This window comes from Pseudaquabacterium rugosum (assembly GCF_038066575.1).
Lineage (GTDB): Bacteria > Pseudomonadota > Gammaproteobacteria > Burkholderiales > Burkholderiaceae_C > Pseudaquabacterium > Pseudaquabacterium rugosum.
The window spans coordinates 57672-114348 of record NZ_JBBUTF010000015.1 but is presented as its reverse complement, the minus strand read 5'-3'; the positions used below and the strand labels follow the sequence as shown (position 1 = coordinate 114348).

51 protein-coding genes (2 of these 51 only partly in view) are annotated in these 56677 nt (G+C 73.9%); 27 read left to right on the top strand and 24 right to left on the bottom strand.

All coding sequences use genetic code 11. From position 1 onward, the window contains the following. Both AACH11_RS16665 and AACH11_RS16660 read right to left on the bottom strand, forming a co-directional pair. Positions 1-71, bottom strand: partial view of a sensor histidine kinase gene (locus tag AACH11_RS16665; RefSeq protein ID WP_341375379.1) — the start only. Its footprint begins 1396 nt before the window's first position; the window shows 71 of its 1467 coding nt (coding positions 1-71); the start codon lies at positions 69-71; its stop codon lies off the left edge, out of view. A 164-nt stretch (positions 72-235) separates the two neighbouring features. Then, positions 236-1090 carry an IclR family transcriptional regulator gene (locus AACH11_RS16660; protein ID WP_341375378.1) on the bottom strand — a complete coding sequence of 285 codons (855 nt, stop codon included), beginning with the start codon at positions 1088-1090 and terminating at the stop codon, positions 236-238. Positions 1091-1320: 230 nt separating this feature from the next. Here AACH11_RS16660 and AACH11_RS16655 point away from each other — a divergent pair, with 230 nt between their 5' ends. The 6 genes from AACH11_RS16655 to fahA all read left to right on the top strand — a co-directional run bounded on the left by AACH11_RS16655 (position 1321) and on the right by fahA (position 7410). Next, complete coding sequence (locus AACH11_RS16655) at positions 1321-2295, top strand: MBL fold metallo-hydrolase (protein WP_341375377.1); 975 nt, start codon at positions 1321-1323, stop codon at positions 2293-2295. 28 nt (positions 2296-2323) lie between these two features. Beyond that, on the top strand, positions 2324-3997 hold the full coding sequence (locus tag AACH11_RS16650; protein WP_341375376.1) for an FAD-dependent oxidoreductase: 1674 nt from the start codon (positions 2324-2326) through the stop codon (positions 3995-3997). A 69-nt stretch (positions 3998-4066) separates the two neighbouring features. Next, entirely contained in the window at positions 4067-4366 is a 300-nt protein-coding gene (locus tag AACH11_RS16645; protein WP_341375375.1) for a DUF2783 domain-containing protein, read from the top strand. Then, on the top strand, positions 4363-5424 hold the full coding sequence (locus AACH11_RS16640; protein ID WP_341375374.1) for a Bug family tripartite tricarboxylate transporter substrate binding protein: 1062 nt from the start codon (positions 4363-4365) through the stop codon (positions 5422-5424). Before AACH11_RS16645 ends, AACH11_RS16640 begins: the two co-directional genes overlap by 4 nt. 13 nt (positions 5425-5437) lie before the next feature. Next, positions 5438-5977: a VOC family protein gene (locus AACH11_RS16635; protein WP_341375443.1), complete on the top strand. Its 540-nt coding sequence runs from the start codon at positions 5438-5440 to the stop codon at positions 5975-5977. Next, complete coding sequence (fahA, locus tag AACH11_RS16630) at positions 5974-7410, top strand: fumarylacetoacetase (RefSeq protein ID WP_341375373.1); 1437 nt, start codon at positions 5974-5976, stop codon at positions 7408-7410. The genes AACH11_RS16635 and fahA overlap by 4 nt, the downstream gene beginning before the upstream one ends. 39 nt (positions 7411-7449) lie before the next feature. Here the strand turns inward: fahA and AACH11_RS16625 are convergent, their stop codons facing one another. The 7 genes from AACH11_RS16625 to AACH11_RS16595 form a co-directional block, all read right to left on the bottom strand. After that, a complete protein-coding gene (locus AACH11_RS16625) occupies positions 7450-8061 on the bottom strand; it encodes a DNA-3-methyladenine glycosylase I (protein ID WP_341375372.1) in 612 nt (203 codons plus the stop codon). A 40-nt stretch (positions 8062-8101) separates the two neighbouring features. Further along, positions 8102-8815 carry an invasion associated locus B family protein gene (locus tag AACH11_RS16620; RefSeq protein ID WP_341375371.1) on the bottom strand — a complete coding sequence of 238 codons (714 nt, stop codon included), beginning with the start codon at positions 8813-8815 and terminating at the stop codon, positions 8102-8104. 6 nt (positions 8816-8821) lie between these two features. Beyond that, a complete protein-coding gene (locus AACH11_RS16615) occupies positions 8822-10156 on the bottom strand; it encodes a nidogen-like domain-containing protein (RefSeq protein WP_341375370.1) in 1335 nt (444 codons plus the stop codon). Positions 10157-10466: 310 nt separating this feature from the next. Continuing rightward, positions 10467-13277, bottom strand: a complete 2811-nt coding sequence (gene prsT, locus AACH11_RS16610; RefSeq protein WP_341375369.1) for an XrtA/PEP-CTERM system TPR-repeat protein PrsT — start codon at positions 13275-13277, stop codon at positions 10467-10469. A 314-nt stretch (positions 13278-13591) separates the two neighbouring features. Then, positions 13592-14896, bottom strand: a complete 1305-nt coding sequence (locus AACH11_RS16605; RefSeq protein ID WP_341375368.1) for an NHL repeat-containing protein — start codon at positions 14894-14896, stop codon at positions 13592-13594. 294 nt (positions 14897-15190) lie between these two features. Next, a complete protein-coding gene (locus tag AACH11_RS16600) occupies positions 15191-16093 on the bottom strand; it encodes an NYN domain-containing protein (RefSeq protein ID WP_341375367.1) in 903 nt (300 codons plus the stop codon). A 9-nt stretch (positions 16094-16102) separates the two neighbouring features. Next, positions 16103-16729, bottom strand: a complete 627-nt coding sequence (locus AACH11_RS16595) for a glutathione S-transferase family protein (RefSeq protein ID WP_341375366.1) — start codon at positions 16727-16729, stop codon at positions 16103-16105. A 363-nt stretch (positions 16730-17092) separates the two neighbouring features. Between AACH11_RS16595 and AACH11_RS16590 the strand changes: the two genes are divergently transcribed. Further along, a complete protein-coding gene (locus tag AACH11_RS16590; protein ID WP_341375365.1) occupies positions 17093-17983 on the top strand; it encodes a quinoprotein dehydrogenase-associated SoxYZ-like carrier in 891 nt (296 codons plus the stop codon). A gap of 155 nt (positions 17984-18138) precedes the next feature. After that, a complete protein-coding gene (locus tag AACH11_RS16585; RefSeq protein ID WP_341375364.1) occupies positions 18139-19182 on the top strand; it encodes an MBL fold metallo-hydrolase in 1044 nt (347 codons plus the stop codon). Between the two features lie 55 nt (positions 19183-19237). On the opposite strand, the gene AACH11_RS16580 is transcribed toward AACH11_RS16585, so the two are convergent. Continuing rightward, positions 19238-19504 carry a hypothetical protein gene (locus tag AACH11_RS16580; protein WP_341375363.1) on the bottom strand — a complete coding sequence of 89 codons (267 nt, stop codon included), beginning with the start codon at positions 19502-19504 and terminating at the stop codon, positions 19238-19240. Between the two features lie 369 nt (positions 19505-19873). Between AACH11_RS16580 and AACH11_RS16575 the strand changes: the two genes are divergently transcribed. The 4 genes from AACH11_RS16575 to dld all read left to right on the top strand — a co-directional run bounded on the left by AACH11_RS16575 (position 19874) and on the right by dld (position 26703). Continuing rightward, a complete protein-coding gene (locus AACH11_RS16575) occupies positions 19874-22513 on the top strand; it encodes an ATP-dependent DNA helicase (RefSeq protein WP_341375442.1) in 2640 nt (879 codons plus the stop codon). A 147-nt stretch (positions 22514-22660) separates the two neighbouring features. Beyond that, positions 22661-23059, top strand: coding sequence for a c-type cytochrome (locus tag AACH11_RS16570; protein WP_341375362.1), 399 nt, complete (start codon positions 22661-22663; stop codon positions 23057-23059). After that, positions 23056-24615, top strand: a complete 1560-nt coding sequence (locus AACH11_RS16565) for an NAD(P)/FAD-dependent oxidoreductase (protein WP_341375361.1) — start codon at positions 23056-23058, stop codon at positions 24613-24615. Before AACH11_RS16570 ends, AACH11_RS16565 begins: the two co-directional genes overlap by 4 nt. Before the next feature lie 372 nt (positions 24616-24987). Then, positions 24988-26703 (top strand): D-lactate dehydrogenase, encoded by a 1716-nt coding sequence (gene dld, locus AACH11_RS16560; RefSeq protein WP_341375360.1) that lies wholly within the window; start codon positions 24988-24990, stop codon positions 26701-26703. A gap of 57 nt (positions 26704-26760) precedes the next feature. Here dld and AACH11_RS16555 read toward each other — a convergent pair whose 3' ends face one another. The 4 genes from AACH11_RS16555 to AACH11_RS16540 all read right to left on the bottom strand — a co-directional run bounded on the left by AACH11_RS16555 (position 26761) and on the right by AACH11_RS16540 (position 32359). After that, positions 26761-27519 carry an FCD domain-containing protein gene (locus AACH11_RS16555; protein WP_341375359.1) on the bottom strand — a complete coding sequence of 253 codons (759 nt, stop codon included), beginning with the start codon at positions 27517-27519 and terminating at the stop codon, positions 26761-26763. Positions 27520-27597: 78 nt separating this feature from the next. Beyond that, positions 27598-30672 (bottom strand): efflux RND transporter permease subunit, encoded by a 3075-nt coding sequence (locus AACH11_RS16550; RefSeq protein WP_341375358.1) that lies wholly within the window; start codon positions 30670-30672, stop codon positions 27598-27600. 21 nt (positions 30673-30693) lie between these two features. Continuing rightward, on the bottom strand, positions 30694-32004 hold the full coding sequence (locus AACH11_RS16545; protein ID WP_341375357.1) for an efflux RND transporter periplasmic adaptor subunit: 1311 nt from the start codon (positions 32002-32004) through the stop codon (positions 30694-30696). A gap of 211 nt (positions 32005-32215) precedes the next feature. Further along, on the bottom strand, positions 32216-32359 hold the full coding sequence (locus AACH11_RS16540; protein WP_341375356.1) for a hypothetical protein: 144 nt from the start codon (positions 32357-32359) through the stop codon (positions 32216-32218). A 218-nt stretch (positions 32360-32577) separates the two neighbouring features. On the opposite strand from AACH11_RS16540, the gene trhO reads away from it, so the two are divergent. The 6 genes from trhO (at position 32578) to AACH11_RS16510 (ending at position 37258) form a co-directional block, all read left to right on the top strand. Then, positions 32578-33558 (top strand): oxygen-dependent tRNA uridine(34) hydroxylase TrhO, encoded by a 981-nt coding sequence (gene trhO, locus AACH11_RS16535; protein WP_341375355.1) that lies wholly within the window; start codon positions 32578-32580, stop codon positions 33556-33558. A gap of 48 nt (positions 33559-33606) precedes the next feature. After that, positions 33607-34629 carry a pseudouridine synthase gene (locus AACH11_RS16530; protein WP_341375354.1) on the top strand — a complete coding sequence of 341 codons (1023 nt, stop codon included), beginning with the start codon at positions 33607-33609 and terminating at the stop codon, positions 34627-34629. A 185-nt stretch (positions 34630-34814) separates the two neighbouring features. Then, positions 34815-35522: a CsgG/HfaB family protein gene (locus tag AACH11_RS16525; protein WP_341375353.1), complete on the top strand. Its 708-nt coding sequence runs from the start codon at positions 34815-34817 to the stop codon at positions 35520-35522. Continuing rightward, positions 35519-35971 (top strand): DUF4810 domain-containing protein, encoded by a 453-nt coding sequence (locus AACH11_RS16520; RefSeq protein WP_341375352.1) that lies wholly within the window; start codon positions 35519-35521, stop codon positions 35969-35971. The genes AACH11_RS16525 and AACH11_RS16520 overlap by 4 nt, the downstream gene beginning before the upstream one ends. Continuing rightward, positions 35968-36669 (top strand): DUF799 domain-containing protein, encoded by a 702-nt coding sequence (locus tag AACH11_RS16515; protein WP_341375351.1) that lies wholly within the window; start codon positions 35968-35970, stop codon positions 36667-36669. The genes AACH11_RS16520 and AACH11_RS16515 overlap by 4 nt, the downstream gene beginning before the upstream one ends. Positions 36670-36811: 142 nt before the next feature. Next, positions 36812-37258, top strand: coding sequence for a PACE efflux transporter (locus AACH11_RS16510; protein WP_341375441.1), 447 nt, complete (start codon positions 36812-36814; stop codon positions 37256-37258). Here the strand turns inward: AACH11_RS16510 and AACH11_RS16505 are convergent. From AACH11_RS16505 to AACH11_RS16490, 4 genes are all read right to left on the bottom strand, one after another. Further along, positions 37245-38198 carry a LytR/AlgR family response regulator transcription factor gene (locus AACH11_RS16505; RefSeq protein ID WP_341375350.1) on the bottom strand — a complete coding sequence of 318 codons (954 nt, stop codon included), beginning with the start codon at positions 38196-38198 and terminating at the stop codon, positions 37245-37247. The genes AACH11_RS16510 and AACH11_RS16505 overlap by 14 nt on opposite strands. A gap of 30 nt (positions 38199-38228) precedes the next feature. Next, a complete protein-coding gene (locus tag AACH11_RS16500) occupies positions 38229-39389 on the bottom strand; it encodes a sensor histidine kinase (RefSeq protein WP_341375349.1) in 1161 nt (386 codons plus the stop codon). Positions 39390-39443: 54 nt separating this feature from the next. Further along, a complete protein-coding gene (locus AACH11_RS16495) occupies positions 39444-39863 on the bottom strand; it encodes a DUF2306 domain-containing protein (RefSeq protein WP_341375348.1) in 420 nt (139 codons plus the stop codon). A 182-nt stretch (positions 39864-40045) separates the two neighbouring features. Then, a complete protein-coding gene (locus tag AACH11_RS16490; RefSeq protein WP_341375347.1) occupies positions 40046-41194 on the bottom strand; it encodes a LacI family DNA-binding transcriptional regulator in 1149 nt (382 codons plus the stop codon). Positions 41195-41590: 396 nt separating this feature from the next. Here AACH11_RS16490 and AACH11_RS16485 point away from each other — a divergent pair, with 396 nt between their 5' ends. From AACH11_RS16485 to AACH11_RS16450, 8 genes are all read left to right on the top strand, one after another. Next, positions 41591-42583: a substrate-binding domain-containing protein gene (locus AACH11_RS16485; RefSeq protein ID WP_341375346.1), complete on the top strand. Its 993-nt coding sequence runs from the start codon at positions 41591-41593 to the stop codon at positions 42581-42583. A 132-nt stretch (positions 42584-42715) separates the two neighbouring features. Next, a complete protein-coding gene (locus tag AACH11_RS16480; RefSeq protein WP_423228767.1) occupies positions 42716-44182 on the top strand; it encodes a sugar ABC transporter ATP-binding protein in 1467 nt (488 codons plus the stop codon). Then, a complete protein-coding gene (locus AACH11_RS16475) occupies positions 44175-45251 on the top strand; it encodes an ABC transporter permease (protein ID WP_341375344.1) in 1077 nt (358 codons plus the stop codon). Before AACH11_RS16480 ends, AACH11_RS16475 begins: the two co-directional genes overlap by 8 nt. Before the next feature lie 17 nt (positions 45252-45268). Continuing rightward, the gene (locus AACH11_RS16470; RefSeq protein WP_341375343.1) at positions 45269-46381 is read left to right on the top strand and encodes an ABC transporter permease; all 1113 of its coding nucleotides are present in this window, start codon (positions 45269-45271) and stop codon (positions 46379-46381) included. 81 nt (positions 46382-46462) lie between these two features. Further along, positions 46463-47338 (top strand): sugar phosphate isomerase/epimerase family protein, encoded by an 876-nt coding sequence (locus AACH11_RS16465; RefSeq protein WP_341375342.1) that lies wholly within the window; start codon positions 46463-46465, stop codon positions 47336-47338. Positions 47339-47412: 74 nt separating this feature from the next. Then, the gene (locus AACH11_RS16460; RefSeq protein WP_341375341.1) at positions 47413-48069 is read left to right on the top strand and encodes a nucleoside/nucleotide kinase family protein; all 657 of its coding nucleotides are present in this window, start codon (positions 47413-47415) and stop codon (positions 48067-48069) included. A 5-nt stretch (positions 48070-48074) separates the two neighbouring features. After that, positions 48075-49220, top strand: a complete 1146-nt coding sequence (locus AACH11_RS16455) for a hypothetical protein (RefSeq protein WP_341375340.1) — start codon at positions 48075-48077, stop codon at positions 49218-49220. 106 nt (positions 49221-49326) lie between these two features. Then, positions 49327-50832: a DEAD/DEAH box helicase gene (locus AACH11_RS16450; protein ID WP_341375339.1), complete on the top strand. Its 1506-nt coding sequence runs from the start codon at positions 49327-49329 to the stop codon at positions 50830-50832. Between the two features lies 1 nt (position 50833). Here AACH11_RS16450 and AACH11_RS16445 read toward each other — a convergent pair whose 3' ends face one another. From AACH11_RS16445 to AACH11_RS16420, 6 genes are all read right to left on the bottom strand, one after another. Beyond that, positions 50834-51163: a thioredoxin family protein gene (locus AACH11_RS16445; RefSeq protein WP_341375338.1), complete on the bottom strand. Its 330-nt coding sequence runs from the start codon at positions 51161-51163 to the stop codon at positions 50834-50836. A gap of 91 nt (positions 51164-51254) precedes the next feature. Continuing rightward, positions 51255-52082, bottom strand: coding sequence for an amino acid ABC transporter ATP-binding protein (locus AACH11_RS16440; protein WP_341375337.1), 828 nt, complete (start codon positions 52080-52082; stop codon positions 51255-51257). Beyond that, positions 52082-53035: an amino acid ABC transporter permease gene (locus AACH11_RS16435; protein WP_341375336.1), complete on the bottom strand. Its 954-nt coding sequence runs from the start codon at positions 53033-53035 to the stop codon at positions 52082-52084. The genes AACH11_RS16440 and AACH11_RS16435 overlap by 1 nt, the downstream gene beginning before the upstream one ends. Further along, complete coding sequence (locus AACH11_RS16430; protein ID WP_341375335.1) at positions 53032-53931, bottom strand: ABC transporter substrate-binding protein; 900 nt, start codon at positions 53929-53931, stop codon at positions 53032-53034. Before AACH11_RS16430 ends, AACH11_RS16435 begins: the two co-directional genes overlap by 4 nt. A 41-nt stretch (positions 53932-53972) precedes the next feature. Then, positions 53973-54764, bottom strand: coding sequence for a deaminated glutathione amidase (locus AACH11_RS16425; RefSeq protein WP_341375334.1), 792 nt, complete (start codon positions 54762-54764; stop codon positions 53973-53975). Positions 54765-54830: 66 nt separating this feature from the next. Then, positions 54831-55778, bottom strand: coding sequence for a substrate-binding domain-containing protein (locus tag AACH11_RS16420; protein ID WP_341375333.1), 948 nt, complete (start codon positions 55776-55778; stop codon positions 54831-54833). A gap of 106 nt (positions 55779-55884) precedes the next feature. Between AACH11_RS16420 and AACH11_RS16415 the strand changes: the two genes are divergently transcribed. Then, a protein-coding gene (locus AACH11_RS16415) for an aminotransferase-like domain-containing protein (protein WP_341375332.1) crosses the window boundary here: on the top strand, positions 55885-56677 show its 5' portion. It continues 542 nt past the right edge of the window; the window shows 793 of its 1335 coding nt (coding positions 1-793); its start codon is at positions 55885-55887; its stop codon lies beyond the right edge, outside the window.

Here is a 56677-nt window from a genome sequence, read left to right as displayed (position 1 = left end):
CCGACGGCCAGCACCAGCACCAGCACCCCACAGCTGAGCAGCACCACCCATCGCGCATCGAAACCTTCCACGCCCTCGCCCTCCCGAGACGGTGCACCGACGCGGCATGACCACTCTTCGGCGGTCACTGCGGGCCTGGGCCCGCTGCCTGCACCGGATGCGGTGCCGGGGCAGGCTGCCCCAGGACCGGTCGCGGACGATACAGACGATCTGGTGGCTCACCGCGTGAACTTCATCACGCAGGGTCGTCCGAAGACCTCTCGCTTCCCCCGATGCGGCGGGTGATGTCGGCGGCGGCCAGACGCACGGCGCGGGCCACCGGCCCGTCCCAGTCGGCGTCGACATCGTCCTGGTGACCGAGCGCGGTGAGCACCAGCACCACCGCGCCCTCGTGGTCGGTGACCGCCGCGGCGAAGGCATTGACGCCCGGAATGGGACGTCCGGTGGCACGGGCCAGACCATGCCGGGCATAGAGGGTGCGCACCTGCCGCCACTCCTCACGCAGGACCTGGGCATCGGGCGCCTGCGCACCCGGTCGGCCCAGCGCATCCAGGCCAAGACCGGCCGCCTCCAGCAGTGGTTCATCGGGCAGCCGGGCGGCGAAGGCCTGGCCCGTCGCGGTGCCGGCGACGGACATCACCGAGCCCACCCGCATGGCCACGTGCAAGGGCTGCGCCGCCTCGACCAGACGCACCACCGTCGGCCCCAGATTGCCCCAGACCGACAGGGCGACGGCCAGCCCGGTCTCCCGCGCGAGGGCCTCGGCCACCGGTTGCGCGCTGCGCAGCGGGTCGAGCTGGTGCAGCGCGGCCAGACCCAGCTGCAGCGCCGCAGGACCCAGTGCGTAGCGGCCGCTGACGCTGTCCTGCTCGATCAGGCCCAGCCGGCCGAAGCTCACCAGATAGGGATGGGCGCGGGCGGCCGGCAGGGCCGCGGCCGAGGCCAGATCCTTCAGCCCCATCGGGCCCGGGCTGCGGGCCAGGGCCAGCAGCAGCCGGCCGCCGACCTCGACCGACTGCACCGCGCGCTGCGGGCCACGTTCAGGGGCCTCGGGATCGTCGGACGGGGACAGGTCAACAGGCAGGGACATGGGCGGTGAGCAGGACAGGACGACAGGGCGGAGCACGCGGTGGCGCGCCGGCCGGGGCGCGGCCACCCGCCCGGGATTGGACACGAAGTCGACAGCGGTCCGATCGGCCTCGGGCACTGGTTTTCACCTAACGAACTCATTTGCCATTCGCGAATTCGAGTTCTACACTGCCTGCATCGAATTCGCAAACGCGTTTGTCATCCACAAATCACGACCTGAGCTGCCGCACCATGTCCACCTCCGCCCCCAAGACCTTCGCCTCCCACGCCGACCTGGCCGAGAAGAAGGTCAGCTTCACCCGGATGTCCGAGCACGCCTGGGCCTACACCGCCGAGGGCGATCCCAACACCGGCGTGGTCATCGGCGATGACGCGGTGCTGGTGGCCGACACCCAGGCCACGCCGGCGATGGCCGCCGACGTGATCCGCCGCATCCGCGAGGTCACCGACAAGCCGATCCGCTGGGTGGTGCTGACCCACTACCACGCGGTGCGCGTGCTGGGCGCCGATGCCTACCGCGCCGAGGGCCTGCAGCACATCGTCGCCAGCCAGGCCACGCGCGAGCTGATCGTCGAGCGCGGCGAACAGGACAAGGCCAGCGAGATCGGCCGCTTCCCGCGGCTGTTCCGCGATGTCGAGAGCGTGCCGCCGGGCCTGACCTGGCCGACGCTGACCTTCGAGCGCCAGATGTCGATCTGGCTGGGCGATCTGGAGGTGCAGCTGATCCAGCCCGGGCGCGGCCACACCGCCGGCGACACCGTGGTCTGGCTGCCGGGCGAGCGCACGATGCTGGCCGGCGATCTGGTCGAGTTCGACGCCACGCCCTATGCCGGCGACGCCTACTTCCAGGACTGGCCCGGCACGCTCGACGCGCTGCAGGCCCTGGCCCCGCAGGCCCTGCTGCCCGGCCGCGGCCCGGCGCTGGTCGGCGAGCAGCGCGTGCGCGAAGGCCTGGCCGGCACACGCGCCTTCGTGCAGGACGTCTGGACCCAGGTCCAGGCCGCGGCCGCGACCGGCGCCCCGCTGCGCGAGGTCTACCAGCGCACGATGGACGCGCTGCGTCCGCGTTACGGTCATTGGGTGATCTTCGACCACTGCATGCCCTTCGACGTCACGCGCTGCCATGACGAGGCCACGGGCACCGCCCACCCGCGCATCTGGACCGCCGAGCGTGACCGCCAGATGTGGGAATCGCTGGAAGGCTGAGGCCACGGCCCGCGCACAAGGAGACGCCATGCCCACCGCCTACACCTGGCCCACCTTCGACTACCGCCGTCCGGCCGAGCTGGATGCGCCGGCCACCGTCACCCGCCACCCGGTCATCGTCGTCGGTGCCGGCCCGGTCGGCCTGAGCTGCGCGATCGACCTCGCCCAGCGCGGCCAGCCGGTGCTGCTGCTCGACGAGGACGACACCGTCAGCACCGGCTCGCGCGGCCTGTGCTATGCCCAGCGCACGCTGCAGATCCTCGACCGCCAGGGCTGCGGTGACGCCGTGGTCGACAAGGGCGTGACCTGGAACGTCGGCCGCACCTTCGTCGATACCGAGGAGGTGTTCCGCTTCGACCTCTGCCCCGAACCCGGCCACGAGCGCCCGGGCATGGTCAACCTGCAGCAGTACTGGCTGGAGGACTTCCAGATCGCCCGGGCCCGCGAACTGCCCGCGCTGCAGACCCGCTTCCGCCACCGGGTGGTGGCCGTGCGGCCCGAGGGCCGTGGCGCCACGCTGGAGGTCGAGACACCCGACGGCCGCTACACGCTGGCCTGCGACTGGCTGGTGGTGTGCGACGGCGCGCGCAGCCCGATCCGCCGCCTGCTGGGGCTCGACATCGAAGGCCGCGTGTTCCAGGACCGCTTCCTGATCGCCGACGTGCGCATGGCCGCCGACTTCCCGGCCGAGCGCTGGTTCTGGTTCGACCCGCCCTTCCACCGCGGCCAGAGCGTGCTGCTGCACCGCCAGGCCGACGGCATCTGGCGCATCGACTTCCAGCTCGGCTGGGACGCCGACCCCGAGGCCGAGAAGCGGCCCGAGCGGGTGATCCCGCGCATCCAGGCCCTGCTCGGCGACGCGCGGCCCTTCGAGCTGGAATGGGTCAGCGTCTACACCTTCCAGTGCCGGCGCATGGCGCGCTTTCGCCACGGCCCGGTGCTGTTCGCCGGCGATGCGGCGCACCAGGTCAGCCCCTTCGGCGCGCGCGGCGCCAACTCCGGCATCCAGGACGCCGACAACCTGGGCTGGAAGCTGGCGGCGGTGATCGCCGGCGCCGCGCCCGACCGCCTGCTCGACAGCTACAGCGACGAGCGCGCGGCCGCGGCCGACGAGAACCTGCTGAACTCCACCCGCTCGACCGACTTCATCACGCCCAAGAGCGCCACCTCGCGGCTGCTGCGCCAGGCGGTGCTGGGCCTGGCGCGCGAGCATGCCTTCGCCCGGGCGCTGGTCAACTCGGGCCGGCTGTCGGTGCCGGCCACGCTCGCCGGCTCGGTGCTGAACACGCCCGATGCGCCCGACGCCGGCTTCGGCGGCTGGATGGTGCCCGGCGCGCCGGCCGACGACGCCCCGCTGCGCCGCGCCGCCGACGGACAGCCGCAATGGCTGCTGCGCGGCCTGGCCGGCACCGGCTTCACGCTGCTGGTCTACGGCGAGCACATGCCCGAGGCGCTGCAGGCCACGGCCACGGCCCTGCCCCTGACCGTGCGCCAGATCCTGCCCGCCGACGCCGATGCCGCGGCACGGGCCGCCGCCGAGCAGGCCTGGGTCGATGCGGAGGGGCTCTATGCCCGGCGTTATGACGCCCGCCCCGGCACCGTCCACCTGATCCGCCCCGACCAGCACGTGGCCGCCCGCTGGCGGACCTGCGACGCGGCCGCCGTGCAGCGGGCCGTGCAACGCGCGCTGTGCCTGCACTGACTGCACGGACGGCACCCAGGCCCTCGCCGGCCACCCCACCACCCGATCCGATCCGCCCCGATCCGCCCCATGCGCACCGCATCCGACACCCCGGCCGCGCCCACCGCCGGCCTGATCACCGCCCCGCACTTCTTCGAGCCCGGCCGCCGCGACCGCCATGCGTTCACGCCCGGTGACGACTTCTACGAGGCGCTGATCGACAGCCACCGCACGCTCGACGACGCGCAGAGCGCGCTGCTCAACGCCCGCCTGCTGCTGCTGCTGGCCAACCACATCGGCGATCTGGCCGTGCTGCGTGAGGCCCTGCGGGCCGCACGGCTGCCCGAGGCCACGCCATCGACCGCGATCCCGACCGGAGACCCTGCATGACCCGCTCCCCTGTTCCCGAACGCGCCAGCGCCGCCCCCTTCGACGCGCCCCTCGACGCGTGCGCCGGCCGGCCCTTGCCGCGGCGGCGCCGGCTGCTGCGGCAGGCCGCCGGCACGCTGCTCGGCCTGGCGGCCGCCAGCCTGGGCGCACCGGCCCTGGCCCAGGACGCGCGACCGATCGAATGGGTTGTCGGCTACGCCGCCGGCGGTGGCTCCGACGCCGTCGCCCGCACGGTGGCCGAACGCATGGCCCAGGCGCTGGGCAGGTCCATCGTCGTCAACAACAAGCCGGGTGCGGCGACCAACATCGCCGCCGACTACGTGGCCAAGTCGCGCGATGTCGGCGCGGTGATGCTGACGGCCGACTTCGCCACGCTGGCGGCCAACCCGGCGCTGTTCGCCCGCCTGAGCTACAACGCCGAGCGCGATCTGGCCCCGGTCGGCCTGCTGGCGCGCTTTCCGATGCTGCTGGTCGTGCCTGCGGAGCTGCCGGTCAAGGACTGGCGCGGCTTCCAGGCCTGGGCCAAGGCCCAGGCCGGCGGTGTCAACTACGCGTCGGCCGGCCCGGGCAGCCCGCACCACCTGGGCACCGAGCTGCTGCGCGAGCGCAGCGGGCTGAACCTGCTGCACGTGCCCTACCGCGGCGCGGCACCGGCCGTGCAGGACCTGATCGGCGGCCGCGTGCCGGTGGCGCTGATGGACTCGGCCAGCGTGCTGCCGCATCTGCAGTCGGGCAAGCTGCGCGCCATCGGCGTGGCCAGCGCCCGGCGGCTGAAGATCCTGCCCGAGCTGCCGACGCTGGCCGAGCAGGGCCTGAAGGACTTCGAGGCCTATGCCTGGCAGGGCCTGGCCGTGCCGGCCGCCACGCCGGCGGCCACCGTGCAGCAACTGCACCAGGCGCTGCAGACGGCGCTCGACGACACCCGGGTGAAGGCCCGCTTCCAGGTCCTGGGCCTGGAAACCCTGCCCGGCACGCCCCAGCAGATGGCCGATTATGCGAAGGCCGAACGCGAGCGCTGGGGCCGGCTGATCACGGCCAACGGCATCCGCCTGGACTGAGGAGATGATGATGATGAAGATCGACCGCATCCACCACGTCGCCTACCGCTGCAAGGACGCGAAGGAGACCGTCGAGTGGTACCAGCGCATGCTGAAGATGGACTTCGTGCTCGCCATCGCCGAGGACCTCGTGCCCTCGACGAAGGAGCCCGATCCCTACATGCACATCTTCCTCGACGCCGGTGGCGGCAACGTGCTCGCCTTCTTCGAGCTGCCGACGAAGCCGCCGATGGGCCGCGACCCCAACACGCCATCCTGGGTGCAGCACATCGCCTTCCGCGTCGCCGACCGCGACACCCTGCTCGCCTACAAGGCCCATCTGGAGGCCGAGGGCGTCAGCGTGCTCGGCACCACCGACCACGGCGCCTTCCACTCCATCTACTTCTTCGACCCCAACGGCCATCGTCTGGAGCTCGCCTGCCCCGATCCCGACGAAGCCGCCCTGCTGCAGCGCATGGACGCCGTAAAGTGGCAGATGCTCGAGGACTGGAGCGCCACCAAGCGCGCCCCGCGCCACGCCGACTTCCTGCACCGCCGGGAGTTCGCGCAATGAGCGGATCGACCGTGCGTTCCCCGGCCCTCGACGACAGCCACGATCCGACGCTGCGCAGCTGGGTCGCCAGCGCCAACGCGGACGACACCGACTTCCCGATCCAGAACCTGCCCTTCGGCCGCTTCCGCGAGCGGGCGCCGGGTGCGGCCGCCGGCCGCTGGCGCATCGGCATCGCGATCGGCGACCAGGTGCTGGATCTGGCCGCGATGGCGGCCGCACTGGACGCCCCGTCGGCAGCCGGTGCGCTGCGCGGCCTCGACCCGGCCGAAGGCCCGTCGGGGGCACCCGCAGCGGCAGCCGCGCCCCCGGCGCTGCCCCTGGCCACGCTGCTCGCCCCGCTGGCCGCCGGTGACCTGATCGGCTTCATGGCGCTCGGCGCCGCGGCCCGGCGGCAGTTGCGCGCCATGCTCTCGCGCGCGCTGCGCGCCGGCCACCCGGCCGAGGACGCACTGCGGCCCTGCCTGCTGCCGCAGGCGGCGATCGAGCTCGGCCTGCCCTGCCGCATCGGCGACTACACCGACTTCTACATCGGCATCCACCATGCCACCGCCGTCGGCCGCCTGTTCCGCCCGGACAGCCCGCTGCTGCCGAACTACACCTGGGTGCCGATCGGCTACCACGGCCGCGCCTCGTCCATCGTGCCCAGCGGCACGCCGATCCGCCGGCCCCAGGGCCAGCGGGCCCCGGCCACCGGCGAGGACCGGCCCGGTTTCGGCCCCTGCCAGCGGCTGGACCTGGAGCTGGAGCTGGGCTTCCTGATCGGCGAGGGCAACGCGCTGGGCGAGCCGGTGCCGGTCGAGCGCGCCGGCGACGCGCTGTTCGGCATCACGCTGTTCAACGACTGGTCGGCACGCGACATCCAGGCCTGGGAGTACCAGCCGCTGGGCCCCTTCCTGTCGAAGAACTTCGGCTCCACGCTGGGCGCCTGGGTGGTGACGCCGGAGGCCCTGGCGCCGTTCCGCGGCCCGCTGCGCCGCCCGGCCGGCCAGGCCGCGCCGCTGCCCTATCTGGACGACCCGGCCGACCGCGCCCACGGCGCCTTCGACATCACGCTGGAGGTGCGGCTGCAGACCGCGGCCATGCGGGAGGCCGGCCTGGCACCGGCCGTCATCTCGCGCAGCCATGCCGGCGAGGCGGCCTGGTGGACGGTGGCCCAGCTGATCGCCCACCACACGGTCGGCGGCTGCAATCTGCAGGCCGGTGATCTGCTGGGTTCGGGCACGCTCAGCGGCCCGGCGCGCGAGCAGGCCGGCTCGCTGCTGGAGGCCACCGGCGGCGGCAAGACGGCGATCACGCTGCCCAACGGCGAGCAGCGCCGCTTCCTGGAAGACGGCGACACGCTGTCGCTGGCCGGCTGGTGCGAGCGCCCGGGTGCCCGGCGCATCGGCTTCGGCCCGTGCAGCGGCACCATCGTGCCGGCACCGGGCGGCTGAGAGAGGCCGGGAGCGGCGGAGGGCGGCGGAGGCCGCCGCTCAGACGGGCCGCTGGAACGCGCGCCGCGCCGCCGTCACCCGGGCCCGCCAGGCGCAGCCGGTGGCATGGTCGTTGACCAGGCCCATGGCCTGCATGAAGGCATAGACCGTGGTCGGGCCGACGAAGGCCCAGCCGCGGCGCTTGAGGTCCTTGCTGATGGCCTGCGAGACGGCGGTCTGGCCGACGACCGGACCGGCCTCGGGCGGGTCGTCGCGCGTCGGCTCATGACGCCAGACGTACGCAGCCAGCGAGCCCTCGTCGCGGATCAGTTCCTGCGCGCGGCGGGCATTGTTCAGCACCGCCTCGATCTTGCCGCGGTGGCGCACGATGCCGGCGTCCCCCAGCAGGCGCTGCACCTCGGGCTCGCCCCAGGTGGCGAGCACCTCGATGTCGAAGCCGGCGAAGCCAGCGCGGAAGTTGGCGCGCTTGGTCAGGATGGTGCGCCAGCTCAGGCCCGACTGGAAGGCCTCGAGCGAGAGCTTCTCGAACAGGCGCCGGTCGTCAGCGACCGGAAAGCCCCATTCCTCGTCGTGATAGGCGATGTAGTCGGGCGTGGCCGCGCACCAGGTGCAGCGGAGCTGGCCATCGGGGCCGGTGTGCAGGGCGGTCATGGGATGGCATCTTCGCCGATGTCGGCGCAGCCACGCGCCTTCAGCGGCGCCCGCCCGCCGTCTCGGCCAGCGCCTGCAGGCCCTCGGTGAGGCCGGTCAGTGCCAGCGGCACCGTGACCTGCTGGCGCGGCGGCATCAGGAAGGCGACCTGGGCGGCCGGCGCGCCGGCCAGCGCCCGGCGCAGCCCGTCATCGAGCCAGCCGCCGGCCGTGCAGGCCTGCGGCAGACAGCGCCCCATCGGCAACCGGTATTCGGCACCGTTGCCGATCTTCAGACCGACGCCGGCCTCGCGCACGGCGGCGGCGCTCATGCGGAACTCCAGCCGTGGCCGCGGCGCCGGGCGGGCGCCCGGCTTCGCGTCGGCCACCGCCATCACCACCGATGCACCCAGCACCACCTGGCGGCCGGACGGATCGCGGGCGACGACCTGGCTGAGCGTGCACGGTGCCCGCCCCGGAGGGCAGGCCAGGCTCCAGGCGCCGAAGATGCGGTCGCTGATGCGGCCCGGCGCGCGGCCACCGACCGGCGCGGCGGCACCCGGGCGGACCCCGGTGCCGGCGCCGGCCGTGGCACCGCCGGCCGCACCGACCCCGCCATCGGCCGCCACCCCGGCCAGCGGCCACGCCAGGGCCAGCAGCAGCGGCGCCCGGCGCAAGGCGCCGGTCCACGCGGCCGCAGAAGCCGGCCGCATCGCCACCTCGGTGCGCCAGGTGCGGGCCTCAGGCGTGGCCGGCGGCGGGGAGGGCGGGTGCATGTCCGCTCAGTGCGCGCGCTGGCGACGCTGACGCGCCCACAGCGCGGCCAGGCCGAGGGCAGCCAGCGGCAGCGAGCCCGGCAGCGGCACCGGGTTCGTGCCACCACCGCCAGTACCGGTGTCGACCGTGATCGGCGTCATCGACATCTGCACCGAACCACCGCTGACGAAGGTCAGGCCGGTGACGAAGGCGTTGGTGTCGTTCGGGTTCAGGCCCGCCGCGGTCTCGATGCCGGCGATGCGGAAGCGGTCGACGCCCGCCGTACCGAAGTCATGGCTGACGCCACCGCTCAGGTCCGTGCCGCTGTCGACCCAGGCGCCGAGCGCGCTGTCCCACAGCCACAGGTCGTACAGACCGTCACCGATGCCCACCGGCAGCAGCACCGACTGGAAGTTCGGGCCGCTGGACACCGCGTAGTCGTAGCCGACGGCGATCACCGGGTCGATGAAGATCGGACGGCCGTTGACGCCGATGCCGCCATTGGTGTTCGGCCCGATGTTGAAGTTGAACGACCAGCTGCCGTCGTTGACCACCGGCATCAGCGGGTTGTCCGAGGTGGCCCCCGGCGTCTCGCCGTTGCGCACCGAGAACGACCACAGGCCCGGCGTGGCGGCCGAGACGTTGGACGTGTCGGCCAGCGCCACCACCGAGGCCGTGCGCGAGCCCGGCAGCGTGAAGAAGTCGGTGCGGTTGCCCGCGTCCAGACCGGCCTGCGCGGGCACGCCACCCGTGCCGCCCGAGCCGCCGCTGGCGTCGCCGGTGGTCCAGGTCAGCTGGCCGTAGCGGAACTCGATGTCGAAGTTGGCGCCGACCTGGCCGGCGGCGTTGGTGTCGTCACGGTCGCGCAGCACCAGCTGGAAGGTGTTGGTGCGGTCGGCGTGGCCCGCGAAGTAGCCGACGCGGTCCCAGGTCACGACCACCGTGTCCGCGTTCGGCGTGGCCACGTACACCGCGCCGCAGGTGTTGCAGCGGGTGTCGACGTCGCCCCAGTAGGGCGCGATCATCGGCTGGCTGGCGATCGGGAAGGCCGTCGGCGTGAAGGTGCCGACCGCGCCGTTGAACGTGATGTTGCCGTTGTTGTTGACGAAGAAGGTGCTGAAGACGCTGTCGTAGAAGTTCAGCGTGAACGGCAGGTCCAGACGGCTGGACGACTGGTCGTCATTGGGCGTCATGACCTGCGTGCCGTAGCCCGAGGTGCCGCCCAGCCCGCCGAGAACGACCGACATGTCGGCCTGTGCCGCGCCGGAGGCGGCCAGCATCGCCGCCGCGGCCATCCAGCCGGCGGCGCGGCGCCCGATCACCCGATCCCGCGGCATCCGGCCGCCCGTGTGTTGCAACATGTGTTCGCTCCTCATCGACGCGGATCACGCCCGTCCGGCCGGGACGGCCGGATGTCCCTTCGTGACCCCGCATGCGCGAAGGGACACGCAATCCGCGTTCCAGCCTTGCAAGTGCTTACTCTGCGGCATGATTTCCGGAACTGAAAAAAATGTTTCCGGCCGGGTGTCAGTTGTGCCGACAGTGAATCGCTCACACGATGAGCCTCACGGCCGGGAACCGCCCTCTCCCGTCGGCTGATCGACGGACACATCCGCTTGCATTCAGGGCCTCAACCACTCATCCAGCGATCATGTGGCGTTCATCTTTCGTTCAGCCACCGACCGATTTCAACAGCGCCTCGACCTCGGCCTGACGGTCAAAGCGAGGGCCCAGGCGCTGCAGCTGGCGCAGCTCGGTGCGGGCCGGTGCGCGCTCGCCCGCCATCAGCTGCCAGCGGGCGAGCTGCAGGCGATAGCGCGGCGCGCCGCCCGACAGCGCCAGCGCCTGCTGCTGGGCCCGGATGGCCTGCGGCAGCTGGCCCTCCGCGGCCAGGCAGCTGGCCAGCGTGTCATGGAACGAGGCCTCGGACGGTTGCGTGGCCAGCGCCTGGCGGGCCAGCGCCACACCGCCGGGCTTGCGCTGCGAGCACAGCAGCCAGGCCAGGTTGTTCTGCGCCATCGGCTGGCCGGGAAAGCGCTGCAGCGTCTGCCGGTAGAGCTGCTCGGCCTGCGGCAGCTCGCGGCGCAGGGCGGCCGCGTCGGCCAGGCGCAGCTGGAACAGCATGTCGGTCGGATGGCTGCGCTGCCAGTCCTCGGCCAGCCGGGCGGCCTCGTCGGCGCGACCGGCCGCCAGCAACGTGGTGTGCAGGCGGATCGGCAGATCGGCCGGATCGGCGGCCAGGCGCAGCGCCTGCTGGTAGGCGGCGACGGCCTGCGGCCACTGCCGGCCCTGCACCGCCAGATCGCCTTCGAGCCGGTGGCCATCGGCCGCCGCGGCCGGCTGCTGCTGCAGGCGGCGGGCCTGGCGCAGCGCCTCGTCGGGCCGGTCCTCGCGCAGGGCCTGGGCGGCCAGGGCACGCAGCAGGGCCGGGTGGGCCTCGTCGATGGCCCGCGCGCGCTGCAGCGTGGCACCGGCCGCGCGCAGCTCGCCGGCGGCAGCCTGGGCCTCGGCCTGGGCGATCAGCGGCGCGAGCTGGCGCGGCTGCAGCGTGGCCCACTGGCCGAAGCTGGAGACCGCGGCCTGCGGCTGGCCGTCGGCCAGCTGCGCGCGGCCCAGCCGCTCGTGCAGGCTGCCGTCCTGCGGCAGCGCGACCAGGGCGGCCCGCGCCGCATCCACCGCACGGGCGTTCTGGTGCTGGCCCAGCAGCTCGTCGATCAGCGCGCGGCGGACGGCCGCATCGCTCGGTGCGGCCTGCACCGCGCGCTCCAGCCAGGTCAGCACCTCGGCCGTGCGGCCCTCGCGGCGGGCCAGCAAGGCCAGCGCCTGCAGGGCCTCGGCATGGGCCGGCTGGCGCTTGACCAGGGCCTCGTAGCGCTGACGGGCCTCGACCGCACGGCCCTCGGCCAGATCGACGGCGGCCAGACCCGCCAGCGCGGGCAGGAACTCGGCGTCGGTCTTGAGCGCGGCGCCGAAGGCGGCCCGGGCCAGGTCCGGCCGGCCCTGCAGCACGGCGATGCGACCCCTCAGATGGTCGGCCAGGGGGCTGGCCGGGCCCTGCTTGGCGGCCAGCGCATCGACGGCCTTGAGCGCGCCCTCGGGATCGCCCGCGCGCAGGCGGGTGGCCACCAGCGCGAGGTCGATGCGCGGGCCGCGGTCGCGCGCGGCCAGGCGTTCGAGCTCCTGCTGCAGCGCCTGCTGGCGCGCGGCCGGCGCATCCGGCGCGACGGCGGCCAGGCGCTGCACGGCCTGCAGACGCGCATCGTCAGGCCGGACCTGCGCGGCGCGGGCCAGGCTGGCCTGGGCACCGGCCGCATCGCCGGCGCGCAACTGCCAGCCGCTGGCCAAGGTCAGCGCCTGGGCATCGGGCGGCTGCGCATCGAGCAGCGGCTTGAGCGTCTGCAAGGCCTTGTCGGGCTGACCGCCGTCGGCCTGGGCCCGCGCCAGCCAGCGGCGGGCCAGGGCATAGCCGGGTGCGGCCTGCAGCACCTTGGCGAAGTGGGTGAAGGCCTGGGCATGCTGGCCCTGGGCATGGGCGATCTCGCCGGCCAGCATCAGCACCCGGGCATCGGACGGCGCGCCCCGCAGCAAGGGCGTGATGGCGCTGGCCGCGCGCGGCAGCTCGCCGGCGCGCAGGGCCAGCAGGGCGTCGAAGTAGCGCGTCTGCGGATGGCCCGGGCGCTGCTGACGCAGTTGCTCGAAGGGCGCCTTCGCGGCCTCCAGGCCCTGGCGTTCGAGCAGCACCGGGATCAAGGCCACGTAGGCCTCGACGGCGCCGGGCTGCAGCGCGACGGCCCGCTGCCAGTCGCCGATGGCCGCCTCGGCCTGGCCGGCGGCCAGGCGCAGCTCACCGCGCAGCTGGTGGGCCGCGGCCGACGCGCCGGCCGCCGGATCGGCCAGCAGCCGGTCGAGCGCGGCCAGGGCGCCGGCCGGATCGGTCGCGGCCTGCAGACGCAGCTGCATCAGCCGCGCCGGCAGGTGCGTGGGCAGGCGCTGCAGCAGCGCGTCGAGCGTGCGCGCGGCCGCCGCGGTGTCCCGCTGCTGGGCATGGGCCTCGGCCAGCGTGGTGCCGAACTCGGCCGCGGCCGCGTCATCGGCCAGCCGGCGGGTCCCGAACTCCTGCGTCAGCGCCGCGGCACGGCCCTGCGCCAGCATCGCCCGGGCCAGCGGCGGCAGCACGCGGTCCTCGGCCTGGCCGGCCTGCAGCGCGCGGCGCAGCTCGGCCTCGGCCGCCACCGCATCGCCGGCGGCCAGGTGCACCCGGCCGAGCAGCGCGCGCGCCTCGCCGGAGCCCGGCTGGCGCGCCAGCACGTCCTTCAGGTGGGTGGCCGCGTCGTCCAGGCGCCCCTGTTCGAGCTGCTGCCGGGCGGCGGCCAGAATGGCCGTGTCGTCCGGCTTGCAGCCGGCCAGCGCCAGCAGCGCCGCGGCCGCCACCGCGGCCAGGACCGGCCGCCAGGGCCGGGAGCGCACGTTCGTGCAAGACATGTCCGGAACATCCTCTGTCCAGCCCGCCGCGCCCCCCCGGCGCGACCTTGACCCCGACAGCGGCGCGAGTATGGCGCAGGGTCATCGGGCGAGCGACCTGCGCTGCATCAACCGCACCGACGCCCTGCCGGCGGATGCGGAAGTCCGCACACCCGTCACCCCCGTCCTCCCCGCCCCCCCCGACGCTGGAAACCGTCGGGCCGCCCGCCCCGGCCGCCTTCGACACGGGGCGGCACCGGACCGCACCGGACACATCGCCCTCCCGCATCCGCGGGCGCGGCCGGACAGCGCCGGCCGCACCCGCGCGCCGGCCCTCAGTCCACCGGCCAGACCAGCACGCGGTGGTTGCCGCTGTCGGCCACCACCACCGCGTCGCCGGTCCAGGCCAGGCCCTGGGGCTGGTTCAGGCTGTCCCGGCTGGCGAACTGCCAGCGGTTGTCGCCGCGTTCGCGCCAGTGCGTCTGGCCGACCAGGGCGCTGGCCTCGTCGTGCCAGGGGGCGTCGATGCGCAGCAGGCGCGAGTTGCCGCTGTCGGCCACCAGCAGCGCGTCATTGACGCCACGCAGCAGCCCGCTGTCGACGCCGGGCAGACACATCAGCGCCTGCGGCGACCACAGGCGATCGGCGGCGCTGGCCACCTCACCGCGGTTGGGACGCAGCGGCGGCGCCGCCGCCAGATCCTGGCCGAAGCAGCCGCGGGGCGCTTCGTCGTCGCGCAGCGGCTCGCCGCCCCACAGCAGCAGGCGATGGCCGTCGGCATCGGCCACCACCAGATGGTGGCGCCAGTGCGCGAGCGCGACCGGACGGCCACCGATGACCAGCACGCGGTCGGCCGGCTGGCCATCGCGGTGCGGCAGACCGTCCCAGACCAGCAGGCGGCCGTTGCCGCTGTCGGCCACCCACAGCCGGGCGCCGTCCCAGTGCACGCCGGCGGGCAGGTTCATGCCAGCCGCATCCGGCTGTGCGCGGCCGCCCTGGGGCAGACCGGCCGCGCCATCGGCCTGGCCGAGGATCACGTCCGGCGGCACGTCGCTGCGGGTCGGCGCGCGCCGCCACAGCAGCACGCGGTGGTTCCAGGCGTCGGCCACGGCCAGGCCGTCGTCGCAGGCGCACAGACCGTGCGGCGCATTCAGGCTGGACGGACGCACCGCGCCGCCGCGGTTGCGCGCCTCCGCGTCCAGATCGGGCTGGCCGATCACCCAGTCGGCCGGCGCATGGTCGGCCTGCGGCACGCGGGCCCAGCCCAGCAGGCGGTGGTGACCGCTGTCGGCCACCCACAACGCGCCATCAGTGGTGCAGGCCACGCCGCGCGGGTACTGCAGGCGGCAGGCCCCGGGCCGCACCGCGGGGCGGAAGCTGCCATCGCCCGCCGAACCCAGCATCACCTGCGCATGCGGTGCCAGCGCGCGCGGCGCGGCGGGCCCGGAGCCCGCGGCATCGTCGGCCGTTGCCAGATCGAGCGGCCAGGCGCCGCCGACGGCCGCCCCCTCCTCGTCCGGCAGACGGCGCCGCAGCAGCGCCGGCCCGGCCTCGGCCCGGCCGGCGGCCTCGCGCATCGCCGTACCCTGGGTCGCGCGGGTGGTCGCGGCAGCCAGACGCCAGAGTCGGTCGATCGCCATACGGGTGACAGTCGCAGCGTACCGGCCACAGGCCCGGTCGAGGAAAGACCAGCCCGCCAGGCCTGCGTGCGCTTCCGGGCCGCCAGGCCGTGAGGGCCACCGCGGAGCCGGAATCGCCACCGGTCACAGGGGCCGGAGCCGGGCTGCGCCGGAGCCACGACCGGCCCCTTGGACGGGATGTCGGCCGCGCCGCGCCCGGCTGCAGGCGTGACATCTGCACGCGGCGCGGCAGCGGCTGTGGGGAGGTCTGGACCTCGGGCGAGGGAGCCGGGCGCGTCGCGTGAGGCGTCGGACTCAGACGGCCATGGACTGACGGACTGACTCGCCCGCCGAGGGCTCGACTCCGCCATGGCCCAGCCGTACCGTCCAATAGCCGCCGACCTCCTGCTGCACGGCCAGACGGTCGTAGGTGCGCAGCATGTCCAGCAGGCCGGAGTGGCCGTAGATCTGCGGCGAGAAGGCCGGATCGGTGCGACGCAGGTATTGGCCAAGGGGGCCCAGATGGACCTTGCCCTCGGGGGTGTCGGCCGCCATCAGACGCACGGCCTCGACGACCATCAAGGGCCTGCGCTTGACGACGGTCGCCGCTGCGGACGGTGGCGGGGCCGGGGCCGGGACGGCCCGCGCAGCGTCCGCACGTCCAACCCCGGTCACGGCCGCCATCGCTACCGGGGGCCGGGCCGGCGCGAACGGCTGGGATGGCGCGGCCGCTGCGGCCTCCGGAACCGATACAGGCACCGGCCGGGCCCATTCGAAGAACTGGTCGCTCGCATTGCGCAGCGCATCAGGCGACTTGGCCTCGCCGACGATGTGGACGGTCGCACCACGCTCGCGCAGCTTGCGGCAGAGATAGGCGAAGTCGGAATCGCTGGTCACCAGGCAGAAAGTGTCGGCCCGGTCATCGAAGAGCGCCTCCATCGCATCGAGGGCGAGCGCAATGTCCGAGGTGTTCTTGCCCGCCGCGTACTGGTACTGCAAGCAAGGTGTGAAGGCCTGGCGCACCAGGGCCTCCTGCCAGCGGTGCGCCAGGGTCGCGTGGTTGCCGTAGCCACGGCGCAACACCACACGACCGAACCGGGCGACCACCCGCAGCGTGTAGTCCAGGACTTCCGGGCTGGTGTTGTCACAGTCGACCAGAACGGCGACTCGGGGTTCAGCCGCGGCGGCGGTCCGGGGCAGGTTCGACGACAGACTCATGAAGCGGATTCAGGCCGCCATCAACGCCGCATCCAGCGTGCGCGCATGCTGGACCGCCGGCCGGGACTCGAAGCGGGTGACGTAGTCGTCGATCTCCGGCAGCGCCGGCAGCATGCCGAAGCGGCGTGTCCAGCCGAGGGCCGAGCCCCAGAGCACGTCGACGGCGGTGTAGCGCTCGCCCAGCATCCAGGGGCCGCGGGCGAGCTGGGCCCGCACGGCCTCGATCACGCGCTCGTGGTCGCCGTAGGGTGACGCCGTGCGGCGGCCGGGATCGCGGCCCTGGACCTTGTCGATCAGCGCGGGCTCGAAGGCGCTGCCGTAGAACACCATCCAGCGCAGATAGGCGCCACGCAGCGGATCACCGACCCGCGGCGACAGGCCGCATTCGCCATACAGCTCGGCCAGATAGAGGTAGATGGCGGGCTGCTCGGTGACGATGACCTCGCCGTGCTGCAGCGTGGGCACCTTGCCCAAGGGATTGAGGGCGAGGAAGGCGGGCCGCAGTTGCTCGCCGGCCTTCAGGTCCATCACCGAGAGTGCGTAGTCCGCCCGCAGTTCCTCCAGCAGCATGCGCACGCCGCAGGCGCGGCTGGGCATCGCGTAATGCAGGACGACGTGGCGGGCAGGGTCTGACATCGTGGGGTGCTCCGGATCGATCGAGGGCCGCGGCAGGCGGTGCGGTTGCCGTGGTTTTTAACCCCACGGCGACGCGTACGGCTGCGACTTCTTTCCATCGGCGGGCCGCACATGCACAGAAGTGGGGAAGCCCCGTCGGCGCGGATGTCCGCCCGTGCCCGCCGGCCTCGCCACCGGATCAGACCCGATACCGACCGGGGCACCGGCGCACCACACTCGGCCGGCACGGCTGGACGCGGGGCCCGCAGGCCCGGCCGCTGCGGGACTCCGCAGCGCCGTGCCCACCGTCCCACCGTGGAGCTTCCGATGCCCTCAGCCCGCCGCCCTCCTGCCGCAGCGCCCGTGGCCTGCACGCACACGCACATGCACATGCACACGGGCACGGCACCCGCCCGCGCCGGGGCCACCGGCACGGCGCCTTCGGCGTGGCTGACGCAGCCCGACCGGCGCGCCTTCGGCCGCGCGCTGGCGATGGGGGCCGCCGGGCTGGCGCTGCCGCCAGCGGCAGGGGCGCAGCCGCGCACGGTGGCCGATCCCTGGCCTGCGCTGCGGCAGTCGCTGTACGGCGCGCGGCCGATCGCCGACGGCGCCGACTGGCTGCGGCTGGAGGCACCGACCCGCGCCGAGGACGCGGCCGTGGTGCCGGTCAGCGTGCGGGCGCTGCAGCCGCAGCAGACCGGGCTGTGGCTGCGCCGGCTCCAGCTGGTGATCGACGACAACCCCTCGCCGATGGGCGTGGACATCGGCTTCACGCCGCACAGCGGCCGCGCCGACCTGGAGACGCGGGTCCGTGTCGAGCAGTACACGACGCTGCGCGCGATCGCCGAGCTGTCGGACGGCCGGCTGCTGATGGTGACGCGGCCGATCAAGGCCTCGGGCGGCTGCTCGGCGCCGGCCGGCAAGGATCCGGCCGAGGCCCTGGTCGGCCTGGGCCGCATGCGGCTGCACGTGGGCCCGGATCCGGACGGCGGCGACGGCCCCGCGCTCGGCCAGCTGATGGTGCGCCATCCGCAGATCTCGGGCCTGGCGATCGACCCGCTGACCCGGCTGGCCCCGCTGCCGCGCTACGTGCGCGAGATCACCCTGAGGCTGGACGACACCCCGCTACTGGACGCCCGGGTCGACTTCACGCTCAGCGAGAACCCGCACCTGCGCTTCCGGCTCGACCCCCGCGGGGCCCGCATCCTGCACGCCCGCGTCGTCGATACCGAAGGCGCCCGCTTCGAGCAGCAGTGGCCGATCGGCGGCGCCTGAGCGGCCGCGGCGCGACGGCGCGCTGGCTGGCACCGTTCGTCGCCGCGGCCCTGGTGCCGGCCGGTGTGGCGACGGCGATGGCGGAAGCGGAGGCGGCATCCGGCGGCCCACCGGCGGCAACGGCGGAAGCGGTCCCGGGCGCATCCGCGCTGGCGATGCGCGAGCTGGCCCCGGGCGTCTGGGTGCACGAGGGCGCGCAGGCCGAGCCCGACGCGGACAACCTCGGCGATGTCGCCAACATCGGCTTCGTCATCGGCGGCGACTGCGTGGCGGTGATCGATGGCGGCGCCTCGCTGGCCGTCGGCCGGGCGCTGCGGGCCGCGCTGCGGACACGCACGGCGCTGCCGGTGTGCCACCGCATCGCCACCCACATGCACCCGGACCATGTGCTGGGGCTGGCGGCCTTCGACGGCACCGGGCCGCAGCAACGCGACCCGACGATGGTCGGCCACGCGCGGCTCGCCGCGGCGCTGGGCCAGCGCAGCACCGGCTACCGGGCGGCGATGCAGCGCGAGATCGGCGCAGCCGGCGCATCGCCCGAACCACCGCGACCCGGGCGCACGGTGGATCCGCAGGCGCCGCTGCTGCTGGCGCTGGGCGAGCAGACGCTGCACCTGCAGGCCCATCCCCCGGCCCACACCGACAACGACCTGAGCGTCTGGCTGCCCGCCGCCGGCGTGCTGTGGACCGGCGATCTGCTGTTCCACCAGCGGGTGCCGGCACTCGACGGCCGACTGCGCGGCTGGCAGGCCTGGACCGGCGCCCAGCGCGCGCGGGACTGCGGCGTGGACGGGCCGCACGCGGCCGGCGGCCCGCAGGGCGCGGCCGCCAGCCCGCACTGGATCGTGCCCGGCCACGGGCCGGTGCTGCGCCATGACGGACGGCCCGACAGCCCCTGGTGCACGGCCCTCGGCGCGCAGGCCGTCTATCTGGACGGACTGGCGCAGACGGTGCGGTCCGCGCTGGACGCCGGCCTCAGCCTGGGCGATCTGCTGCGCCGGGAGGGCGCGGAGGGCGCGCCCTCCGCAAAAGACACGTCCGCACAAGGCGGATCCGGACAAGACAGGCCCGCACGGCCGGCGACCGGAACGGGCGGCCCGGGCCCGGCGCAGGCCTCAGGCGCGGTCGGCTGGGCGCTGTACGCGCTCTACCACCGGCGCAACCTCTCGGCGGCCTGGGCGGAACTGGAGTGGGAGTGACGGTGGCCGGTGCCGGCGGGGTGTTGCCGGGTGCGCCGGGTGCCGTCACCGCGGCTCAGACGGGCGCCTGCATCAGCAGCGCCGAGGCCGCCGCGACCGCGCGCGACGCCACCGCCGGGGCCGCGGCAGCAGCGCCCTCGGTGCCGGTACCGGCGCAGGCACTGCCGCGCCAGTCCTTGGGATCACGGAAGACCAGGCCGCAGCCGGAACACTGGTACTGGCCGTTGGCGCGCAAGGCTCCGGCGGCGTCGCGGGCGATCACGGCGCGGTAGCTGGTGGCGCCGCACAGGCGGCAATGATTGGGAGGGTGCTTGGTATTCATGGCGGGATCTCTGTATGGTTATACAGTCTCCGTTGCCGGGCAGCTGACGGAAATTGCCACGGGAATACGGGGTACGCAAGGGCATCGATCCGTATCCGGATCGGGCAGCTGGGGATTGCGCCAGGTCGCCGGCGGTGTCTTCACGGTCGATGCAGGACCCGACGCACCGTGCCCCGCCCGGCCCCGCACCCTCTGCCCCCCACCCGCCCGTCGCCCCCCGGCGGCCCGACCGTCCGCCCTTGCCACGGCATCCACCATGCGCCGACCACCCGCCCATCCGTCCCGCCAGGCCACCGGCCGGCCAAGAACCGCGCACCCGCGCCACCGCGCCGGCACGTGAGCGCCGATCACCCGTCAAGCCCGTTGGACATGCGCCACGGCGCCGCCCCGGTGGCCACCGACGACGTCGCCGGCCTGCGCGTGAGCGTGCGCGAACTCTGCGCCTTCGCCGCCCGGCGTGGCGACCTGGACCTGCGCCACACCCCGGCGCCGACGGCCGCCGAGGGCATCGCCGGCCACCAGAGGGTGGCGGCCGCCCGCGGCCCCGACTACCGCGCCGAGTGGCCGCTGCACGGCCGCTGGCAGGCGCTGGTGCTGCGTGGACGTGCCGACGGCTGGGACCCGGGACGGCAGCGGCTGGAGGAGATCAAGACCCACCGCATGCCCGGCCAGCGCCGCCAGCGCCCGCCGCGGCCGGACGAGCTGCTGGCCTGGCTGCCCGAGCGCCAGCTGGCGCTGCACCGCGCGCAACTGCGGGTCTACGGCGCCTTGTTGTGCCGCGCCGAGGGGCTGGCGCAGGTCGAGCTGGCCCTGGTCTACCTCGATCTGGTCAGCGGCGGTGAGACGCTGATCGTCGAGACCCGCAGCGCGGACGCGCTGGAGGACGACCTGGCCGCCCTGTGTGCGCCCTACCAGGCCTGGGCCCGGCTGCAGGCCGCCCACCGCCGCGCCCGCGACGCCGCCCTGAGCACCCTGCCCTTCGTGCATGGCACGTTCCGCGACGGCCAGCAGCTGCTGGCGCGCCAGGTGTTCACCGCCGCACGGCGGCGCGGCCTGCTGCTGGCCCAGGCGCCCACGGGCACCGGCAAGACCCAGGGCCTGCTGTATCCGGCGCTGCGCGCCTGCGCCGACCAGGGGCTGGACAAGATCCTGGCGCTGAGCACCCGCAACACCGGCCGCACGCTGTGGCTGCAGGCGCTCGCCGCCAACCGGGCCCGGAGCCGCACGCTGCCGCTGCGGGTGCTGGAGCTGGTCGCCCGCGAGCAGGCCTGTCTGCACCCGCAGGCCCGCTGCGAGGCGCGCGACTGCCCGCTGGCCGTGGCCTTCTTCGACAAGCTGCCGGCTGCCCGGGCCGATGCACTGGCGCGTTGCGACGAGCTCGCGGGCGGCGCGGGCGGCGCGGCCGGCGCGGCCGGCGCGGGAGGCACCACCACCACCACCGCCCAGCCCGTGCTGCTCGACGGCGCCACGCTGCGCACGATCGCCGAGGCCCACGCGCTCTGCCCCTACTACCTGGCGCAGGAGCTGGTGCGCTGGGCCGACGTGGTGGTCGCCGACTGCCACCAGTGGCTGGACGCGAGCGCCCTGGTCGTCGCGCTGACGCAGGAAAACGACTGGCAGATGCTGGTGCTGGCCGACGAGGCGCACAACCTGGTCGACCGCGCCCGTGGCATGTACAGCGCCGAGCTGGACCTGCTGCAGTGGCGCGCACTGGCGCGCGAGGCCCCGACCGTGCTGCAGCGCCCGATCCGCCGCCTGCTGGGGCTGCTGCGCGGCGGGCCCGGGACGCCCGGGACGCCCGAGACGGCCAACCGGCCCGCCCCGGACGACACCGGCGGCGTCCGCCACACCGGGACACTGCCGGCCGGCCTCGGTGAGGCCATCGCCCAGGTCAGCGGGGTGCTCGGCGATGCGCTGGCCGACCCCGAGGGCCTGGCCTCGCCGGCCGGGCCCTGGCGTCCGGACGGCCGCTGGCAACAGGCCTGGCTGGAGCTGGCCGGCTTCGCCCGCCTGGCCGAGCGCCATGACGCGGCCCACACGCTGGTCGAGTGGCAAGGGCTGCACCCGCTGCACGGGCCGGCCCGGCTGGCGCTGGTCAACGCCTGGCCGGCACCTTTTCTGCGCACACGCTGGACGCTGGCGCACGGGGCGGTGCTGTGCTCGGCCACGCTGGCGCCGCCGCGCTTCCATGCCGACCTGCTGGGCCTGCCCGAGGACCATGCCTGGCTGGATCTGCCCTCGCCCTTCGATCCAGCGCATCTGCAGGTGCACCGCGTCAGCGGGCTGCCGATGCACTGGCGGGCCCGCCAGGCCGCCGCTGCGCCACTGGCCCGGCTGATGGACGGCGCGATCCGCCGCAACCCCGGCAACTACCTGGCCTTCTTCAGCAGCTTCGAGCAGCTCGATCAGGTGTGGCAGGCCTGGGAGACCGGGCAGGCCGAGCAGGACGGCCGCGGTGATGCGGGCGGCAGGGGTGGCATGGAGGAGGGGACCGGCCACGCGGCGGCGCAGCGTGGCCGGTCCCCGCCGATCGAGGCCTGGCGCCAGCACCGGCGCATGGACGAGGCCGCACGCGAGGCCTTTCTGCACCGTTTCCGGCCCGACGGCGTGGGGCTGGGCTTCGCGGTGCTGGGCGGGGCCTTCGGCGAGGGCGTGGACCTGCCGGGCCGGCGTCTGATCGGCGCCTTCATCGCCACGCTCGGCCTGCCACGCATCGATGCCCGGGCCCAGGCCCTGTGCGAGCGGCTGCAGGCCGCGTTCGGCGAGCGCGCCGGCCGCGACTATGCGTACACCGTGCCCGGCCTGCGCAAGGTGGTGCAGGCCGCCGGCCGCGTGATCCGTGGCCCCGAGGACCGCGGCCAGGTCTGGCTGATCGACGAACGCTGGCAACGCCGCGAGCTGCTGACCCTGTTGCCGGCCAGCTGGCAGCCCCGGCCGCTGGCGCTGCACGACGCGGCCTCGGCCGACCATCGGGCCTTGCCCCGGGATGACAGCGCCGACGCGCCGTGATCGGATCCCGTCATGCCCGAGATCCCGCTGCATCCGCCCCCTCTCGCTGGCCGCCGTGCCACGGCACCCGGACCGGGGTGGATCTTGTCGGTGCAGGGGTCCCGACCGGATGGCCGGTGCGCACCCTGGAAGGCCGGTGCGCGGCGGATGACCGGAACGGCCCTGCTCGTCCTCGGCGCGCTGGGGGCGGCGCTGCCGGCGGGGACGGCCGCCGCACCGGTCGACGCCGCGCCGCTGGCCACCGAGGCCGCGCTGCAGGGGCGGGCCCTGGCGGCGGCCTGCGCCAGCTGCCACGGCCGCGAGGGCCGGGCTCTGCCGGGCGCACGGCTGCCCGGCCTCGCCGGCCGGCCGGCCGCAGCGCTGCTGGCCCAGCTCGACGCGCTGCGCGACGGCCGCCAACCGGCGCTGCTGATGCCGCAGATCCTGCGCGGCTACACGCCGCAACAGCTGGCGGCCATCGCGGCCTGGTTCGCGCAGCTTCCGCCGCCCACACCGGCCGACGACAGCGCATCGCACGATGCGTCCACGCACGGCACCGATCGATGACACCGTCCTCCGCCCACCAGGACACGGCCGGGGAGGCCGGCGAGACCGGCGAAGGCACCAGGGACACCGGACCCGCGGCCCCGGCGGAGCCCGGTCATCGCCCCGCGCGCCGCCGCTGGCTGCGCGACGGCGCCTGCCTGCTGGCCGCAGGCACCGGCGGGGACGGTCTGCCGGGCCGCACGGCCGCCGCGCAGACCCTGCCCGTCGTCGCGCCCGCACCCGCCGCCGCACCCGACGGCGGCAACCCGCCCGCCGCGGCCAGCAGCGGTGGCGGTGGCGGTGGCGGTGGCGGCAGCAGCCCGCCGGCCCGCCTGCGCCCTGCGCGGGTGGTCGTGGTCGGCGGAGGCTATGCCGGCGCCACCGCCGCACGCTATCTGCGCCTGCTGTCCAACCATCGGCTGGAGGTGCTGCTGATCGAGCCGCAGCGCCACTTCCTCAGCTGCCCGATGAGCAATCTCGTGTTGACCGCCCAGCTGCCGATGCGGGCGATCAGCCACCGCTACGACGGCCTGCGGCGCGCCGGCGTCGAGCTGGTGCACGACCGGGTGCTGGCCATCGACACCGCCCGGCGGCAGCTGCGCCTGGCCGGTGACGGCCTGCCACGCCCGGCCGACGCCGCCTCCGCGGTCGGCGCCTCCACCCTGCCCTACGACCGCCTAGTGCTGGCGCCCGGCATCGAACTGGACCTGGGCGCCGTCGCCGGCCTGCCCGAGGCCACCGCCCGCGGCCAGGCGCTGCACGCCTGGAAGGCCGGCGAGCAGACGCTGGCCCTGCGCCAGCGCCTGGCGGCGCTGCCCGACGGCGGACGGGTCGTCATCACCGTGCCGCCGGTGCCCTACCGCTGCCCGCCCGGCCCCTATGAACGGGCCAGCCTGATCGCCGACTGGCTGCGCGTGCACCGGCCGCGCGCCAAGCTGCTGGTGCTCGATGCCAACCCGGACGTGGTCAGCAAGGGCGCGCTGTTCAAGGCCGTCTGGGCCGAGCGTTACGGCGGCCTGCTGGAGTACCGGCCCGACCACCGCCTGGTCGAGGTCGATGGTGCCCGCGGCGAGCTGCGCTTCGACCTGCAGGAGCCCGAGCGGGCCGATCTGCTCAACGTGCTGCCGCCGATGCGCGCGCCCACGCTGCTGCGCGAGACCGGCCTGTGCGGCGGCGACGGCCGCTGGGCCGACACCGAGGGCCCGGCCTTCGCCGCACGCCAGGCCAGCGGCGTGCACGTGATCGGCGACAGCCTGCGTGCGCCGCCGGGCATGCCCAAGAGCGGCCACATGGCCAACGCCCAGGCCAAGGTGCTGGCGGCCGCGCTGGTGGCCGAACTGGTGGCCGAACCGGGCGGCCAGGGCGACCCGGGGCCGCTGCCGCTGGTCAACACCTGCTACAGCTTCGTCGACGCGACACGGGCGGTGCACGTGGCCAGCGTCCACGGCTGGGATGCGGCGCAGCGCCAGTACCTGCCGCTGGCCGGTGCGGGCGGTCTGTCGGCCGCGCCGAGCGCGGTGGAGGCCGACCACGCCTGGCACTGGGCGCGCACGATCTGGGCGGACATGCTGGCCTGAACGGCCGCCGGCGCAGGATCGGCACGGGATCCGGTGCGCTCAGGGCGCAGCGGAAGACGCCGATGCCGGTCCGCGCAAATTGGTCGGACCAATCATCACGGCGCTCACGCGCCACGGCAAGATCTTTCACGCGTCTTCGCTGCGCCACCCCGGGGGCGGCGGCCGAGAATCGCGGCCGCCGGTCGGCGCCGAGGGGCGCCACGCGGCATCGGACCGCCGGATGAAGCCGATCTGGTCCGACCAATTACGGCCACCCTCGGCCACCCTCGCCCACCGTACCCATCAGGACCCCGCCGTGGATCTCCGCCTTCCGTCGCCGCCGACCGCCGCGGCCGCCCCCACCCGTCCTCGCGCCGGCGCGCGACTGCCGTCATGAGCAGCACCGAGCATGCGCTGATCGCGCGCCTGCGCGGCCTGCCCGGCGCCGGCCGCGTCGAGACCGACGCCCGCCGCAACGAGCACTACCGCCGGGGCTTCCGCTCCGGCAGCGGCGCGGCGCTGGCCGTGGTCTTTCCCGAGACCCTGGTCGGCCTGTGGCGCGTGCTGCAGGCCTGCGTGGACGCGGGCGTCATCATCATCCTGCAGGCGGCCAAGACCGGCCTGACCGAAGGCTCGGCTCCCAGCGGCGACGACTACGACCGCCCGGTGGTGGTGGTCAACGTGCTGGGCCTGGATGGCCTGCGGCTGCTCAACGGCGGACATCAGGTGCTGGCGCTGCCCGGTGCCACGCTGCACGGGCTGGAGAGCCGGCTCAAGGCGATCGGCCGCGCGCCGCACTCGGTGATCGGCTCGTCCTGCCTGGGGGCCTCGGTCATCGGCGGCGTGGCCAACAACTCGGGCGGCGCGCTGGTCAAGCGCGGCCCGGCCTACACCGAGATGGCGCTGTATGCGCAGGTCACGGCCGAGGGCCGGCTGGAGCTGGTCAACCACCTGGGCATCGAGCTCGGTGACGCGCCCGAAACCATGCTGCAACGGCTGGCCGACGGCGATTTCCGCTGTGACGGGCTCGACGACGGCGGCTTCCAGGCCTCGGACCGCGAATACGCCGAGCGCCTGCGCGACGTCGATGCCGACACCCCGGCGCGCTACAACGCCGATGTCCGCCGCCTCTACGAGGCCAGCGGCTGCGCCGGCAAGCTGGCGGTGTTCGCGGTGCGGCTGGACACCTTCGCCGTGCCGGCGCAGGACCGCACCTTCTACATCGGCACCAACGACGCGCAGGTGCTGACCCGGCTGCGCCGCCACCTGCTGTCGCGCTTCACCCACCTGCCCGACGTCGGCGAATACCTGCACCGCGAGGCCTTCGACATCGCCGAGCGCTATGGCAAGGACACCTTCGTCGCGATCCAGAAGCTGGGCACCGCGCGCATGCCGCGCCTGTTCGCCGCCAAGGGCCGCATCGACGCGACGCTGAACAAGCTGGACTTCCTGCCGCGCGATCTGAGCGACCGCCTGCTGCAGTTCGGCAGCCAGTGCCTGCCGCAGCACCTGCCCGGACGCATGCTGGATTTCCGTGAGCGCCACGAGCACCACCTGATCCTCAAGATGAGCGACGCCGGCATCGCCGAGGCACAGGCCTTCCTGCCGGCCTTCTTCGCCGATCCGGCCAACGAGGGCGATTTCTTCGAGTGCACGCCCGAGGAGGCGGCGCAGGCCTATCTGCACCGCTTCGCCGTCGCGGGGGCGGCGATCCGCCTGCAGACGGTGCGTTCGGCCGAGGTCGGTGGCCTGATCGCGCTCGACATCGCGCTGCGCCGCAACGACGTCGACTGGGTCGAGCGCCTGCCGCCGGCCATCGCCGACCAGATCGAGCACACGCTGATCTACGGCCACTTCCTGTGCCACGTCTTCCACCAGGACTACGTGCTGAAGAAGGGCGCCGACGCCGATGCGGTCAAGCACGCGATGCTGGATCTGCTCGACGGCCGCGGCGCCAAGTACCCGGCCGAGCACAACGTCGGCCATCTCTACGAGGCCGAGCCGGGGCTGCAGGGCTTCTACCGCCGGCTGGACCCGACCAACACCTTCAACCCGGGCATCGGCAAGACCGACCGGCGCCACCGGCGGCACTGCCTGTGTGCGGCCTGAGCAGGGCTTGAGCGGGACCTGATCGGGGCTTGACCGGCGCCCGATGACGGCCGGGGATCAGACCGTCAGGCGCCGCATCGAGCGCAGCTTGCGCGCCTCTTCCTCGTCCATGCGCTTGAGCGCCTCCTCGACGAAGGTCAGGTGCTCCTGGGCGGCGCGGCGGGCCTGCTCGGGCTGGCCGTCGAGGATGGCCGTCAGCAGGCCCTGGTGCTGGGTCGCCAGCGGGCCCTGCACCCGCGGCAGCGCGTAGAGCTGGCCGAGGTTGTGCGAGATGCTGGTCGACAGCAGCGCGAACAGGTTCTCCATCACGTGCAGCAGCACCAGGTTGTGCGAGGCCTCGACGATGGCCAGATGGAAGGCGGCATCGGCCTGCGCGGCCTTGACCGGGTCCTCGTGGCCGGGTGTGGCCACCATCGCGCGGTGGGCCTCGACGATGCGCGCGCGGTCCTCGTCGGTGCTGCGCAGCGCGGCGTAGAAGGCGGCGCTGCCCTCCAGCGCATGGCGCACCTCCAGCACGTCGAAGCGGTATTCGGGGTTCTGGCGGAACAGCGCCAGCATGGGATCGGCGGCCGGGCCGGCGGCCGCGCCGCCCTCGTCGGCCGGCTGCGCGACATAGGTGCCGCCGCCCGGGTGCGAGCGCAGCAGGCCGCGGCTGTCGAGCAGGCGGATCGCCTCGCGCAGCGAACCGCGCGAGATGCCGAGCTGGGCCGCCAGCTGGCGCTCGGCCGGCAGACGGTCACCGGCCTGCAGACCCCGCTTGGCGACCATGGCCTGCAGGGTCTGCGCGGCCTGTTCGGCGATGCGGAGGCGGGTCATGTCGGCGGCAACTGGTTGGACCAAAGAGACCCATGGTAAACCAGCGGCCCGATGGCTGACCACAGGGGCAGACCCGCGTCAGCCAGCGACCGCGTCCGATCGGCGACGCACGCGCCGCCCCAGGCCCACCAGATCATCGACCAGCGTGTAGAGCACCGGAATCACCAGCAGGCTGAGGAAGGTCGAGGTGATCAACCCGCCGATGACGACGATGGCCATCGGCGCGCGGAAGCTGGGATCGACGCCGATGCCGAGGGCGATCGGCAGCATGCCCACGCCCATGGCCAGCGTGGTCATCACGATCGGCCGCGCGCGCTTGCGGCAGGCGTCCAGGATGGCCTCGTGGCGCGACAGGCCGTGGTCGCGCCGCGCGAGGATCACGTAGTCGACCAGCAGGATGGAGTTCTTGGTGGCGATGCCCATCAGCATGATCAGGCCGATCATCGACGGCATGGACAAGGCGCTGCCGGTGGCGAACAGCGCCAGGAAGGCGCCGGGCACCGACAGCACCAGCGCGCCGAGGATGGTCAGCGGCTGGATGAAGCTCTTGAACAGCAGCACCAGCACCATGTGGATGCACAGCACACCGGCGCCCATGGCCAGCAGGAAGCCGGTGAACAGCTCGCCCATGGCCTCGGCATCGCCGACGGCGGTGATGGCGACGCCCGGCGGCAGCGCGCGCACCGAAGGCAGCGCCAGCGCCAGCTGCTCGACCGCGCCCAGCGGCTGCTGGTTGAGCTCGACCTCGAAGGTGACGTTGCGGCGGCGGTCATAACGGCCGATCTGCGCCGGCCCGCCATCGAGCGACAGGGTGGCGACATTGCCCAGCGGCACCGGCCCGTGGCTGCCGGGCACCGGCAGCCGCTGCAGCAGCGCCAGATCGCCGCGGGCGGACTCCGGCAGGCGCACCAGCACCGGCACCTGGCGCTGGGCCAGGTTGAGCTTGGGCAGGGCCTGGTCGTAGTCGCCGGCGGTGGCCACGCGCAGCGTGTCGGCGATGGCCGCCGTGCTCACGCCCAGATCGGCGGCGCGGGCGGTGTCCGGCCGCACCACCAGCTCCGGCCGCACCAGACTGGCACTGGAGGTGACGCCGCCGATGCCCGGAATGCCCCGCAGTTCACGTTCCACCTGCGCGGCATGGGTGGCCAGCACACGCCCGTCATCGCCGGACAGCACCAGCATGTACTTCTCGGACGAACCGCCGAAGCCGACCGTCACGCGGGCGCCGGGCACCGCCTCCAGCGCGGTGCGCAGACGGGCCTCGATGGCCTGCTTGCTCAGGCCCGGGCGCTGGCTGCGGTGGGTCAGGTTGATCGTCAGCGTCGCCTCGCGCACCTCGGCCGACGGGCCCATCGCGAATGGGTCCGAGCCGGTGCTGCCCCCGCCGATCGCGGTGTAGACCAGACGCACATCGGCATCGCGCCGCACCACGGCCAGGGCCTGCTCGGCCACGGCCCGGGTCTGCGCCAGCGTGCTGCCGGGCGCCAGCGTCAGCCGCACCTGGGTCTGGCTCAGGTCATCGGGCGGGATGAAGCCGGTGGGCAGCAGCGGCACCAGGGCGAAGCTGCCGACGAAGAAGACCAGCGTGGCCAGCAGCGTCAGCACGCGGTGGCGCAGGCAGGCGCCGGCCCAGGCCACGACCGTGTCCAGCCAGCGTGGCTCGGGCCGGATGCGGCGCGGCGGGCGCAGCAGGTGGGCGGCCATCATCGGCGTCAGCAGGCGCGCGACCACCAGCGAGAAGAACACCGCGATGGCCGCCGTCCAGCCGAACTGGACGAAGAACTTGCCGGCCACACCCGACATGAAGGCCGTCGGCAGGAAGACCGCGATCAGCGTGAAGGTGGTGGCGATGACGGCCAGGCCGATCTCGTCGGCGGCCTCGGTCGCGGCCTGCAGCGGGGTCTTGCCTTGCTGCAGGTGGCGCATGATGTTCTCGATCTCGACGATGGCGTCGTCGACCAGGATGCCGACCACCAGCGACAGGCTCAGCAGCGTGACCACGTTCATCGTGAAGCCGCCCAGGTGCATGACGGCGAAAGTGGGGATCACGCTGAGCGGCAGCGCGGTGGCGGCGACGAAGGTCGCCCGCGCATCGCGCAGGAACAGCCAGACCACCAGCACCGCCAGCAGCGCGCCCTCGTAGAGCAGCTTCATCGAGCCGTCGAAGTTCTCCTGCACCGGCTCGACGAAGTTGAAGGCCTCGTCGAGCCGGATGTCGGGATGGGCGGCCTGCAGCGTGCGCAGCGCGGCGCGCACGCCCTCGGCGACCTCGACCTCGCCGGCACCCAGCGCGCGCGTGATCTCGAAGCCGACCACCGGCCGGCCGTCGAGCCAGGCCGCGCTGCGTGGCTCGGCCACGGTGTCGCGCACGCGGGCGACCTCGGCCAGACGCACGGTGCGGCCGTCGCTCAGCGGGATCTGCAGCGCGGCCAGCTCCTCGGCCGAACGCACGGTGGCGATGGTGCGCACCGCCTGCTCGCCACCGGCGATGCGGGCCTGGCCGCCCGGCGCCTCCTGCTGCACCTGGCGCAGCTGGCGCGAGATGTCGGCCGCGCTGACCTGCAGCGCCAGCAGGCGCAGCGGATCGAGCTCGACCTGCACCTGCCGGCTGACGCCACCGACCCGGCTGACCGCACCGACCCCGCGCACCGCCAGCAGCTGGCGGGTCACGGTGTCGTCGACGAACCAGCTCAGACCCTCGTCGTCCAGCCGCGACGAGGCGATGGTGTAGGTCAGGATCGGCGAGGACGCGAGGTTCATCCGCGTGACCACCGGGTCGCGCAGATCGGCCGGCAGGTCGCCGCGCACGCGCGAGATGGCGTCACGCACGTCGTCCAGCGCCTCCTGCGTGGGCTTTTCGAGGCGGAACTCGGCGATGACGGTGGCGCTGCCGTCCTGCACCGTGGTGCGGATGTGCTTGAGGCCCTGCAGCGTGGCGATCGCGTTCTCGATCCGGCGCGCGACCTCGGTCTCCATCTGTGCGGGCGCGGCACCCGGCAGGCTGGCCGAGACGGTGATGGTGGGCAGGTCGATGTCGGGGAAGTTCTGCACCTTCATCGCGCGGAAGCCGGCCAGACCGGCCAGCGTCAACAGCACGAACAGCAGGATGGCCGGCACCGGATTGCGGATGGACCAGGCGGAGACGTTGAACATGGTGCGGACTCCGGCCGGGGCTCAGCGCGAGGCGGCGGCGGATGCCGCAGCCACGGCGGCCGGGACGCCGGAGGCGGACGGCACCGCCGCCGCCGCCGAGACAGCGGGCACCACCCGCACGCGGTCGCCATCGCTGAGGAAGCTGCCGCCGGCGGCGACCACGGCCTCGCCCGGCCGCAGGCCCTCGACGACCTCGATGCGCTCGCCCTCGCGGCGGCCGGTGCGCACACGGCGCTCCTGCACGCGCTGGTCGGCACCGACCACGTGGACCAGGCTGTGGCCGTCGCGCAGCAGCACGGCGGTCTGCGGCAGCACCAGGCCGGCGGCCTGCCCCAGCACGATCCGACCCCGCAGGAAGAGCCCCGGGCGCAGGGCGGCGTCGGCCGGCAGGGCGACATCGACCCGGCCATCGCGGGTGGCCTTGTCGATGGTCGGCGCCACGCGCAGCACGCGGCCGTCGAGCACCCGGCCCTGCGGCCCGTCCAGGCGCACGCGCTGGCCGGCCTGCAGGGCCGGCAAGGCCTCGGCGGCCACCTGGGCGCGCCACTCCAGACGGCCCTGGCGGATCAGGCGGAACAGTTCCTGGCCGGCCGGCACCACCGCGCCCGGCGCCGCCTGGGCGCTGCGGGCGGCGATCACGCCGTCATCGGGGGCGCGCAGCGCGCTGCGCGCCAGCCGCAGTTCGTGGGTGGCCAGCGCCGCCCGCTGGGCCTCCAGCCGGGCCTGGGCCGCGGCCTCGGCGGCCAGCAGCTGCTCGGTCTGCTGGGCGCTGAGCGCGCCCTGGGGCTGCAGCTGGCGGGCGCGACGGGCCTCGGCGGCGGCCGAGGCCAGCGCGGCCCCGGCCTCGGCCACCGCCGCGCGGAGCTGGCGCGTCTCGGCCTGCAGCAGCGCATCGTCGAAGCGCACCAGGATCTGGCCACGGCGCACGCGGTCACCGGCCTCGACCTCGACGGCCAGCACGCGCAGCCCGCCGGTCTCGGGGCCGAGGCTGGCCTCCTGCCAGGCCACGACGTCGCCCTCGGCCGCCAGCTCGCGCGACAGCTCGGCGGGCCGGGCCTCGACCAGGGCCACGCTGAGCGCCGGACGACCGGCCGGCGCCGAGGCCACCGCGCCGGCCACCGCGCCGGCCGGCGGCACGGCCGACGCCGCCGCATCGCCGCTGCCGGCCGCCGGGCGCAACGCCCAGACCAGACCGGCGCCCAGGCCCGCGCCCAGCACCAGGGCGGACAGCAGCGGCAGCAGGCGCCGCGGCGCGGGGCCGGCCGTGGTGGCGATCAGCGGCGGATGGGCGGCAACGGGCGACGGAGAGGCGGAATCCTGGGGAGCGGTCATGGCGGCGCAACAGCGGACAAGAAGCCGCGCACCGCGATGGCGCCCGTCGCACACCGGACGCCCGATCGTGCGTGCGGGCAGCCGCCGCACGACGCAGGGCCGCCAGGACAGGTCACCCGCCTCGGTGAGCCGGCCGGGGCACCGATGCTAAGGCCACGCACGCACGGACCCCGGGCGGACGCCGGGGCCCGTCTCATCCGGCGGCTGGAGATCAGCCGCGGCCGAGCAGCCAGCTGACGACCAGCAGCACGCCACCGACCAGCGCGATCGCGCCGCCCAGACTGACGACCAGATCCATCACGGTGAGGCGGCTGCGCCGCTGCAACGTGTCGAGTGACAGGGGTTCGGGCACCATGGCGCACTCTCCTTTCCGACAGACAAGGCCCCCGAAGGCCGGGAGCCACCGCATGGCCTGCATCCTGCCGTGGCGGTCCGGACGATGGTGCGACAGAAGTCACCGGGACACCTCGACCGGACCCGCAGGCGGGGGAAACCCGATCCGGGGGGCCGGGGCGGGTCCTCGCCCGAAGTCAAGCAAGAGCCAGGCCTGACAACTGGTCCGACAATCGGTCCATGCCCGGCTTCCGTCCCTCCCCTGCCCTGTCCGGTGCCACGGACCTCCACAGTGCCCTGTCGGCCCCGCCAGCACCGTCCAGCCGGCCGGCCCCGACCCAGGTGCACAGCGCCTTCTACCGCTTCGTGCCGCTGGCCGACCCGATGGCCAGCGCCGCCGCGCTGCGGCGCCTGGGCGAGGCCTGCGGCGTGCTCGGCGCCATCCTGCTGGCCCGCGAGGGCCTGAACGGCGCGGTGGCCGGCTCGCCACAGGCGGTGCAGGCCTTCGAGGCCGGCCTGTGCGCCGGTGGCGCCGCGCTGGGCTGGCACGCGCAGGCCCTGCAGGGCCTGGTCTTCAAGCACAGCGCCTGCCAGCAGCCGCCGTTCGCGCGGCTGAAGGTCGGCGTCAAGCCCGAGATCGTCGCCCTCGGACCCTTGCACGACGTCGACGCGGCCGGACTGCCCCCGCCGGACGAGCAGGACGACAGCCACCTGTCGCCGCAGGACTGGCGCACGCTGATGCAGCGCGACGACGTGGTGCTGCTGGACAACCGCAACCATTTCGAGTTCCGGCTCGGCCGCTTCGCCGGTGCGTTGGACCCTCAGGTGGCCAGTTTCCGCGACTTCCAGGCGGCGTTGAGCGATGCGGCCCCACGCTGGCGGGCCGACGGCAAGGCCGTGGCCATGTACTGCACCGGCGGCATCCGCTGCGACAAGACCGCGCCCTGGCTGCGCAGCCTCGGTCTGACCGTCTGGCAGCTCGACGGCGGCATCCTGAACTACTGCCAGAGCCTGCCCGACGCCGACCGCGACTGGCAGGGCGAGTGCTTCGTCTTCGACCGCCGCATCGCGCTCGACAGCCGGCTGCGCGAGACCGGCCGCCGGCCGCAGGAGGTCTACGACCCACGCCGACCGGATGAGGCCTGGCGGCTGGAGCGCGCGCTGCGGCTGGATGCGGCCGTCGCCGGGCCGTCAGCCCCGCAGGACGACGGCCATGCCTGAGCGGCTGGACACACGCGCCGCCATGGCCCGCCACCGGCGCCCGCCGCGATGAGCCGCCCGCGCCCGCTCTGGTGCCCGCCGATGCGCGAAGGCGTCAGCCCGAGCCGCGTGGCCATGGCCAGCGGCCACGGCACGACGGTGCTCGACTTCCTGCACGGCCGCCTGCCACGCGTCGACGACTGGGCCGCGCGCCTGGCCCGCGGCGACGTGCTCGACGCCGAAGGCCGGCCCGTCCGGGCGGACGAGCGCTGCCGCCCCGGCCAGGTGCTGTGGTACTGGCGCGCCGTGCCCGCCGAACCGCCGCTGCCCGGCGAACTGCGCATCCTCGCGCAGGACGCACACCTGCTGGCCGTCGACAAGCCGCACTTCATGAGCGTGGCCCCGGGCGGCCGCCATCTGCAGCAGACGGTGGTGGTGCAGCTCAAGCGCCGCACCGGCATCGAGACCCTGTCGCCGATGCACCGGCTGGACCGCGAGACCGCCGGCGTGATGCTGGTCATCGTGGCCGCCGAGGTGCGCGACGCCTACCATGGCCTGCTGCGCACGCCGGGCCGGGTGCACAAGACCTACGAGGCCGTCGCGCCCTGGCGGCCGGAGCTGGACGGCCGCACGCTCGCGCACCGGCTGGAGGAGGTGCCCTCGGCCACCTGCTCGATGCAGATGCGGGCGGTCGACGGTGAACCCAACGCCTGGACCGAGGTGAGCGTGTTGCGCCGCCTGGGCCCCCTGCCAGCCGCGGACCGTGCGCACTGGGGCGCGGCCGTGGCCGCAGCCGCCGGCGGCGATGCCGGGGCCGAGCTGGCCCACTACCGGCTGCATCCGATCACCGGCCGCAAGCACCAGCTGCGCGCACAGATGGCGGCGATGGGCGCACCGCTGATCGGCGACCGCATCTACCCGGTGCTCTGGCCCGAGGACACGCCCGAGACCGCCGCCGACTTCCGCTGCCCGCTGCAGCTGATGGCACGCGAGATCCGCTTCGACGATCCGGTGGATGGTCGGCCACGGCACTACCGCAGCGGCCACGCCCTGGTCCTCGCGGACGCCCCGGACCGCCACCCCGCCCCCTGAGGCATCCGGCACGGATCAGCGGCCCGAGCGCTCCGCATGCCCCGAGGCCCCCGTGAATCTGCACCCCCGGCCACGGCGCCTGACGGATAGAGTGCGCGGTCAGTCCGCCGGCAACCCGCACCGCCCCGACCTGCGGTCAGCAGGCCTGAGGTCTGAAGCCTTCTCCACCCCTGTCGTCATCCACCATGTCCCCTGCCCGTTCCCTGCCCTCCCGTCGCCAGCTCCTGGGCCATCTGGCCACCGTCGGCGGCCTGACCGGCCTGGGCCTGCTGGGTGGCTGCGCCACCGAGAGTTCCCGCAGCCTCGTCACCCCCCAGGTACAGGCGGCCGCCACCAGTTATGCCGGCCCGCGCGTGCGCGTCACCGTCGGCCGCTTCGACAACCGTTCGAGCTACATGCGCGGCGTGTTCTCCGACGGCGTGGACCGTCTGGGCAACCAGGGCAAGACGGCGCTGGTCGCCCACCTGCAGCAGTCGCAGCGCTTCGCCGTGCAGGACCGCGACAACCTGACCGAGACCGCGCAGGAAGCCCGTCTGCAAGGCGGCGCGCAGCAGCTGCGTGGCGCACCTTTCGTCGTCACCGGTGACATCACCGAGTTCGGCCGCAAGGAAGTCGGCGACCACCAGCTGTTCGGCCTGCTGGGCCGCGGCAAGCAGCAGATCGCCTATGCCAAGGTCACCCTGAACATCATCGACGCGGTCAGCTCCGAGGTCGTGTATTCGGTGCAGGGCGCCGGCGAGTACCAGCTGTCCAACCGCGAGGTGCTGGGCTTCGGCGGCACCGCCGGCTACGACGCCACGCTCAGCGGCAAGGTGCTGGACCTGGCCCTGCGTGAGGCGGTGGACAAGCTGGTGGCCGGCCGCGACGGCGGCGCCTGGGGCAGCCGTCCGTGAGCGCGCTGAACGATGCCGGCCGCCTGATCGCCGTCCGGCGCCTGGCGCTGACGGGGGTGATGCTGACGGGCGCGCTCGCCGTCCTCGGCGGCTGCGTACAGGCCCCGAAGCCGCTCTACCAGTGGGGCAGCTTCCCGCGCCAGCAGTACGAATGGCTGCTGCGCGAGGGCGCCACGCCGCAGGCCCAGATCGAGGTGCTGGAAGCCCAGGCCGAGAAGGCCCGTGCCAGCGATGGCCGCCTGCCGCCCGGACTGCGGGCCCATCTCGGCCTGGCCTACCTGTCGGCCGGCCAGCCCGACGCCGCCCGTGCCGCCTGGCAGGCCGAGAAGGTGGCCTTCCCGGAATCGACGCCCTGGATGGACACGCTGCTCAAGCGGCTCGATGCCGGCGCGGCTCCCAAGGCCCGGATCCAGAACCAGAACCAGACCCAGAACCACAAGCCCGCATGACCGCGACCCTGGTCTCCTGCCTGCCGACAGCACGCCGCCTGAGCGGCCTGGCCCTGCTGATCGCCGCGGCCGCCCTGACGGGTTGTGCCACCCCCCAACCCCACGACTACACGGCCTTCCAGCGCGCGAAGCCGGCCACGCTGCTGGTCATGCCGCCGGTCTCGGACGCGCCGGACATCAAGGCCTCGCCGGCCGTGTGGGCGCATGCCACGGCCCCGCTGTCCGAGGCCGGCTACTACGTGCTGCCGATCACGCTGGTCGACGAGATGCTGCGCGAGAACGGTGTGCAGACGCCGGCCGACGCCCAGGAGATCGCCGTGCCCAAGCTGCGCGAGGTCTTCCAGGCTGATGCGGCGGTCTACCTGAAGGTGCTGCGCTACGGCACCAGCTACAGCGTGATCGACAGCCAGACCGTCGTCGACGTCGAAGGCCGTATCGTCGACCTGCGCGATGGCAGCCTGCTGTGGAGCGGCCGCGCCCAGGCCAGCTCCGCCGAACAGCAGCAGCAGAACCAAGGCGGACTGGCCGGCCTGCTGATCGCCGCCGCGCTCAAGCAGATCATCGGCACCAGCACCGATGCGGCCTACGGCTATGCGGCCACCGCCCAGCAGCGGCTGCTCGGTGCGCCGCGGCAGGCCGGCGTGCTGCCCGGACCGCGATCGCCGCTGTACGGGCAGGTGCCGGGCGCGCCGCGCTGAGGTGGACGGTGCGGCGGCGGCCGCCGGACCCGGGACCGGGCCCGACCATGGCCACAGCCCCGGCCATGGGCCCCGAGACCCCGGGGCATGCGGCGGACGCGACAATCGCCGGATGTCCGTCCCCCATCCTCCGTCACGCGGCCTGCAGGGCGTGCGCCGCCGTATCGTCTACGTCACGCTGTGCGAGCTGTTCGCGGTGATGTTCACCAGCCTGGGCCTGGCCTTCGGCTCGGGCGCCGGCCTGGCCCAGGCGGGTGTGGCCGGCGTGTTCTCGTCGGCGGTGGCGGTGGGCTGGAACGTGGTGTTCAACCATCTGTTCGAGCGTTGGGAGGCGCGCCAGCCGGTGCGCGGGCGCAACCTGAAGCGCCGCATCGCCCATGCCCTCGGTTTCGAGGGCGGGCTGGTGGTGATGCTGGTGCCGGCCTTCGCCTGGTGGCTGGACATCAGCCTGTGGCAGGCCTTCGTGCTGGACTTCGGCCTGCTGCTGTTCTTCCTCGTCTACACCTACGTCTTCAACTGGGCCTTCGACCGCGTGTTCGGCCTGCCGCTGTCGGCCCAGCCACGGCCCGAGGCCCTCACATCGCCTTGAAGCGGGCCGCGTAGAGGCGGCTGACGACCACGGGCTCGGGCCGCCGACGCAACTGCAGCGTGATGCGGCCGGATTCGTCGCGCAGCGCCTGGGCGATCTCGCGCGCCTGCACCACGGTGCCACGGTGCACCTGCCAGAAGCGCTCGGGATCGAGCTGCGGCAGCAGCTCGCGCAGCGGCATGCGGATCAGCAGCTCGCGCTCGGCCGTCAGCACGCGCACGTACTTGTCGGCCGCCTCGAACACCAGCACGTCCTCGATCGGCACCAGCACCACCGCGCTGCCGACGCCGGCCTGGATCACGCTCAGCCAGGGCGCGGCGCCGGGCGCACGGGGGCCGGCATGGGCGAGGATGGCCTCCGGCACGTCGGCCGACAGCGCCGGTGCGGGCACCGGGGCCGCGGCCAGGAGGCCCGGCTGGGCCAGCAGCAGGCGCAGGCGCTGCAGCAGCAGGGCCTCGTCGTGCGCGGTGGTGGTGGGGATGGTGGCAGCACCGGCGGCAGCGGTGGCGGCACTCGCGGGCGCCGGGCGCTGGACCAGGCGCTGCCGCAGCCGCTCGCAGGTCTGGGCCAGGCGCTCGCGCGGGGCCGGCTTCAGCAGATAGTCGACGGCGGCCAGCTCGAAGGCCTGCAGCGCGTGGGCGTCGTAGGCGGTAATGAAGACGATGAGCGGCAGCGGCGCGCCGTCGGGCCAGTCCTCGACGATGGCCTGGGCCGCCGCCAGGCCGCTGCGCCCGGGCATGCGGATGTCGAGGAAGAGCACGTCCGGGCGCAGGGCCAGCGCGTCCTCGACCGCCTGCTCGCCGTCCAGCGCCTGGGCCAGCACCTGCAACTGCGGCCAGACGGCAGCCAGATCGGCCTGCAGCGCGCGGGCCAGCAGGGGCTCGTCCTCGGCGATCAGGGCGGTGGGGGCATGGCGGGGGGCGATCGGGGCGGCGGTCATGGCAAGGCTGTAGCGAGACGGGAGGACGGGTCAGGCCACGGCCGGCACCGGCCAGGGCAGACGGATGCGGGCCACGGTGCCGCCGCCGTCGCGCGGCGCCAGCGTCAGCGCGGCGGCCGAGCCGTGCAGGGTGGCCAGGCGTTCACGCACCTGGTGCAGGCCGAAGCCGGTGCCCACCGGCGGCGGCCGCGCCGCGTCGGCGGCCGGCAGGCCGACACCGGAATCCGCCACCTCCAGCATCAGGGCGTCGGCCTCGCGCCAGACCCGCACCTGCAGCAGGCCGCCGCGGCGCGCCGGCTCCAGGCCGTGGCGGATCGCGTTCTCGACCAGCGGCTGCAGCAGCAGCGGCGGCAGCGGCAGCGCAGCCAGATCGGGCGCCAGATCGAGCCGGACCTGCAGGCGCGGGCCCATGCGCATCGCCATCAGCGCCAGGTAGTCCCGCAGGTGCTCGAATTCGTCGGCCAGCGGATGCTGTGCGAGGCGGCTGGCGCTCAGGCTGCGGCGCAGCCAGGCGATCAGGTGATCCAGCATGCGCTGGGCCTCGGGCGGATCGAGCGCGATCAGCGCCCGCAGGTTGGCCAGCGTGTTGAACAGCATGTGCGGCTCCAGCTGGCTCTGCAGCGCACGCAGTTCGGCCTCGGCGGCCTGGCGGCCGAGCTCGGCCACGCGCATCTCGGCCGCGGCCAGCCGGCCCCGGGCGCGGAACACCAGCGTGCCCACCAGCGACGGCAGCAGCGAGAGGGCGAACAGGCTGACCCCGGTGTGCAGATCGCCACCGCCCGGCGCGACATGCCCGCCGAAGCGGCCGAGCTCGACCGCGATACCGGCCAGACCGAGCAGACGGCGGGCGATCCAGCCGCCCAGCGGATAGGCCAGCCCGACCGCCACGACCAGCACCACGGCCATGGCGATGCGCCCCGGCCAGCCCTGGCGCTGCGCCAGCGTGGGCTGTGGCGCGGCCTGGCCGGGGCGGGCGCGCAACTGCCAGGCCACCCATCCCCAACGTCCAGCATGGATGGCCAGCGCCGACAGATTGCCGATGGCCAGCGAATGGATCAGCGCGACCGGCCACGGCATGCCGAGCGCGGCCAGCGCGGCCGTCACGCACCCGCAGATGAGCTGCGTGCCCAGCAGGATGCGCGGCAGGCGGTCATGACGGGCGGAGACCGCGGAAGCAAGGGACAGGAACATGTGCGGCCCAGGGGCAGGGTGCAGCCGATCTCGACGGGGTGCAGGCAAACGCGCTCAGGTCAGGCCCAGGCCATGGTGCCACAACAGGTCCCCCAGGTAGCGGCCCGGCGCGAAGGCGAACACCCCGGCCACCACGCAGGCGCCCACCCAGGTGCGCAGCATCGTCCGACGGTGAGCGACGATGCGTCCGCGCAGTGCCAGGCGGACCCCGGCGGCGACGCCGACGAGCGCGACGACGCACAACAGATGGATGGGGGTCAGCCCCCCGGTGGCCGCCCATCGCGGATCACGGATGGCCAGCGCGGACAGGGAAGCCCCCACCATCGCCACCACCCAGATCCGGCCCCAGCCGCGATGGGCGGGGCTGCCCTTGCGCGCCAGCAGGGCCAGCGGGCCCAGCAGCAGCGCGAGGACGGCGCAGGTCAGGTGGATCTGGACGGCCAGGGTCAAGGCGAAAGGGGATGCGGCGTGCATGAAGGGTGCTCCAGGCGGGACGCGACGACGGGGGCGTCCGCGGTGTGCATCCTCGGCGCGGCGCGTGCGCGCGACCACGGCCCTGCGATGAAACGACGCAACGGAGGCGCCAGCCGTCAGGGACGGTCGCGAGCGGTGGCTGAGGTGAGGGCCGGGCCGAAGGCCGTGCGCCGCCGTGGCCCTCAGCCCGCCCGCACCAGCTCCGGCCGCACCTGCACCACCTCGCCGGCGCCGATGCCCGCGCCGTCGATGACGCGGAAGGCCTCGCCCATCAGGCCGTCGACGTTCTGCCGCACCATGTGGACCGGAAAGCGCAGCGCGGTGGCATACGGATCCCAGTCGTAGCTGCCGAAGCGGCAGGCGGCCAGCTCGGCATCGGGCAGCGTGCGCAGGAAGCGGATCGCGCCCTCCAGCGTGACGGCCGAGGCCAGCAGCAGCGCGCGCGGCAGGCCGCCCAGCGTGCCGTACAGGTCCTCCAGTGCGCGCGCGGCCTGGTCGGGGTTGTAGCCGCAACTGATCACCCGCTGGGCGGCGGGAAGGGCCACGGGCCGGGTGGCGGCAGCGGTGGTGTCGGCGTTGACGGCAGCGGCCGCGGCCGCCCTGGCCGTGGCGGTACGGCCGCGGGGCACAGCCGCAGCCGGGACGCCATCGGCCCGGCCATCGGCATCGCCCTCCGCCTCCAGAAAGCCGAGGATGCGTTGCTCGGTCGCGTACTCGCCGCGGATGCCGCCCAGGAACCACACCGCGTCGCGCGCACCCGGCGTGGCGGCGGGCGGCCCGGCCTGCAGCGCGCGTGTCAGCTCGGCCGCGCCCCAGCGGTTGTCGCTGGTGATCGACGGCGCACGGCGGCCCGGCAGGTCGACGTTGACGTGGCGCACGCCGGCCTGGCGGCATTCCTCGCTGATGGCGTCGGGCTGGGTGGCGCCGGTGACCACCAGGTGTTCGACCTGCCAGGTGATCAGCGTGCGCACCGTCTCCACCTCGAGCGCCGCGTCGCGCAGCGTGGAGACCACCACCGGGCACAGGCCGCGCGCCCGCGCCTCGCGCTCGAAGGCCTGCGACATGGTGCCGAAGAAGCGGTCCTCGTGGGTCGGGATCATCATGCCGATCAGGCCCGAGCGCTGGCGGCGCAGGCCGCTGGCCTGGCGGTTGACAGCGAACCCCAGCTCGCCGGCGAGCTGCTGCACGCGGGCGGCCGTGTCGGCGCTGATGCGCCGCTGCTGCCAGCTGCCGTTGAGGATGGCACTGACGGTCGAGGCCGAGGTGCCGGCACGCTCGGCGAGGTCGTAGATCGTGGACGGCTTGGCGGGAGGCTTGGCGGGCGGGGTCACGGCGCAACGGACGGTCGGGGCGGTCGGTCAGACAGGCGTTCAGGCCGGCCGTGGGGCGGCCACGGACGACGCGGGGCCGGTCGGCGCCGCGGCAGGCGGCCACCGTCCGGACAGGGGACGACGGGCCCCATGCTAGCGCCCCGTGACGCGGCCGCCCAGCCGTCGGATACGGACGGACAGCGCGGCGCGGCGGCCACGCGACGGATGCGGGTTTGCCCTGATCGGCAGGCCGTCCATCGAGCCGCTACAGTCTGCGCAATCGATTGCGCATCGTGTGCAGACCGGCCGGCCCAGGACCGTCGGCCGGGCGGCCATGTCGCGTGCCGATGCCCGGCCCCTGCCCCGGGGCCCACGCACCCATCCGGGCCGCAGACGCCCGACCTGAGGAGACATTCCATGGTTCACCTGTTCCCGAAGACCCTCGTCCGCGCACTCGCCGCCTGTGCCCTGGTCGGCGCCAGCGCCACGGCCTTCGCCGAGGACATCTCGGTGGTCGTCAAGATCGGCGGCATCCCCTGGTTCAACGCGATGGAGGCCGGCATCAAGAAGGCCGGCACCGAGCTGAAGACGCCGTCGAACATGATCGGCCCGACCGAGGCCGATGCCGCCCAGCAGGTGCGTGCCGTCGAGGACCTGATCGCCCGCAAGGCCAAGGTCATCGCCGTGGTGCCCAACGACGCCAAGGCGCTGGAGCCGGTGTTCAAGCGCGCCAAGGACGCGGGCATCAAGGTCATCACCCATGAATCGCCCGAGCAGAAGGGCGCCGACTGGAACATCGAGCTGACCAGCGTCGCCGGCTTCGGCGAGCGCCACATGGAAAGCCTGGCCAAGGCCATGGGCGGCGAGGGCAAGTACGCGCTGTACGTGGGCTCGCTGACGGTGCCGCTGCACAACGCCTGGGCCGACGCGGCCATCGCCTACCAGAAGGCCAGGTACCCGAAGATGAAGCTGGTGTCCGACCGTTTCGGCGTGGCCGAGAACCTGGACGAGTCGATCCGCACCACGCAGGACCTGATGCGTGCCAACGCCGATCTCAAGGGCATCCTGGCCTTCGGCAGCCAGGGCCCGGTGGGCGCCGGCCGCGCCGTGCTCGACGCGAAGAAGACCAGCAAGGTCGCCGTCGTCGGCCCGTTCTCGCCCGGCCAGGGCGCCAAGCTGATCAAGGAAGGCGCAATCCGCGAGGGCTTCATCTGGAACCCGTCGCTGGCCGGTGAGGTGATCGTGCGCGTGGGCAAGATGCTGATCGACGGCAAGGAGCCGACCGACGGCATGGAGATCCCGGGCCTGGGCAAGGTGGCGGTGGACAAGGCCACGCGCAACATCCGCGGCCAGAAGCTGGAGCCGATCAACAAGCAGACCATCGACACCCTGGTCGGCATGGGCCTGTGACGACCGGCCCCGCGGCCTGACCCCGATCCTGCGGAGATGACGATGTCCGAGCGCGCCGACCCGGCCCCGCTGGCCGCTGCCCCGGCCGATCCTGATGCCGGCGTGCCCTTCGTCCGCCTGCGCGGCGTGACGATGCGCTTCGGCGGCGCCACCGCGCTGCACGCCCTCGACTGGGACGTGCGCCCGGGCGAGGTGCACTGCCTGATGGGCGAGAACGGCAGCGGCAAGAGCACCACCATCAAGGTGCTGTCGGGCATCAACCAGCCCGATGCCGGCGCCGTCATCGAGATCGACGGACAGCGCATCGCGCGGCTGACGCCGGCCCTGTCGAAGTCGCTCGGCATCCAGGTCATCTACCAGGATCTGGCGCTGTTCCCCAACCTGTCGGTGGCCGAGAACATCGCCTTCGACCAGGCGGTGGGCGCGGGGCTGGCGGCCTGGGGCCGGCGCATCCGCCCGGCCGCCCAGCGCGAGACGGCCCGCCGCGCGCTGCAGCGCCTGGGCGTCGACCTGCCGCTGGACACCGCGGTGGGCACGCTGCCGATCGCCAGCCGCCAGCTGGTGGCGATCGCACGCGGCATCGCGGCGCAGGCGCGGCTGCTGTTCATGGACGAGCCCACCGCCTCGCTGACGCGCAGCGAGGTCGATGCGCTGCTCGACGTCGTGCGGCGCCTGAAGGCCGACGGCATCGCGGTGGTCTTCGTCAGCCACAAGCTCGACGAGGTGATCGAGATCGCCGAGCGGGTGACGGTGCTGCGCGACGGCCACAAGCTGGGCACCTGGCCGGCGCACGAACTGGACGACCGCAAGCTCGGCACCCTGATGACCGGCCTGGAGATCGCCCAGCAGGTGCGGGCCCGTGACCTGTCGCCGCGGCCGCCGCTGCTGCAGGTGCGCGGCCTGCACCGCGCCGGCGAGTTCGCCGCCATCGATCTGGACATCCGCCCGGGCGAGGTGGTGGGCCTGGTCGGCCTGCTGGGCGCCGGCCGCACCGAGCTGGCGCTCAGCCTGTTCGGCATGGCGCCGCCCGATGCCGGCACGGTGACGCTGGACGGCCGCACGCTCGACCTGAGGAGCCCGCAGGCCGCCATCGACGCCGGCATCGCCTATGTGTCGGAGGACCGGCTGTCGATCGGGCTGAACATGCGCCAGTCGGTGCAGGACAACCTGGTGCTGGCGGTGCTGCCGCGGCTCTCGGGCCTGCTGGGCTGGCTACCGCCCGCGCGGCGCGCGGCGCTGGCCGCCGACTGGCGCGAGCGCCTGCGCATCAAGATCCCGGCGCTGGATGCGCCGGTGCAGACGCTGTCCGGCGGCAATGCCCAGCGCGTGGTGCTGGCCAAATGGCTGGCCACCGAGCCGCGGCTGCTGATCCTGGACGCGCCCACCGTCGGTGTCGACGTGGGCAACAAGCAGGGCATCTACGAGATCGTCCACACGCTGGCCGAACGCGGCGTGGCGGTGCTGATGATCTCCGACGAGGTGCCCGAGGTGTACTTCAACTGCGACCGCGTGCTGCACATGCGCGGCGGTCGCCTGTGCGGCAGCTTCGTTCCCGGTCGGGACGACGAGGCCCGCATCCAGGAGGCGGTCTATGCCTGATGTCCTGCACCAGGCCCTGCGCAGCCCGGCCGCGCTGCTGGCCGCGGTGATCCTGGCCATGGGACTGCTGTTCGGCAGCGTGGCCCCTGATTTCTGGAGTCTGGGCAACTGGGTCGACCTGATCGAGGGCACGTCGGTGACGGCCATCATGGCGCTCGGCCTGCTGGTGGTGCTGGTGGCCGGCGGCATCGACATCTCGTTCGCCGCCACGGCCAGCGTGGCCCAGTACCTGGCCGCCAGCGCGGCCACGGCCTGGGGCTGGCCGCCGGCCGCGGCGCTGGCGCTCGGCCTGCTGGCCGGAGCCGGCCTGGGCGGCTTCAACGCGCTGCTGATCCATCGCCTGCAGGCGACGTCGATCATCATCACGATCTCGACGATGAGCCTCTATTTCTCGCTGCTGATGTGGGCCACCGGCGGACGCTCGGTCTACGACCTGCCGGCCTGGTGGAGCGACGCCATCGTCTGGGCCACCGTGGCCGGCGATCCCGAGCTCGATCCGGTGCGGCTGACGCTGCCGCCGCTGGTGCTGGCGGCCGTGGCCATCGCCACCGCCTGGCTGCTGCAGCGCAGTGCGCTCGGCCGCCAGATCCATGCCTTCGGCGGCAATCCCGAGGCCGCACGCCGCATGGGCGTGCCGCTCGGCGCACTGCAGGGCTTCGCCTACGGCTTCCTGGGCCTGATGGCCGCGCTGGCCGGCCTGCTGCAGGCCCACCGCGTCGGTGAGGCGGTGCCCAACGCGATGGTCGGCGGCGAGCTGTTCGTGCTGGCCGCGGCGGTGCTCGGCGGCGCCAGCCTGACCGGCGGCAGCGGCACCGTGGCCGGCGTGCTGATGGGCGTGCTGCTGCTGGCCGTGCTGCGCAACGGCCTGAACCTGATGGGCGTCTCGCCCTACTTCTTCCAGGTGCTGCTGGGTGCGGTGGTGCTGGCCTCGGCCGCGGCCACCGGCCTGAAGCGCCAGCGCCGCCGGGCCACGCTGGACGACGGAGCCACCCCACCGCCGGCCGCCCCGAGCGCGCCGGCCACCGGCGTCGCCGACACCCTGCCCGCCATCGGCGCCCTGCCGCGATGAACCGCACGTCCGCCGCCATGACCGCCTCCGATTCCGCCCTGCGCGCCGGCACCCGCCCCGGCACCGGTGCCACGCCGGCCCCCGCGTCGGCCGCCCCGGCCGTGGACGCCCGCCCCGCCCTGCCCGCCTGGCGCCAGGCCCTGCGCGCCCATGACGGCGATGGCACGGTGCGCGGCCTGCTGGGCCTGCTGCTGTTGCTGTGCATCGTCTTCAGCCTGCTGCTGCCCGGCCGCTTCGCCACCGTCGACACGCTGCAGTCGGTGCTGATGCAGGTGCCCGAGCTCGGCCTGCTGGCGCTGGCCCAGCTGCTGCCGCTGATCTCCGGTGGCATCAACCTGGGCATCATCGCCAGCACCAACATGGCCGGTCTGGCCATGGCCTGGGTGCTGACCGGCGGCCTGGCGTCGTGGGGCCTGGATCCGGCCGCACAACCGCTGCTGACCCTGGCCGTCGCGCTGGCCGCCGGCGCGCTGCTGGCGCTGGCGACCGGCCTGGCCAGCGGCTGGCTGGTGGCCAATGTGCAGGCCCATCCGATCCTGGTCACGCTCGGCACCATGTCGCTGGTCAACGGCCTGTGCGTGTGGCTGACCCGCGGCAAGCCGATCGCCGGCTTCCCCGAGCCCTTCCTGGCGCTGGGCAGCGGCAGCTGGCTCGGCATCCCGCTGCCGTTCTGGCTGTTCTGCGCCGCCACGCTGGCGATGTGGGCCTATCTGGAGCGCAGCCGCCACGGCCTGGCCGTCTGCATGATCGGCTCCAACCTGGAGGCCACGCGCTACAGCGGCATCGACACCCGCCGCGTGCTGATCGCCGTCTACACGATCTCGACGCTGATGTGCTGGCTGGCGGCGGTGCTGATGATGGCCCGCTTCAACTCGGCCAGCGCCGGCTATGCGCAGTCCTATCTGCTGGTGACGGTGCTGGCGGCCATCCTCGGCGGCATCGATCCGCTGGGCGGCTTCGGCAAGGTGGCCGGCCTGTTCATCGCGCTGCTGGTGCTGCAGGTGATCTCCAGCGGCGTCAACCTGCTGGGCGTCAATGCCCAGCTGACGCAGGCGATGTGGGGCGCGACGCTGATCGCCGCGATGGCGGTGCGCCACTGGGCGGCCCACCGCCGCCCGCGCCGGCACTGAGCCCGGTCCCCTGTCCGGTGCGCCCGCCGCGGCGTGCCCCTTCCCGACCTCGTTCCCGACCTTTTCTCCAAGGAGCCTTCCATGAACCCGCTCGGCGTCCACGCCCTGGTCTGGGCCGGCGATCTGTCGCCTGAGTCCACCCGTCATGTCATCAGCCAGACGAAACGTGCCGGCTACGACCTGATCGAGCTGTCGCTGCACGGTCCGCAGCTGATGGACCTGGCGCTGACGCGCGACCTGCTGCAGGAACACGGCCTGCGCGTGGGCTGCTCGCGCGGCCTGACCTTCGAGGCCGACGTCTCCAGCGAGGACCCGGCCGTGGTCGCGCGCGGCGTGGCCATGCTGGAGGAGGGCATCGCCATCACCCAGGCCATCGGTGGCAACTACTTCGGCGGCATCCTCTACGGTGCGATGGCCAAGTACCACCAGCCCTGCACCGCCGCCGGCCGCCGCAACGCCGTCAACGCCGTCAAGCGCGTGGCCGACTTCGCCGGCGCGCGCGGCATCACGCTCGGCCTGGAGGTCGTCAACCGCTACGAGAGCAATCTGCTGAACACCGCCAACCAGGCGCTGCAGCTGCTGTCCGAGGTCGACAAGCCCAACGTCAAGGTGCACCTGGACACCTACCACATGAACATCGAGGAGGTGGACTTCGTCCAGCCGGTGCTGCTGTGCGGCGACCAGCTGGGCTACGTCCACATCGGCGAGAGCCACCGCGGCTACCTGGGCTCGGGCACCATCGATTTCGGCCAGTTCTTCAAGGCGCTGGCGCAGATCGACTACCAGGGCGTGGTCACCTTCGAGAGCTTCTCCTCGGCCGTGGTCAACGAGCAGCTGTCGAACGCGCTGGCCATCTGGCGCAACCTGTGGAGCGACGGCATGGACCTGGCCCTGCATGCCCACGCCTTCATGGCCGGCGGCCTGGCCGCCGCGCGCCAGGGCGTGGCCCACCGCTGAGCCGCCCGCGCCCGGCGCCCGTCAAGCGCCTGCGCGATGATCGGTCCCCTTCCGCCCGCACCGCCGACCTGCCGATGACCTCGTCCCACCCCACCACCGCCCTGCCCGCCGAAGCCCTGGCCCGCGCCCGCGCGCTGGCCGTCCCCGGCAGCCGCCGCATCCTGGGTCTGGTCGGCCCGCCCGGGGCCGGCAAGAGCACCGTGGCCGCGGCCCTGGCCGCCGCGCTCGGCGAGCGGGCCGTGCTGGTGCCGATGGACGGCTTCCACCTGGCCCAGGCCGAGCTGGAGCGCCTGGGCCGCGCCGGCCGCAAGGGCGCGCCCGACACCTTCGATTCCGCCGGTTATGTCGCGCTGCTGCGCCGGCTGCGCCAGCCGGTGGCCGGCGAGACCGTCTACGGCCCGACCTTCCGCCGCGAGATCGAGGAGCCGATCGCCTGCGCCATCGGCGTCGCGCCCGAGGTGCCGCTGGTCATCACCGAAGGCAACTACCTGCTGATGGACGAGACCGACGCGCCCGGCACCCACTGGGCCGGCGTGCGGCCGCTGCTCGACGAGGTCTGGTACGTGGACGTCGACGACGCGCTGCGCACCCAGCGCCTGGTCGCCCGCCACGAGCACCACGGCCGCAGCCCGCAGGCCGCCCGCGACTGGGTGGCCGGCACCGACGAGCCCAATGCCCGCCGCATCGCCGCCACCCGCGGCCGCGCGCACTGGCATCTGGCCTGGGGCTGAACGCCATGACGGCGACGACGGGGCCGAAGGCCGCGGCGGTCACGACGGCCGCCACCGCTGACCCTGCGGCGAGGGTGCCGACGCTGGCGACCGCAGCGGGGTCAGGGTCAGGCCCGGACACCGCCGACGGCTGGCGGCTGTCCTGGCCGCATGGCGAGCTGGCCGTGCAGGCCCTGGGCGCGATGCTGGGCCCGGTCACCTTGCGGCTCGACGGCGGCCGCACGGTGCAGCCGATGTACCGCGCACCGTGGCACGGCGCGGACGACCCGGCGCTGGCCGGTGCCCCGCTGCTGCGCCATCTGAACGGCGACTGGCTGTGCCTGCCCTTCGGCCCCTCGGGCCCGCATCCGGGCCTGCCCGCGGGCTGGACACCGCGCCCGGAAGCCCCTGAGGAAGCCGGGCAGGACCACGGCTGGATCGCCAACCAGCGCTGGAGCCTGATCGCCCGCGAGCCGCACGCGCTGGTGCTGGCGCTCGACCTGCCGCCGGCCCATGCGCTGGCCCGCGTCGAACGCCGCATCGCCGTCGATCCCGACGCCCCGCGCGTGACGGTGACGCACACGCTGCACCCGCGGCGCGACGCCGTCCTGCCGGCCGCCCTGCACCCGACCTTCGCCGTGCCGCCCGGCGGGCTGGAGATCGTGCCGGGCCCGCATGCCGCCGCCCATGCCTATCCGCTGGACCCGGCCGGAGCCGACAGCGGACGCCCGCCCGCCCTGCAGCCGGGTGCGCGCGCCGCCCGCATGGCCGATCTGCCCACACCCGACGGCCAGCCGCACGCGCTGATGCGCCTGCCGGCCGCCGCGCCCGCCGAGGCCCTGCTGCAGCTGCAGGACTGCCGCCCGCCGCTCACGCTGCGCTGGCACGGCGACGGCTCGCCCGCCGAGCGCCCGGTGCGGCTGCAGCTCGACTGGGACGCCGACCGCCTGCCCGACCTGCTGATCTGGATCAGCCAGGGCGGCCGCCGCGCCGCGCCCTGGAACGGCCGCAACCAGGCGCTCGGCATCGAGCCCTGCGCCTCCTGCTTCGACCTCAGCCGCGTGGCCGAGCCGCCGGCCGGCCATCCGCTGGCCCACCGCCGCGGCCTGCCCTTGCGCGCCGGCGAGCCGTTGACGCTGGGCTGGTCGCTGTCGGCGCATCCGGACGGCTGATCGCGCCGGCGCCCCCGCGCCGCCTACACTGCGCGACCCGCCACCCGGCCTGCCCGACCGACCGCCTTGCGCGGCGCCGCGGCGCCATCGCACGCCCGCCCGCACCATGTCCTTCGCCGAACTGGGCCTCCAGCCCGCCCTCGCCCGCGCCGCCTCCGCCGAGGGCTGGGCCACGCCCACGCCGGCCCAGCAGGCCGCCATCCCCGCCCTGCTGGCCGGCCGCGATCTGCTGCTGCAGTCGCGCACCGGCTCGGGCAAGACCGCCGCCTATGCGCTGCCACTGCTGCAGCAGTGGCTGGAGGGCACGCCCCGCGCCCCGCGCCCGACGCGCGGCCTGGTGCTGGTGCCCACGCGCGAGCTGGCACTGCAGGTGGCCGAGCTGCTGCGCGGCCTGGCCCATGCGCTGCCCGGCCTGGCCAAGGTGGCGCTGGCCTTCGGTGGCGTGTCGATCAACCCGCAGCTGATGGGCCTGCGCGGTGGCGCCGACATCATGGTGGCCACGCCCGGCCGCCTGCTCGACATCGTGCGCCACAACGGCCTGCGGCTCGACGACGTGGCCACCCTCGTGCTCGACGAGGCCGACCGCCTGCTGGACCTGGGCTTCGCCGACGAGCTGCAGCAGGTGCTGGCGCTGCTGCCCGCACGCCGCCAGACCGCGCTGTGCTCGGCCACCTTCCCGGACAGCGTGCAGCGCCTGGCCGAGGGCCTGCTGCGCGATCCGGTCGAGGTGCGCCTGAGCGCCGCCCAGACCCGGCCCGACATCCGCCAACGCGCGATCTGCGTGGACACCGCCCGCCGCACCGCCCTGCTGCGCCAGCTGCTGGCCGAGCATGCGACCCAGGCCGGCGAGCACGGCGACCAGCGGGCGCTCGTCTTCGTCGCCAGCCAGCACGGCGCCGAGCACGTGGCCGACAAACTCAGGCGCCACGGCCTGTCCGCCGAGGCCTTCCATGGCGGCCGCAGCCAGGGCGCCCGCACCGATCTGCTCGACGCCTTCAAGGACGGTGACATCCGCGTGCTGCTGGCCACCGACATGGCCGCCCGCGGCCTGCACATCGACGCCCTGCCCCTGGTCGTCAACTACGACCTGCCCCGCGCCGCCGAGGACTACGTGCACCGCATCGGCCGCACCGGCCGCGCCGGTGGCCACGGCGACGCCATCAGCTTCATCACGCCCGAGACCGAAGGCCATTTCCGCCTGATCGAGAAGCGGCAGGGCCTGCGCGTGACGCGCGAGACGGTGGCGGGCTTCGAGCCGGTGGCCGCCGCACCGCAGGCATCGGCCACCCCGGTGGCGCTGGGCGGCGCGGACCCGAGCGCCGAGGCGGCGGACGCAGCGCTCGAGCCGACGGCGGAGGCGGCGACAGCCCACGCCGAGCCCGCACGCACCGGCCACGGCACCGGCCTGGACCCGATGGGCGGCGTCAAGGGCAAGCGGCCGAGCAAGAAGGACAAGGCGCGCGCCGAGGCGGCCTCCGCATCGGCCGCCGCGGACGGCGCCGGTGGGCGCAGCGCCGCCGGCGGGGCACGCCGGGCTCCGGAAGCGTCGGCCCGGCCCCGCGCGCCGGGCACCCCGGGCCTGCCGCCGCTCCGCCGGCCGCGCGGGCGCTGAATCAGCCCGCCAGGGCCAGCAGCTCGGCCACCGGCGCCGCCTCGACCGGCCGCACCCGGCGGCCCACCTCGACCCCGTCACGCAGCAGCACCAGCGTCGGCCACAGCTTGACGCGGAAGGAGCGGCCCAGCGCGCGCCCCGGACCGTCCTCGATCCTGAGGTGGCGCAGCGCGGGCGCCGCGGCCAGCGCCTGCGCGATCGGCGCCTGGGCCGCACGGCAGTGGCCGCACCAGTCGGTGCCGAACTCCAGCAGCACGGTGCCGACCAGGCGGTCGACCTCCTCGCGTGAAGGGGCCTCGATCGGGGGCAGGTAGGGGGCGGGAGCGCTCATGCGCGGATTGTGCGGTCCGTGCGGCGGACCGCACACCGGCCATGTCCGCAGACCCTGTCCGCAGATCCCGTCCGCGGCTTCCCGATGCCCGTCAGGCCGCGTGGCCGATGAAGCGCGACAGGAAGGCCTGGGTGCGCGGATGACGCGGCCGGCCCAGCACCTCGTCGGGCGGGCCGCTCTCGACCACCACGCCGCCGTCCATGAAGACCACGCGGTCGGCCGCCTCGCGGGCGAAGCCGATCTCGTGGGTGACGACGATCATGGTCAGACCCTGGTCGGCCAGCGCGCGCATGGTGGCCAGCACCTCACCGACCAGTTCAGGGTCCAGCGCCGAGGTCGGCTCGTCGAACAGGATCAGCTCGGGCTCGATGGCCAGTGCGCGGGCGATCGCCACCCGCTGTTGCTGGCCGCCGGACAGCTGCGCGGGAAAGGCGTCGGCCTTGTCGCGCAGACCCACCCGCTCCAGCAGCGCGAGGCCCTGGCGCCGCGCCTGCTCCCGCGGCACGCCGTGCACGCCGACCGGCGCCTCGATCACGTTCTCCAGCGCCGTCATGTGCGGGTAGAGGTTGAACTGCTGGAACACCATGCCGACGCGGCGGCGCTGGCGCGCCAGCTCACGCCCGGACACGCGCAGCAGCCGCTCGCCGTGCAGCGCGTAGCCGATCTGCTCGCCACCGACCTGGATGTGGCCGCGGTCCATGGTCTCCAGGTGGTTGATGCAGCGCAGGAAGGTGGACTTGCCCGAGCCCGAGGGCCCGAGGATGACGACCACCTCGCCGGCGCGCACCTCCAGATCGATGCCGCGCAGCACGTGCTGGGCGCCGAAGTGCTTGTGCACGTCCACCGCCTGCACCAGCGGGGCAGCCGTGGCGGCCGGGGCGATCGGCGCGCGCGGCGCCAGGGCTTCAGCAATGGCCATCAGACACTCTCCTGCAGGTTCAGCCGTGCGGCACGGGCCTGGCGGCGACGGGCCCACCAGCCGGCCGGCGCACTCTCGCGGTGGACGCCGCGGGCATAGTGGCGCTCGATGCCGCTCTGCACGACATAGAGCACCGTGGTGATGGCCAGATACCAGATCACCGCCACCATCAGCAGCGGCACGACCTGGAAGGTGGCGTTGTAGATGTTCTGCACCGCATGCAGCAGATCGCCCATCGCGATCACGCTGACCATCGAGGTGGCCTTGACCATGCTGATCAGCTGGTTGCCGGTCGGCGGCACGATGGCCCGCATCGCCTGCGGGATCACGATGCGCCGCAGCGCACGGCCGCGCGTCATGCCGAAGGCCTGGGCCGTCTCCATCTGCCGCGGATCGACCGCCAGCAGGCCGCCGCGGATGATCTCGGCCATGTAGGCGGCCTCGTTGAGGGCCAGGCCGCAGATCGCCGCCGTCAGCGGCGTGATCAGGTCGTTGGTCTTCCAGCGGGCCAGCTCGGGGCCGAAGGGCAGGCCGACGGCCACCTCGGGAAACAGCGTCGACAGGTTGTACCAGAACAGCAGCTGCACCAGCAGCGGCGTGCCGCGGAACACGCCGACGTAGAGGCTGGCCAGCGCCGCCGGCAGCGCGCGGCCCGACAGCCGCGCCATCGCCAGCGCCAGGCCGATGGCCGTGCCGATGACCATCGCCACGACCGTCAGGCCGAGCGTCATCGACAGCCCGCGCAGCACCGTGCCGTCGGTCAGGTAACGCGCGACCACCGGCCACTCGAACTGCGGGTTGCCGGCCAGCACCACGACCAGCTGCAGGCCGCCGATGACCAGCGCCGCGTCGATCAGCAGACGCAGGACATCAGGTGGCGTGCGCGCGTGGCGGACGTCGCGCAGCGCCGGCTCGGCACCCGCACCGGGGCCACGGTCGATGCCGGCGCTCACTTGCCCACCACCATGTTCGACAGGTTGACGCCCGGCGCCTTGAGCATGTTGCCCTGCAGGCCCCACTTCTTCATGATGGCCGCGTAGCTGCCGTTGTCGAACAGCTTCTCGTAGGCCTCCAGCAGCACGCCGGTCAGCGCCGAGCCCTTGGGCGTGATCGAGCCCTGGTAGAGGTCACCGAAGCCGTTCTTCTTGCCGGTGCCGGCCAGCTCCAGCGCACCGCCGGACTGCGCGACGAAGTAGGTCAGCGGCGCCTGCGACGAGAAGAAGGCATCGGCCCGGCCCGAGCGCACGGCCAGTGTCGAGGTCGGCTGGTCCTGGTAGGACTGCACCTCCAGCGCCGGCTTGCCGGCCTCCTTGCAGATCTCGGCCTGGCGCTTGATCACCTTCTCGGCCGAGCCGGCGGCCATCACCGCGATGCGCTTGCCGCAGGTGTCGTCCAGGCCGTTGATCGCCTTGGGATTGCCCTTGGTCACCGCGAAGACGACGTACTCCTGCACGAAGTCGACGAAGTCGTTGTGCGCCTGGCGGTCCGGGAAATCGCCGTGCGGGCCGATCGCGAACTGGTAGCGACCGCCCTTGATGCCCATCAGGATGGCCGCCAGGCCGTTGACCGTGGCGTGCTCGATGCGGATGCCCAGCATCTCGCCCAGCGCCTTGGTCAGGTCGACGCTGGCGCCGATCGCGCTGTGCGTGCCGGTGACGATCTCGTAGGGCGGAAACGAGCCGTTGTTGACGGCCGTCATCACGCCCGCCGACAGGATCTCCGGCGGCAGCCGGGCCCTCAGTTTGGCGTCCACGGTCTGGACGGGGATCTTCACGTCGACGGCTTGGGCCTGCACCACGGTGGTGAAGGCGGACAGCAGGGTACAGGCCAGCAGGGTGCGGATGGTCACGGTCAACTCCAGGGTCGGACGACAGCCAGCAAGAACCGGTCTCAGGCGAGTTCGGGGCGGGCGAAGCGGCGGTTGGCGAGTGCAGGCAGCAGGGCACGGGCGCGGTCCATGCGGGCGCGGTCGAGTTCGGCCAGCACCAGCGCGGGCGCCTCGGCCGCCGCGGCGACGGCCACGCCGAAGGGATCGACGACGCGGCTGGCGCCGATGTTGCGCTCGCCGCATTCGCCGACGGCCACCATCCAGCAGGTGTTTTCCAGCGCCCGGGCGGTGGTCAGCACCTCCCAGTGCATCTCCTTGAGCGGGCCCTTGACCCAGGCCGACGGCAGCACCAGCACCTCGGCACCGTCATCGGCCAGGCGGCGCGCCAGCTCGGGGAAGCGCACGTCGTAGCAGGTCATCAGGCCGACCTTCCAGCCGGCCACCTCGACCAGCGGCGGCACCTCGCCGCCCGGCACCACGTTGGTCGATTCCTTCATCGTGAAGGCGTCGTACAGGTGCAGCTTGCGGTACTGGGCGACGATGGCACCGTCGCGCACCGCCACCAGGATGTTCCAGACCTTGCCGTCGTCGGTGGCCGGCACGTGCACCGTCATCATCGTGGTCAGCGCATGGCCGGTGCTGGCCTCCAGCACCTGGCGCATGAAGGGGCCGTCCAGCGGCTGGGCGGCGCGGCGCACCAGATCGGGGTCGGCGATGTCGCGCGCCAGGATGCCTTCGGGCAGCACCAGCAGATCGGCACCGGCCGCGCGGGCACGGGTCATCAGGTCAAGGCAGGTGTCGAGGTTGTGCGTCCACTCGCGGTGGACGGCGAACTGGCCCATGGCCACTTGCATGTCGTGCTCCTTGTCGGGGGGTGGGGACCGCCGCGGGCGCCGGGTGCGCCGCGGCTGCGTTGGACGTCAGTCGAACAGCAGGCCGGCGTGGCCGCGTTCAGGGGTCAGGCCCTGGGCATGCAGCTCCAGGCAGAAGTCGTCGAGCATCGCGCGGTTGGCCTGCCAGCCGCTGCGGCTCCAGGTGGCGGGCAGATCGCGCTCCATGTGTCCGATCTCCTCCAGGATCCAGGGCGTGGTGTCCGCGTACTTGGCCCGTTTGGCCAGCCAGACACGGGTGGATTCGTCGATCAGGCGCGTCACTTCCTCGACGACGCCGGGGATGCGGCCCACCACCTCGGGCTTCAGGCCGATCAGGTGGATGCCGGGCACGTAGCCGGTGTCGTTGAAGTAGGCCCGTTCGGCCGCGCGCACGTCGGGCAGCAGCGGGCGCAGCGCCGCATCCGGCGCGAAGAAGCCCGGCGGCATGAAGGGCGTGAACACCGCATCCAGATCGCCGGCCAGCAGCGCGTCGACCAGCGGCACCTCGCCCGGCAGGGCCTCGATGCGACCCGGGCGGCCGAAGCCGTTGAGGCGGTCGATCACCGGATGATCCGCCGCCAGGCGGCCGACGAACCAGCGGGCGTCCTCGGTGCCGATGCCCTCGCGGCGCAGCAGCGCGCGGGTCCAGGTGTTGCCCGAGTCCTGCCAGCCGGTCATGCCGATGCGCTGGCCGGCCAGCGCGGCCAGGCTGTGCAGCGGGCTGTCGCGGCGCGTGATGATGCAGCGGTGGCGGAAGGCCCGCATGATGAACTGCGGCACCCCCACCAGTTCGCGCTCACCGCGCAGGCAGGACTGGGTGAAGCGCGACAGCGACATCTCGCCGCCGTCGTACTGCGGGTGGCGGGCCAGGCCGTCGACCAGGGCATTGACCCGGTGCAGCCTCAGGTCCAGCGTCGGCGAACGCACGTCGCCGAGCAGCAGCGGGGTGATGAAGTCCCAGTCGCGCACGGCCAGGTCGAGTCTTGGAGCGGTCATGTCCTCGTCTTCCCCGGCCCTCGGGATGACGGGCCGATGAAGGCCAATGTAAATGTCCAAAAATGTCCATACAATGTTTAATTCGTGCTTGAACATTGTTGGATGCATGCCCCGGAAACTGACAAGCGCGCACCTCGCCAGTGCACTTCAAGGCGTGCCGTCGCGCGAGCTGGCCCTGAAGATGACGGCGCTGATCCGCGCCGGCACCATCCCCGTGGGCACCGGCCTGCCGCCGCTGCGCGACCTGGCCGATGCGCTGGGCATCAGCCCGTCCACGCTGTCGTCGGCCTGGTCCGAACTGCGCCGTCAGCACCTGATCGCCGGTCGCGGACGCCAGGGCATGTGGGTGTGCGACGACAAGCCCTCACAGCGCCCGGCGCGCTTCGCCAACGTCGGCAACTTCGGTCGCATGATCGTGACCGACCTGACCTATGCGGCGCCCGATCCCGCGCTGCTGCCGGATCTGGCGCCCGCGCTCGCCCAGGGCATGCGCACGCCCGAGCTCAACAGCTACCGGCGCAGCCCGATCACCCCGGCGCTGGAGGCCGCCGCACGCCGCCACTGGCCGGGTGAGCCCGAGGCCTTCATGGCGACCAACGGCGGTTTCGAGGCCATCCACCTGACGCTGCAGGCCCTGCTGCCGCCCGGCGCCACGGTGGCGATCGAGGACCCGACCACCGCGCGCCTGCTCGACATCGTCGAGCAGCTCGGCTTCAAGCCGCTGCCCGTGACCTGCGACGCCGAAGGGCCCGAGCCCCAGGCCTTGAGCCAGGCCCTGCTGCAGCGCCCCGCGGCCGTGCTGTTCCAGCCGCGCACCCACGCGGTGACCAGCCACTGCATCACCCCGCGCCGGCGCCGGGCCCTGGCCCAGGTGCTGGCCGGCAGCGACGGCTGGGTGA

Coding starts and splice junctions, on each gene's coding strand:
- AACH11_RS16660 (WP_341375378.1), bottom strand. CDS start 1,090: ATGTCCCTGCCTGTTGACCTGTCCCCGTCCGACGATCCCGAGGCCCCT.
- AACH11_RS16655 (WP_341375377.1), top strand. CDS start 1,321: ATGTCCACCTCCGCCCCCAAGACCTTCGCCTCCCACGCCGACCTGGCC.
- AACH11_RS16650 (WP_341375376.1), top strand. CDS start 2,324: ATGCCCACCGCCTACACCTGGCCCACCTTCGACTACCGCCGTCCGGCC.
- AACH11_RS16645 (WP_341375375.1), top strand. CDS start 4,067: ATGCGCACCGCATCCGACACCCCGGCCGCGCCCACCGCCGGCCTGATC.
- AACH11_RS16640 (WP_341375374.1), top strand. CDS start 4,363: ATGACCCGCTCCCCTGTTCCCGAACGCGCCAGCGCCGCCCCCTTCGAC.
- AACH11_RS16635 (WP_341375443.1), top strand. CDS start 5,438: ATGAAGATCGACCGCATCCACCACGTCGCCTACCGCTGCAAGGACGCG.
- fahA (WP_341375373.1), top strand. CDS start 5,974: ATGAGCGGATCGACCGTGCGTTCCCCGGCCCTCGACGACAGCCACGAT.
- AACH11_RS16625 (WP_341375372.1), bottom strand. CDS start 8,061: ATGACCGCCCTGCACACCGGCCCCGATGGCCAGCTCCGCTGCACCTGG.
- AACH11_RS16620 (WP_341375371.1), bottom strand. CDS start 8,815: ATGCACCCGCCCTCCCCGCCGCCGGCCACGCCTGAGGCCCGCACCTGG.
- AACH11_RS16615 (WP_341375370.1), bottom strand. CDS start 10,156: ATGTTGCAACACACGGGCGGCCGGATGCCGCGGGATCGGGTGATCGGG.
- prsT (WP_341375369.1), bottom strand. CDS start 13,277: ATGTCTTGCACGAACGTGCGCTCCCGGCCCTGGCGGCCGGTCCTGGCC.
- AACH11_RS16605 (WP_341375368.1), bottom strand. CDS start 14,896: ATGGCGATCGACCGACTCTGGCGTCTGGCTGCCGCGACCACCCGCGCG.
- AACH11_RS16600 (WP_341375367.1), bottom strand. CDS start 16,093: ATGAGTCTGTCGTCGAACCTGCCCCGGACCGCCGCCGCGGCTGAACCC.
- AACH11_RS16595 (WP_341375366.1), bottom strand. CDS start 16,729: ATGTCAGACCCTGCCCGCCACGTCGTCCTGCATTACGCGATGCCCAGC.
- AACH11_RS16590 (WP_341375365.1), top strand. CDS start 17,093: ATGCACATGCACACGGGCACGGCACCCGCCCGCGCCGGGGCCACCGGC.
- AACH11_RS16585 (WP_341375364.1), top strand. CDS start 18,139: ATGCGCGAGCTGGCCCCGGGCGTCTGGGTGCACGAGGGCGCGCAGGCC.
- AACH11_RS16580 (WP_341375363.1), bottom strand. CDS start 19,504: ATGAATACCAAGCACCCTCCCAATCATTGCCGCCTGTGCGGCGCCACC.
- AACH11_RS16575 (WP_341375442.1), top strand. CDS start 19,874: ATGCGCCACGGCGCCGCCCCGGTGGCCACCGACGACGTCGCCGGCCTG.
- AACH11_RS16570 (WP_341375362.1), top strand. CDS start 22,661: ATGACCGGAACGGCCCTGCTCGTCCTCGGCGCGCTGGGGGCGGCGCTG.
- AACH11_RS16565 (WP_341375361.1), top strand. CDS start 23,056: ATGACACCGTCCTCCGCCCACCAGGACACGGCCGGGGAGGCCGGCGAG.
- dld (WP_341375360.1), top strand. CDS start 24,988: ATGAGCAGCACCGAGCATGCGCTGATCGCGCGCCTGCGCGGCCTGCCC.
- AACH11_RS16555 (WP_341375359.1), bottom strand. CDS start 27,519: ATGACCCGCCTCCGCATCGCCGAACAGGCCGCGCAGACCCTGCAGGCC.
- AACH11_RS16550 (WP_341375358.1), bottom strand. CDS start 30,672: ATGTTCAACGTCTCCGCCTGGTCCATCCGCAATCCGGTGCCGGCCATC.
- AACH11_RS16545 (WP_341375357.1), bottom strand. CDS start 32,004: ATGACCGCTCCCCAGGATTCCGCCTCTCCGTCGCCCGTTGCCGCCCAT.
- AACH11_RS16540 (WP_341375356.1), bottom strand. CDS start 32,359: ATGGTGCCCGAACCCCTGTCACTCGACACGTTGCAGCGGCGCAGCCGC.
- trhO (WP_341375355.1), top strand. CDS start 32,578: ATGCCCGGCTTCCGTCCCTCCCCTGCCCTGTCCGGTGCCACGGACCTC.
- AACH11_RS16530 (WP_341375354.1), top strand. CDS start 33,607: ATGAGCCGCCCGCGCCCGCTCTGGTGCCCGCCGATGCGCGAAGGCGTC.
- AACH11_RS16525 (WP_341375353.1), top strand. CDS start 34,815: ATGTCCCCTGCCCGTTCCCTGCCCTCCCGTCGCCAGCTCCTGGGCCAT.
- AACH11_RS16515 (WP_341375351.1), top strand. CDS start 35,968: ATGACCGCGACCCTGGTCTCCTGCCTGCCGACAGCACGCCGCCTGAGC.
- AACH11_RS16505 (WP_341375350.1), bottom strand. CDS start 38,198: ATGACCGCCGCCCCGATCGCCCCCCGCCATGCCCCCACCGCCCTGATC.
- AACH11_RS16500 (WP_341375349.1), bottom strand. CDS start 39,389: ATGTTCCTGTCCCTTGCTTCCGCGGTCTCCGCCCGTCATGACCGCCTG.
- AACH11_RS16495 (WP_341375348.1), bottom strand. CDS start 39,863: ATGCACGCCGCATCCCCTTTCGCCTTGACCCTGGCCGTCCAGATCCAC.
- AACH11_RS16485 (WP_341375346.1), top strand. CDS start 41,591: ATGGTTCACCTGTTCCCGAAGACCCTCGTCCGCGCACTCGCCGCCTGT.
- AACH11_RS16480 (WP_423228767.1), top strand. CDS start 42,716: ATGCGCTTCGGCGGCGCCACCGCGCTGCACGCCCTCGACTGGGACGTG.
- AACH11_RS16475 (WP_341375344.1), top strand. CDS start 44,175: ATGCCTGATGTCCTGCACCAGGCCCTGCGCAGCCCGGCCGCGCTGCTG.
- AACH11_RS16470 (WP_341375343.1), top strand. CDS start 45,269: ATGACCGCCTCCGATTCCGCCCTGCGCGCCGGCACCCGCCCCGGCACC.
- AACH11_RS16465 (WP_341375342.1), top strand. CDS start 46,463: ATGAACCCGCTCGGCGTCCACGCCCTGGTCTGGGCCGGCGATCTGTCG.
- AACH11_RS16460 (WP_341375341.1), top strand. CDS start 47,413: ATGACCTCGTCCCACCCCACCACCGCCCTGCCCGCCGAAGCCCTGGCC.
- AACH11_RS16455 (WP_341375340.1), top strand. CDS start 48,075: ATGACGGCGACGACGGGGCCGAAGGCCGCGGCGGTCACGACGGCCGCC.
- AACH11_RS16450 (WP_341375339.1), top strand. CDS start 49,327: ATGTCCTTCGCCGAACTGGGCCTCCAGCCCGCCCTCGCCCGCGCCGCC.
- AACH11_RS16445 (WP_341375338.1), bottom strand. CDS start 51,163: ATGAGCGCTCCCGCCCCCTACCTGCCCCCGATCGAGGCCCCTTCACGC.
- AACH11_RS16440 (WP_341375337.1), bottom strand. CDS start 52,082: ATGGCCATTGCTGAAGCCCTGGCGCCGCGCGCGCCGATCGCCCCGGCC.
- AACH11_RS16425 (WP_341375334.1), bottom strand. CDS start 54,764: ATGCAAGTGGCCATGGGCCAGTTCGCCGTCCACCGCGAGTGGACGCAC.
- AACH11_RS16420 (WP_341375333.1), bottom strand. CDS start 55,778: ATGACCGCTCCAAGACTCGACCTGGCCGTGCGCGACTGGGACTTCATC.